We start from the raw sequence: 54,761 nt of genomic DNA, 5'->3' as shown, positions 1-54,761 counted from the left end.
CGGGGCATTGGGCGCATAAGTGCTGGACTGGGGCCCCCGCTCAGGCGGGGGCTCTCTCGCGTCCGATCCCCTTAGCAGCTCAACGAGACGGCATGGATAGACGCTCGGTGGGCTCTAGCCACCCGCAGGGCGGCGGCCCGACTTCGCGTGTCCATTCCCAGCGACGTGCACCGTTGCCCCATCTCCAACGGCAACAGACGGCGTTGACGCCGACCGAGGGCCATCGAACGATCAGGCAGCGGGGCGAGCAGACGGGTGGTCACACCGAGGTGAAGCCGCGCGGGAGCGTTGAATAATGAGTGGGATATCAGCGAGGACTTGGGCAAAGTAGATCTCGATCAAAAAGGAGATCCACCATGCCGAACCAGATCGCACCTAACCTTCTGTCGTGGGCCAGCGAAATAGATCCGGGCACGATCGAGCAGGCGGCACGTACCGCCCGCCTGCGTTTCGTTTCGGGTCATGTCGCGCTCATGCCGGACGCGCATATCGGCATTGGCGCGACAGTCGGATCCGTAATTCCTACCGAGGGTGCGATCATTCCGGCCGCCGTGGGTGTGGACATCGGGTGCGGCATGGTCGCGACCGAGACCACGCTTACCGCTGCTGACCTGCCTGACACCCTGGCCGCATTGATGCCCATGGTGGAGCACCGCATCCCGGCCGGCGTCGGCAAGGGCCACGCCGACCCGTCCATGGACCGAGCCCTCAGCGAACTGGGACTCCCCCACACCGACCTGAACCCCAAGCAGGCGAAGAAGGTATCCGAGCAGTTCGGCACCCTGGGCTCCGGCAACCACTTCGTCGAGGTCTGCCTCGACGAACGTGACCGGGTCTGGACCGTGCTGCACTCCGGTTCACGAGGCATCGGCAACCAACTCGCCACGATGCACATCGTGGACGCCAAGAAGCTCATGAAGAAGCAGGCCATCGGCCTGGAAGACCCCGACCTGGCCTACCTGATCCAGAGCACACCGGAGTTCACCGCCTACATCGAGGACATGCTGTGGGCCCAGCGCTACGCCATGGCCTCACGCGCCCGCATGGACAAGGTCCTGATCAACGCCCTGTTCCGCGTCGTCGGCAAGGGCCAGCGCGTCCGCACGATCAACTCGCACCACAACTTCACCCAGCAGGAGACGCACAACGGCAAGGAGCTGTGGATCACCCGCAAGGGAGCCATCAAAGCCGACACCGGCGACGAGGGCGTCATCCCCGGCTCGATGGGCACCCAGTCCTACATCGTCCGCGGACTTGGGAACCCCGACTCCTACAACTCCTGCTCCCACGGCGCCGGCCGCCGCATGTCCCGCAGCCGAGCCAAGCGAGAGCTATCAGCCAAGTCACTCACCGAAGCGATGCACGGCCGAACCTGGAACGCAAACCGCGCCGCCGCCTTGGTGGACGAGCACCCCGAAGCGTACAAGTCCATCGACCAGGTGATGCAAGACCAGAAGGACCTCGTCGAGATCCAGCACACCCTGCACCAGATCTTCAACTACAAAGGCTGAAGCCTAGACACGCGCCCCGCCGCCCACACCAGGCGACGGGGCACCCTCTCCGAGAGTCAAATGAACGACACCCTCGTTAGGAGAGCGGTAGCCGTATGGTTGGCGCACCTGGTGTGAGCTGTGCGAACACTCCACACGGCTCGCACGGCTTGAAAGATCATCCCGTGCATGTCCCGCGTCCGCCGGGGCCGGCGCCACGTCGTCTGGTGGTAAGGCTCGACACGATGCCACGGGAGTCCCATATGGTCGCGTTGCGGACCATCATCGTCCTACCGGTCCTGCTCAGGTTCAACGTCCACGCTGTTGACCGGCCGAGGCCAGATACCGCCGTGCTCGTCGATTATCCATGGGGAGGCTTCCGAGCGGGGGCGTAGGTACTTCTGCAGTTCGGGGTACTGCTCCAGTACGTAGGCTTCCACCGCGTCGAGTACATTCCTCGACTACCTGCGGCACCGCCCGCCCGGGCCGGCTGACCCGCCCCGCGAGCGTGGCCGCCGGGACCGCACCCCCGGCTGCCACACCTTTCACCGGCAAACGCGTCACGAGACGCGTTCGAGCATGTCCGCCCTGATCTGGGGACCCGTGAGCGCCTTGGAATAGACGCGCACGTCGTCGAGCGTGACCGGAATGTAGAGGTCGTCTGTGAACCCGTCCGATCCGAGCTGGAAGTCGCCAGGGGCGTACAGGATGGCCCGCGACGTCTCCAGGGACCGCTGCACGGCGCCGTTGACGTACACCGTCAGGGCGTAGCGGTCGGCCCGGTAATCGAACGTCACGGCGAGGTGGGTCCACTGGTCGACCGGCGGAGGCGGGAGAGTCACGGAGAGGGGTGTCCCGTCGGCCATCGTCAGGAGCACCTGGTAGTCCCTCGGCCCCCATGTCTTGACGGAGTAGCTCGGGTAGGGGGAGCCCGACGCCTTCTTCGCGACGATGTACCGCGGCCGGTCGTACGGTTCGACGGCCCTCGGCCGCATCCACATCTCCAGGGTGAGCCCGCTCGTCACCCGCAGGCTCGGTGGGTCGGGGACGACCATCCGCCTGCCGGTCCTCGGGAAGTCCAGGGCGGAGCCGTGCTTCCCCTCGGTCCAGGTGGCCCTGTCGACGGTGCCGTGGTTGCCCTTGCCGGAAGCGTCCCGGGCCAGGGTGCCGCTCCCCTCGTCGAGCGCGTAGGCGGCCAGGAGGGATCCGGTGGGCCGGTCGACGGGTCCCACGTCCGCGGCCGCCTCCTGCGACGGGGGGCCGTTCGTGAGGATGTCCCGGGCCAGGACGCGGTAGTAGTACCTGCCCGCCGGCTCGATGCCGGTGTCGGCGTACTTCGGCGTGGTGACGGTGGCGAGCAGCGTCTCGGCGGTGGGCTCGAAGCCGGCCGTCGACGAGCGGTGGACCTCGTACCCCGTGACCCCGAAGTCGTCGGTCGCCGCGGTCCACGACAGGTCGGCACGGGCCTTCCCACCGGCCGCGGTGAAGGCGCCCACCGCCGAGGGCGGATCGTCTGGAAGGGCCGCGGTGACGGGGGTCTCCATGTCGGCGCGGACCCGTGCCTCGTCGATGGCGGTACCGTAGACGCGCACCTCATCGATCACGCCGTCGAAGTCGGCCGAGGTGTCGTAGGCGCCGCCGATCGTGCGCTGGCCGTCGAACGACGGCAGCGGCACGGTCGCCTCCTGCACGGCGACCTGCGTCCCGTTCAGGTAGATGCGGAGCGCCGTCCCGTCATGGGTAACCGCCACATGGCTCCATGAGCCCTCCGGCACCTCGAATCCGTGCTCGTCCCCCGAGATGCCCGCGCATCCTTCGACCCCGCAGTAGACTGCGTACAGGGTTCGCCAGCGGTAGCCCACCACGAAGAAGCCGTTCGAGGAGTCCCAGGACTGCAGCTCCAGGAGGTTGCCGTCGGCGTCGGACGCCGGCTTGATCCAAGCCTCGAAGGTGAGGGCTCCAAGGGCTGCCCAAGCAGGGGTGGGGGGAATCGCCACCTTGCTCTCGACGTAGTCCTCTCCCGCGAAGGACAATGCCTTCCCGTGCTTTCCCGCCGTCCACGACGTTGCCACCGCCGTGCCAGGTTTGCCGCCCATGGAGTCGCCCACCGCCGTACCCCTGCTCTCCTCCATGCCGTACGCGGCGATGGGGACGGGATCGGTGAGGAGCGAGGCGGCCGACGCGGGGCCGACCGGCACAGCGGCCGTCGCGCTGAGAGCCATCGCCACCGCCACGGCGGCGGACGCCAGGAATCGAGGTAAACGGGGCATCGAACCTCCGTATCAGGGCCCCCGAGCCATGTGATGATCCACGTTAACGCGGACGAGCCGGTCTGGCGATCAATTAATTGCCCTCGCGGAGTTCGAGGTCGCCGACCGCTGTCTTGCCTCGTACGCGGCCCGAGAGCTGACCTTTATCTGTGTTTTCGAGCTCGAAGCTCTTCTCTCTGGAGAAGGTCCATTCATCAAGTCACGCGTCCATGATGGGGCACCTGACTCGACGATGCTGCGTTCGTACGGCCGGATGATCTATTGGGCGAAGTGCTAAGCGGGCCGTGCAACTCTGCCCGGACGTATACGTTACTCATTTGACTGTTCGCGCTGCTGTCAGGATCTGGCAGCGCGTCTTCCTATGTGGGTGCGCCGCCAACCGCTTCATGGCTCTATAACGCTTGAGCAGGGTTGTGATTTTGTCGTAGTCGCGTGCGCCGTTCAACTCGTCGAGCAGATCATCAGGGCATAACTCGTAGAGGTCGCCCCACCAGCGGCGCACCTTGTTGTCCCAGATCCGGTAGCCGCCGGGAACGCCTCTGGCGACGTAGCGCCTCCTGCCCATGGTTCGTCACTCTGCAATCCGCCAGGCCAGGGGTCAAGCGCGATAATCAGCCCGTTACTCGGTGAGCCAGGGTGAGGAACGAACCCTGGATCGTCGATCGCCCCCAAGCACGTACGGCGTCGGCCATGTCGTGGCGTCGTTAGGGCTGCATCTGTGCGGCGGCGTGGCAACCCCGGCCGGTGCCTTCGGTCAGTAAGGCGCGGCAGGCGTGCGGCGACCGGCCCGGTGTCCCGCCGCCGTCCGGGACCGGCCCCCAGGCCGCATGCCTGGACGGCGGGCGGGCGGAGGGCCGGAGGTGCGGCGGCGCGCCGCGCCGCCGCCTTGACTTGCGCAGCACGTTGCAGACCAGGGCCAGCATGACCGCCCGGTTGCGCCGGGCGTGGTCCCGCGCCCAGAACAGATCTCCGCGGTAGGCGTCCATCATCGCGGTGCCCTGGACGAACACCGCTAGATTCGGGTCCGGCAACCCCGGTTCATCGCCTCTCGTACCAGGCCACCTCAGCCCTATTCCCGGCGGGTGAGCGCGTCGCCGGCCGCGCCTATCGCCAGGCCGAGGACGATCATGACGACGTAGCTGTAGATCTCGTAGCCGTCGGGGGCGAGGAACCGGAGGAAACCCATGAACCGGATCCAGCCGAACCACTCGTGCAGGAGGCCGCTCACCCCGCCGACGACAAGGACGAAGCACAGCAGACCCGACAGGGCCGCCAGGGGGGACTTGGGGTTGGTGGAGGTCATGGTTCTTCACGGTAGGCGGGCGATGCCGGGCCCGGGATCGGGCTTAGGACGGGCGCGCGATGACCGAAGTCTGCCGCCGGCGGCCGCGGGTCGTACTTAAGTATCCGGTCGCGGCACGGACGCCCGGTCGCGGGCGGGCGTGCGTAGATTACCGGTCATGCGCCGCATCGACCGCACCCGCCGGGACTGGGCCGCCGACCTGGGATTGTTCCTCTTCGCCGCCTGCTTCGCCGCCGTCAGTTCGCAGTCCGTGCCGGTCGCGGCGGATATCGATCCCGTGTGGCGGGCCGCTGATCAGGTGGTCGGAGGGCTGGGGTGCGCGGCGGTGCTGCTGCGGCGGCGCCATCCGGTGGCGCTGGCGGTGGCTCTGCTGCTGGCGGGCACCCAGGCGCACTATCTGACCGGTCCGGCGATGGTGGCGGTGTTCACGGTGGCCGCGACCCGGCCGGGGCGGGTCACGGCGTGGGTGGCGGCGCTGGCCTTCGCCCCGCTTCCCGCCTTCCTGTGGCGGCTGCCTGAGCTGCCCGGGGACCGGACCGGCTCGGCGCTGACGTACTTCGCGCTGATCGCCGGGGCCATCGGCTGGGGGCTGTTCCGGCGGTCCCGGCAGCAGCTGATCGCTTCGCTGCGGGAGCGCGCGGAACTGGCCGAAGCGGACGCCGAGCTGCGAGCCGAGCGGGCCCGGCGAGAGGCCCGGGAGGAGATCGCCCGCGAGATGCACGATGTGCTCGGGCACCGGCTGTCGCTGATGAGCGTGCACGCCGGGGCTCTGGAGTTCAATTCGGGCGCGCCCCGGGCGGAGATCGCGCGCGCCGCCGGGGTGATCCGGGAGAGCGCCCACCTGGCCCTGCGCGACCTACGCGAGGTGATCGGCGTGCTTCACGCGGGGCCGGCGGGCGAGCGGCCGCAACCGGAACTGGCGGACCTGGGCCGGCTGGTGGCGGAGGTACGGGCGGCGGGCGGCCGGGTCGAGCTCACCGGACCGCCGGACGGCCCGGCGCCGCCACCCGTGGTGGGGCGGACGGCGTACCGGATCGTGCAGGAGGCGCTGACCAACGCGCGCAAGCACGCGCCCGGCGCGGCGGTCGCGGTACGGGTGACCGGGGGCCCCGCCGACAGGCTGACGGTCGAGATCCGCAACGCGCCGCCGCCCGTACCGGCCGCGGGTGCGACCGCGGACGGCGGCGAAGGCGGCGGGCAGGGGCTGATCGGGCTGGCCGAACGCGCGCGGCTGGCAGGCGGCGAGTTGAGCGCCGGCCCGGCCGGCGACGGGTTCCGGGTCTGCGCCTGGCTACCCTGGCCACCGGCGGAGGCCGGGTCCGCCGCGAGCCAGGTGTGAGGAGGGAAGGCGCAAGTGATCCGCGTCCTGCTCGTCGATGACGACGCGATCGTGCGAGCCGGGCTGCGCCTGATGCTGGGCGGCGCCCCGGACATCGAGGTGGTCGCGGAGGCCGCCGACGGGGCCGAGGTGCCCGAGCGGGTGGCCGCGTACGCACCCGATCTGGTGCTGATGGACATCCGGATGCCGGGCGTCGACGGGCTGGCCGCCACCAGGGCGCTCCGGGCCCAGCCCGGAGCACCTGAGGTGCTGGTCCTGACGACTTTCCACACCGACGCGCACGTACTGCGGGCGCTGCGCGCCGGCGCGGCCGGTTTCCTCCTCAAGGACACCCCGCCGCAGGACATCGTCTCGGCCATCCGCACCGTGGCCGCCGGGGACCCGGTGCTCTCCCCCGCCGTCACCCGCCGGCTCATCGCGCAGGTGGCGGGCGACTCCGGGCAGGACGACCGGGCCGCCGCCGCCCGGGCCCGGCTGGCGCTACTGGCCGAGCGGGAGCGGGAGGTGGCCCGGGCTGTGGGGCGCGGCAGCTCCAACGCGGAGATCGCGCGGGAGTTGCATCTGGCGCTGCCGACGGTGAAGGCGCACGTGTCACGGATCCTGACCCGGCTGGATCTCAACAACCGCGTCCAGATCGCTCTGCTGGTCCACGACGCGAGCGCGTCAGAGGACGTCTGAGCACGCGCTCCTGTGAGGGAGACCCACGTGGCCCGGCGCCCGCGCGGTGACCGCGTCACGATCCATTACTAAGGATTACTTAGTCACTAAGTTTTCTGAGGTACGCTGTGGCGCGTGGTGAGGAGCGTCCGTCGGGAGGCTCCCGCGAGAGACGTGAGGAGACGTGTCATGGCGAAGCTTGAGATCATCGTGGCGAGCACCCGGCCGGGCCGGGTGGGGCTGCCGATCGGGCAGTGGGTCGAGGCGGAGGCGAGGGCGCACGGTGGTTTCACGGACGTGGAGCTGGTCGACCTGGCCGAGGTCGGCCTGCCCTTCATGAACGAGCCCAACCACCCCCGCCTGGGCCAGTACACCCACCAGCACACCCACGACTGGAGCGCCAAGGTCACCGAGGCGGACGCCTTCGTCTTCGTCATGCCTGAGTACAACTACGGGTACAACGCCGAGCTGAAGAACGCCATCGACTACCTGCACAAGGAGTGGTACTACAAGCCCGTGGGGCTGGTCAGCTACGGCGGCGTCGCGGCCGGCACCCGCGCGGCTCAGATGATCAAGCAGGTGGTCACCACGCTCAAGATGATCCCGGTCTCCGAGGCGGTCTCCATCCCCTTCGTCCGGCAGTTCGTCGACGACGAGGAGAACGTGGTTCCGAACGACGTCATGACGGCGTCGGCCAAGGCCATGTTCGACGAGCTCGTCCGCGTGAGCGACACCCTGCGCCCGCTGCGCGAGGGCGCGGTCCCATCGACGAGGTGAGGGCGGACCCATGAGCGACGTCAACCCCGTCTGCGTGCGGTTCCACGCCGCGATCGAGCTGATCGGCTCCCGCTGGTCCGGCGCCATCCTGCGCGCCATGTTCACGGGGCAGGTCCGGTACGCGCAGATCAAGGCCGCCGTGCCGGGCCTGAGCGACACCATGCTGGCCCAGCGGCTGCGCACGCTGGAGTGCGAGGGGCTCATCGAGCGCCGGGTCATCCCGGCCTCCCCCGTGCAGGTCGAGTACGGCCTCACCGAGAAGGGCCGCGACCTCGAACCGGCGCTTGAGGCCCTGATCGCCTGGTCGCACAAGTGGATCCCGCTCCCGGGACAGGAGGAGCAGGTCGCGGCGCGGGAGCACCCGCGCCCGTCCGGAGCGTGATGTTGGCCGGGACGTGGATCCCGCATGCCCGGGTCGTCCAGACGTTGACGGGGTTCCGCCCTTCCCTTGAATGGGCTCTGGCCTGCGAAGAGATAGGCGTCCTGGCGTGAGTCGGGGTCGCGCCGGGGGGTAGGGCAAAACAGGGGGCAGATGCCGCCATCAGCGAGCAAGAGGTGAAGTCATGGCTTTCAACAACCCCGCCGACCTCTTCCTGTACGAGCTCTCCGCCGCGTACGACGGGGAGATCAAGATCACGGAGATGAAGGAGGAGATGGCGGGAAAGGTCCGCAGCACCAGCCTTTCCGAGGAGCTGCGCCATCAGGTGGCGAAAGGCCAGGAGAAGGTCAGGAACCTGGACGTCTGCTTCCAGTCGCTCGGGACCACGCCGCTTGACGTGGACTGCCTGGTCGTCGACGCCATGCGGGCCGAGTTCCAGCAGTTCGTCCAGCGGGGGCCCGCGCCCGAGGTGATCGACATGTACACCGTCGGGTCGGAGCTGGAGCTGGCCAGCTACAAGACCGCCGGTTACAAGGGCCTCGTCGACAAGGCCGTGCTCATGGGCCAGACCGAGTGCGCGCACTTCCTCCAGAGCAACCTGGTCGGGGAGGAGGAGGCCAGGGGGCACTTCGAGCGCCTCAGCCATGAGGTCAGCGAGGCGACCCTCGCCGGAGTGTGACCCCGGCGCCGCGACGTGAGGCCCTGACCGCGCGACCGGCGCCGAGGCGCTCGTGGAGACCCCTCGGCCCCTCGCGGATTTATCAGCATTTTGGTGACATTTCCGGAAATACTGAATGCCGCCGCGCCATGGCCTCCGAACAGCGAAAACAAAGACGCGTCAAGATCGCGAGTGCGCCGCCACCTGGCCTCCAGGTATGCGTACCGGCACGGTGGGCAAGACAGAGGTGTCCCCACTGTCAGCGAACCGGGAAATCCATATGACCCGAATTGCCGCTGTCCGCGGTGCTCTTCCTCCGAACCGCTACCCCCAGGCCGAGATAACCGACACCTTCGCCCGCATCTGTCTTCCCCCGGGTGCCGACCGGCGGCTGCTCGACCGCCTGCACACCTCGGCCCGCGTCGGTCATCGCAACCTGGTTCTGCCGCTTGAGCAGTACGCCAAGCTCGACGGCTTCGGGATGGCCAACGAGATCTTCATCGAGGCGGCGGTGGACCTGGGTGCCGAGGCGGTGGGCGCCGCGCTGGAGGCGGCCGGGCTGGCGCCGGGCGACGTCGACATGATCATTTTCACGTCGGTGACCGGAATCGCCGCGCCGTCGGTGGACGCCAGGCTCGCCGGCAGGCTCGGGCTGCGCCCCGACGTCAAGCGGATACCGGTGTTCGGGCTCGGCTGCGTCGCGGGTGCGGCGGGGATCGCCCGGCTCCACGACTACCTGCGCGGATGGCCGGACCACGTGGCCGTGCTGCTCTCGGTCGAGCTGTGCTCGCTCACGTTGCAGCGCGCCGAGGCCTCGCCGGTCAACTTCGTGGCCAGCGGGCTCTTCGGCGACGGCGCGGCGGCCGTGGTGGCGGTCGGCGCCGGCCGTGCCGCGGACCCGCGGTCCGCTCCCGGCCCCAGCGTGGTCGCCACCCGCGGCCACCTCTACCCGGACTCCGAGGCGGTGATGGGCTGGGACGTCTCCGACACCGGTTTCCGCGTGGTGCTCGACACGAGCGTCCCGGAGGTCGTACGGACCTACCTGGCCGACGACGTGAACGGCTTCCTCGCCGACCACGGGCTCACCACGCGCGACGTCACCGCGTGGGTGTGCCATCCAGGCGGCCCCAAGGTCCTGCACGCCGTCGCCGAGAGCCTCGACCTGCCCGAGGGGGCGCTGGACCTCACCTGGCGCTCGCTGGAGGACATCGGCAACCTGTCCTCCTCCTCCGTCCTGCACGTCCTGCGCGACACGCTGGCGCTCCGCCCGCCGCCACCGGGGACCCCGGGGATGCTCATCGCGATGGGGCCCGGATTCTGCTCCGAGCTCGTCCTGCTGCGCTGGTAGGGGCGAAGTGTCGCCGCCGCTGCAGACTGTCCCCCTGGTGATCGGACCCGTATCGTCTCAGGGCATGTCGTCCTGGTACCTGCTGCTCGTCCTGCTCGTCGGCGCCGAGCGTCTCGCCGAGCTGGTGGTCGCCCGGCGCAACGCGCGCTGGAGTCTCGCCCGGGGCGGGCGCGTCTTCGGGCGCGGTCACTATCCCTGGATGGTCGCCCTGCACACCGGCCTGCTCGCCGGCTGCCTGCTGGAGGCGGGCCTCGCGGACCGGCCCTTCGTACCGGCCCTGGGCTGGCCGATGCTCGCCCTGGTCGTCGCGGCCCAGGGCCTGCGCTGGTGGTGTATCACGTCGCTCGGACCGCAGTGGAACACCGAGGTCATCGTGGTGCCCGGCCTGTCGCTCGTCGCGCGCGGGCCGTACCGGCTCGCGTGGGCGCGCCACCCCAACTACGTGGCGGTCGCCATGGAGGGCGCGGCGCTGCCCCTGGTACACGGCGCGTGGGTGACCGCCGTGGTCTTCACCGTGCTCAACGCCGCGCTGATGGTGGTGCGCGTCCGCTGCGAGAACGCGGCCCTCGCGACCCTGGCGCCGGGTCCGGGGGCCGCCGCGCGCGAGGCGACGGCGTGATCGACGTGCTGGTCGCCGGGGGCGGGCCGGCGGGCCTGGCGACGGCCATCCACGCCGCGCTGGCGGGGATGGAGGCCGTGGTGGTCGAGCCCCGGTCGGCTCCGGTGGACAAGGCGTGCGGCGAGGGTCTGATGCCCACCGGGGTCGCGGCGCTGCGTTCCCTCGGCGCCCACGTGGAGGGCTGGCCGCTGCGCGGGATCCGGTACGTCGACGAGCGGCACCGCGCGCAGGCGGCGTTCCGCGAGGGTCAGGGGCTCGGGGTCCGCCGCACCACCCTGCACGCCGCGCTGGCCGGGCGGGCGGCGGAGGTGGGCGTGAAGATCGTCCAGGACCGGGTGGACGGTGTGCGGCAGCACACGGACTCGGTCGAGGCGGCGGGGATGCGGGCCCGCTGGCTGGTCGCCGCCGACGGGCTGCACTCCCCGCTGCGCGGCCTGCTCGGGCTTGAGCTGCCGGCCCGCGCCCCGCGCCGCTATGGGCTCCGCAGGCACTACCGCATCGCGCCCTGGTCGGACTTCGTCGAAGTGCACTGGGCGGCGCGCGCCGAGGCGTACGTGACCCCGGTGGGAGAGGAACTGGTCGGGGTGGCCGTGCTCAGCTCCGAGCGCCGAGGCTACGACGAGCACCTGGCGGGGTTCCCCGCGCTGCTGGCCCTGCTGGACGGACCCCACGCCACCTCGGTGCGCGGCGCCGGGCCGCTCCGGCAGCGCGCACGCGCCCGCGTCGCCGGGCGCGTGCTGCTGGTCGGCGACGCGGCCGGCTACATGGACGCGCTCACCGGCGAGGGGGTCTCCCTGGGGCTGCTGTCCGCGCGTGCGCTGGTCGGCTGCCTGCGCGCGGGACGGCCCGAGGCGTACGAGCGTGCGTGGCGGCGCCTGTCGCTGCGCCACCGGCTGCTCACCGGGGCGCTGCTGGCCGCGCGCCGCCGTTCGGGCTCGGCCCGGCTGATCGTGCCGGCGGCGCACCGCCTTCCCGCCGTCTTCGGCGCCACCGTCAACGCCCTGGCCTGACGGCAGGCGCCTCCCGCGGGTCTGGAGCCGAAGCGCGAGTTCGTTGCCGGTGACCTGGCGGCCCGGGCGGGCCGCCCGGCACGCCCCGCCGCGCCGGCTAGCGGGGTTCGAAGCGCTCGCGGCGGACGGTGACCTTGCGGCCCTTGACGGTGGTCTGGCGTAGTGCCGAGATGACGTCGTCCGTCGAGTGGTCGGGGACCTCGACGAGCGAGAAGCGGTCGGCGATCTCGATCGCGCCGATGTCCCGGCCGCTGAGCCGTGACTCGTTGGCGATCGCGCCGACCAGGTCCTGCGGCCGGACCCCGGCGCTGCGGCCCGCGCCGATGAAGATGCGGGTCATGCCGCTGGACGGCCCGCGCCCGCGTCGCTCGTCGCGCCCGCCGGGCTCGCGGCGCGGCCGGCCCTCGCGCTCGGGACGTACCGGGACGTCGGGGATCTCCTCCTCGTCGGCCGCGGCGCCGCTGGCCTCGTGCGCCAGCTTCACCGCCGCCATCGCGATCTCCACGAGGTCGAACTCGTCGGCGAGCGTGTCGACCACGACGCGGAAGTGCTCCAGGTCGTCCTCAAGGATGCTCTCCTCCAGGGCGGAGCGCGTCAGCTCCAGGCGGCGCGCCCGCAGGTCGGCGACCGTGGGGACCTTCTCGACCGTGATCCTGCTCTTGGTGACCCGCTCGATCGTCTTGAGCATGCGGTGCTCGCGGGGCTCCGCGAGCGTGATGGCCACGCCCTCGCGGCCCGCGCGCCCGACCCTGCCGATGCGGTGGACGTAGGACTCCGGAGCGGAGGGGACGTTGTAGTTGACCACGTGCGTGAGCTGCTCGATGTCGAGCCCGCGCGCGGCCACGTCCGTGGCGACCAGCAGGTCGGCCGTACCGCTCCTCAGCCGCGCCATGACGCGGTCGCGCTGTTCCTGGCCCATGCCGCCGTGGAGCGCCTCGGCGCGGTAGCCGCGGCCGTTCATGGTCTCGGTGAGCTGGTCGACCTCCTCGCGGGTGCGGCAGAACACGATGGCGGCCTCGGGCGCCTCGACGTCGAGCACCCTTCCGAGGGCCGTGGGCTTGTGCGCCCTCGGCACCATGTAAGCGCTCTGCCGTACGCGCGGGGACTCCCCGGCGGTGGCGGACTCGCGCTCGATCTGGATGCGCACCGGGTCGTTGAGGTGCTGGCGGGCGATGGAGTTGATGCGCGGCGGCATCGTGGCGGAGAACAGGACGGTCTGGCGGGCCTGGGGGGTCTCCTGGAGGATCGCCTCGATGTCGTCGGCGAACCCCATGTCGAGCATCTCGTCGGCCTCGTCGAGGACGACGATCTGGAGGGCGTCCAGGTGGAGCGTCTTGCGGCCGATGTGGTCGAGCGCCCGCCCGGGGGTCGCGACGACGACGTCCACCCCTCGCTGGAGCTCCCTGAGCTGCCGCCCGATCGGCTGCCCGCCGTAGATCGGCAGGACGCGGGCGCCGAGGTCGCGGCCGTAGCGGTGGACGGCCTCTGAGACCTGGACGGCCAGCTCGCGCGTGGGCACCAGCACGAGCGCGATCGGCGACCCCGAGCTCCTGCCCGCGGGCATCCGCTGGAGGATCGGCAGGGCGAACGCCGCCGTCTTGCCGGTGCCGGTCGCGGCCTGCCCGAGCAGGTCACGGCCCTCCACCAGCGGCGGGATGGCCTCGCGCTGGATCGGCGTCGGCTCCTCGTACCCGAGACCGGTGAGCGAGCGCAGAAGCTCGGCACGCAGCCCCAGGTCAGCGAAGCCCGTCGAGTCTTCGGTGGCGTTGGGGGTCATGATCGAGCTCCTCGTTCCGGACGGACGCGCATGGGATCGGTGTTGACACCATGTTCCACTGTCGCAGCATGCTTCCCGCCCACCGGGGGCCCGTACCGGTGGTGTTCCCGCCCCGGCGCGGTGCCTTTCGGCGTACGAGAACCCCGTCCTCGATGTGAGGACGGCCTTTTCACGCTTACGGGAGAGGAAGTTTACTTGAGACTGCCCGGGGTCAGACCGGCCGCGATGCGCGGCCCGCCCGTCGGCCGGGCCGGCAGGGCCCGTCCAGGGGCGGAAGCGACCCCCGAAGACCGTATCGGACGTCGTCCGGTGGGCAGGACGCCCGGCATGAAGCCAACACTCCTGAAGACCTCGCTCGCGGTCGTCGCCACCGCCGCGGCGCCGCCCTCGCGTGGGAGGGGCTGCCGGTCCTGAGCAGGACCGGCAGCCGGGGGGGTCGGTCAGCCCGTCGCGGAGGTGGAGTAGACGGGCGGGATGAGGCCCGCGGTGACGTCGGACTTGAAGGCCTTGTCGAGGCCGGCGCAGAACGCCGCCGCCGACTGGTCGCCGTTCACCACCTTGTCGATGTTCTCCAGGATGTACTGCTCGGCCTTACCGCCGAAGGAGGTCCAGGTGGTGTACCCGACGGCGCCCTTCTGCGAGGCGCTGTTGATCCTCTGGTAGTGGTCGACGATCCGCTGGTCCACACCTGGGGGGACGTCGGCCTGGGTGAAGGTGATCGGGAGCGGCACCCGCAGGCCCAGGGAGGTGGCCTCCCACATGGTCGTGACGTCCGAGAGCATCCAGCTCAGGTAGGCGGCGGCGGCCGGGAGGTTCTTGGAGGCCGCGTTGATCGACATGGTGCCGCCGACCGACAGCGGGTAGACGTCGGAGGGCACGCCGGGCGCGAGCGGGGGCAGTGGCGCCTCGGCCCACTCGGAGCCCGCCTCCTTGAAGTACTTGTCCAGGGCGCCGAACTCCCAGCTCCCGGAGATGTACATGCCGGCCTTGCCCTTGGCGAACATGGCGTACTTCTGCGGGTCCTGGAGGGAGAAGTACTGCTTGGCGCCGCCCGCGAAGTAGCCCTTGCCGAAGTAGTCGGCCATGAGCTGGATCGAGTCGACGAACGACTGGTCGGTGAAGGGCAGTTTGCCGGTGAGCGCCTGGTTGATCTTGGCAGGGCCGGCCACACCGTTCATGAACGAGCTGACCAGCCAGTCGGTCGCGCCCTGGTAGGTGGCGTTGGCGTTGACGAACGGCACGATGCCCTTGGCCTGCATCTCGCCCGCGAGCTTCTCCAGGGAGGCGCGGTCGGTCGGCGGGGTCCAGCCGTTCTGGGTGAACAGGGTCTTGTTGTAGAAGACGACGAGGGTCTCGTAGTAAAGCGGGACGGCCAGGAACTTCCCGTCGATGACGCCCATGTCATAGGCCCATGGCAGGATGCGTTTCTTCCAGCCCTCCTTCTCGGCGAGCGGGCCGAGGTCGGTGAGGTAGCCCGCCTCGGCGTAGGGAATGGCGGTGGAGGAGCCGGGGGTCTCGATGAAGTCGGGGCCGCGTCCGGCCGCGAGGGCGGTCTTGACCTTCTGGGCGAGGGTGCCGCCGGTGCTGGCGATCGCGTCGACCGTGACCTTCGGATACATCTTCTTGTACGGCTCGATATACCATTTCTCGAATTCCTTGACCGATTTCTCGTCGTTGGAATCGAGGTCGTACCACATCGTGACCTTGCCGCCGATCTCCGCGGCGGCGGTGGGCACGGTCGTGTTGTTCTTGACCGCGGGGGGCTCTGCGGCGCAGCCGCCGAGCAGGGTGAGCGCGGCCACCAACGCGAGCGTACGGCGACGTGTGACCATATCTGGCTCCTTTTTTGCCGGTCAGAAGGGGGGCACCGCGACGGGCACTCCGCCGCGTTGGGCCGAGGCGTGGGCGGCGATGCCGACTGCCGTCCAGTTCGCGGCCCGGGTGTGGTCGATCACGGGCGGGCGGCCCTCGACGACGGCGGACACGAATTCGTGCACGAGATGCGGATGCGAACCGTCGTGGCCGCCGCTCGTGTACGCGCGGATCTCCTCGGGCAGCAGGTCAGGCCGGTCCGGCGGGCTCACCGGTTCGGTCGTGACCTGGCGGCCCCTGACCTCGGTCGGAGGCTGGAGTGTGTGGAGGACCATGTCGCGGTCCCATTCGAAACCGAGCCGGTCGCCATAGACGGAGAAGGTCTCGGCGTAGGGGCGGGCGACCTGGTAGAGCGAGCGGGTCAGCTCGACGACCGTGTCCCTGCCCGCCACCCGTACAAGCGCCGACTCGACGGCGAACTCGTTGCCGTAGTCGCCCCGGTTCTCCGGCCGGAGCCGGCCGCCCCCGAGGGCGGCGACCTCCGCGGCGGGGGCGTCGAGCAGGTGCAAGATGGGCGCGATCGCGTGGGTGGCGTAGTACATGGGCGGCAGGCCGCGCCAGTAGCCGGGCCAGCCGGTCATGTCCTGGGTGTGCACACCCCGGGCGTAGTTGATCTCCCCGAAGGCGAGGCCCGCGGCGTACAGACAGGCCCGCGTGTAGACCGCGGTCTCCATCATCATGTACGTCGTCCCGGCCAGCTCCCGGGCGTTCAGCACCCGCTCGATGTCGATGAGCGACAGGGCCATCGGCACCGTGCTCGCCACGTGCTTGCCCGCTTCCAGGGCGGCCACGATGTGGTCGGCCCGGTCGGTCAGCCCGGTGACGATGTGCACCGCGTCGACCGTGGGGTCGGCCAGCACGTCGTCGAGGCACGAACCCTCGATCGGATCGGCCACCACCACGGACGACACCAGAGGATGGTCACGGTAGATCGGGACGAACCGCCGTCCGAACCCCAGTCCCGCCACCGCGACCTTGATCATCTCCCTGACTCCGGGAACAGCGCGGCCAGCGCCTCGGCGAGACGGATGTTGGACTCGCGGGTGCGCCCCGCGTTGTGCGGGGTGTGCACGACGTTGCGCCGTCCGAGCAGCGGGTCGTCCAGCGGCACCGGTTCGACGTCGAACACGTCGGCGGCCAGGCTGAGCTCGTCGGCGAGCACCCGCCGGCGCAGTTCCGGCATGTCGACGACGGCCGCCCGGGTCACCAGCACGACCAGGCAGCCCTTGGGCAGGGCCCGGATGTGCTCGGCGGTGACCAGCCCTTCGGTGCTCGGCAGCAGCGGCACCATCGGGGCGAAGATCTCCGCGTCGGCGAGCAGGTTCTCCAGGTGGTGGACCCGGCGCGCGCCCGACCGGTGGAAGGACGGCTCGGCGGCGAACGGGTCCCAGGCGGCGACGTCCGCCCCCAGCATGTGGGTGAAGGAGGCGTAGCGGCTGGCGATGTTGCCGGCGCCGACGATCCGCACCCGCGTGCCCTCCACGGTGCCCGCGGTGAAGTCGGGGTCGTCGGCGTACTGGCCGTAGGGATGGTTCCACGGGCCGAGGCTCTGGATGATCTCGTGGTGCGTCTGCGGGATACGCCGCAGCGCGCCGATCGTCAGGCCGAGGGCGAACTCGGAGACCGATTGGCCCCAGTAGCCCTCCGACGGCAGTTTGAGCTGCCGGATCCCCCGCGACTTCAGCAGTTCGCCCGTCTCGGCCGGGGCCTGGTAGCCGGAGCTGGCGTACATCTCGGCCAGCGCCGGGAACCGGTCGAGGTCCTCCCCCGTGGGCAGCACGCCCAGGGAGATCAGCCGCTCGGTGTCCCCGGGGAGGTCCTCCAGGGTGGCCTGGCGGGTCAGGGTGGCTCCGGGCAGCAGGTTGAGCAGGTGGTCGGCCGTGAAGGGCCAGTGCCACTCGAATTCCGGGGTGGCGACGATCGCCGTCTTCATCGTGGTCCTCACTTGGTGAACGACGTCCAGATCTCGTCGATGGTCTCGGTGCCGACGGGTTCGGCGAACACCGCGACACGGTGCCGGAAGGCCCGGATCTCGCCTTCGCCGAGCGTCCACGGCCCGGCGACGCAGGCGCTGGGCGCGATGCCGAATTCGTTGTCGACCCGCCAGGGCACGGGGTGTTCGAGGTTGCCGGGGTGGTCCATCACCGCGACCTGCGCCTCGCCGGTGTGGCCGGGCACCTCCATGCGCACCGCCACCCAGCGGGCCCGCCGCCCTTCCGCGGCCGCGTCCCGCCGGCCCTCGCTGTTGACCGCGTGACCGCCGGTCTCCTTGCGGTACGGCATGCGCAGGAACAGACCGCCATACGGGTACTGGCCGAACGTCAGCGGGACCTCCGCCTGGAAGGTGAGCACGACGTCCAGGTCGTAGCGGTCGCCGTGGTCGGTGAGCAGCCAGTCCTGGGTCTCCAGCATGAGCAGGGTGCCGTCGGGGTGGCGGTAGTCGGTGCCGACCGACCACCACGCCCTGTTGTCCCGCGCCTTCGGGACGCCCTGGAGGCTGGGGTGGAAGGTGCCGTCGGTGGCGGCGCTGGCGGGGCGCAGGCCCTCCAGCCAGAAGCCGATGCCGTTGACGTCGTTGAGGCCGACGTAGAGGCCGTGCTGCCACGGGTGGTGGCCGGGCGCGTCCTCGGTGACCGCCGCGGTGCCGCCGGGCACCACGATCGGGTGGATGAACGGGCGCTTGCCGGGCATGGCGTTCTGCACCACGATCGGGGTCGGGGAGCCCGTGTGGAAGACGCCGACCCGGCCGGCTTCCGCGAGGGCGGTCAGTTCAGTCGTCATCGCCGTACACCGGGATGTCGAGTTCGACGCCCCGCAGGGCCGACTGGTGGGCGCGGATTCCGGCGCTGGTCCAGTTGGCGGAGGCGTACACGTCGGGGAAGGGGCGGCGGTTCTCGATGACGGCCATCAGGAACTCGTGCGCCAGGTGGGGGTGGGAGCCGCCGTGGCCGCCGCCCTGGGTGAAGGACAGGTGCTGGTTGTCGCCGGCGTCGTAGACGCCCTTGGTGGTGAAGCGGCGGATCTCCTCGGGGAGCAGGCGGGCGAAGTCGGGGACCTCGCTCCGCTCGCCGTCCTCACCGATGAAGACCACGGGGTGCTCCCGTTCGAGCTGCTGCCACTCGTAGCTCCTCAGGGAGCCGTACACGTCGAAGCTCTCCACGTATTCGCGGGCGACGTCGTACAGGGACCTCGTGACCTCCATCGCCAGGTCGGAGTCGCGCAGCGAGAACACCGCGCTCTCCACGGCGAAGTGCAGGCCGGACTCGGGATCGCGACCGCCGACCCGTCCCGAACCCACGCAGCGCACCGAGGCGGCCCGCGCCCCGGCCAGCGCCAGCAGCGGCGCCACCGCGTGGGTGGCGTAGTGCATCGGCGCCATGCTCTGCCAGTAGTCCGGCCAGCCCGCCATCTCCTGCATGTGGGCGCCGCGCAGGAACTGGATGCGGCCCAGCGCGCCGCTGTCCAGCAGCTCCTTCGCGTACAGGAACTCCCGCGTGTAGACGGCGGTCTCCATCATCATGTACGCCTTGCCCGACGCCTCCTGGGCGGCGACCACCCGGGCGCAGTCCTCCAGAGAGACCGCCATCGGCACCGTGCACGCCACGTGTTTGCCCGCGTCCAGCGCCGCCACCGACTGGTCGGCGTGGGCGCCGATCGGGGTGTTGATGTGCACCGCGTCGATGTCCGGGTCTTCCAGCATGGCGTCGTAGTCGGTGTACCGGCCCTCGATGCCGAACCGGTCGGCGATCCGGTTGAGGGAGTCCTCTGACCGCTGGCACACGGCGACCAGCTCGGCGTTCGGATGCGCCAGGTAGATCGGGATGAACTCGGCGCCGAACCCGAGGCCCGCGATGGCGACCCGTACCTTGTCTGTCATGGCGTCAAAGGTACGAACGACGCTGAACTGCGACCATGCAATTTCCCGCAGCCTTCCTTCGATTTAGTACATTGCGAAAATGCCGGAGACCAGGCACGTCGCACTGCTCGTCGAGACCTCCAACGCGTACGCCAGAGGCCTGCTGGTGGGCATCAAGCAGTACCTGGTCACCCACCCCGGATGGTCGATCTACCTGGGCGAGCACAGCCGCCAGGAGACCGACCTGTCGTGGCTCGGCGGCTGGCAGGGCGACGGGGTGATCGCCCGCATCGAGAACGCCGAGACCGCCCGCCAGGTGCGCCGCCTCGGGGTGCCCGCCGTCGACCTGAGCGCCGCCTATCTGGCGCCCGAGTTGCCCTGCGTGGAGACCGACGACGACGTGATCGCCCGGCTGGCCGTCGAGCACTTCGCCGTACGGGGGCTCAGGAACGTCGCCTACTGCGGCGACGCCCGGTTCGGCTGGTCGGTGAAACGCGGCACCGGGTTCTTCGCGCACGCCGCCCGGCACGACCTGGCCGCGCACGGGTTCCAGATGGAGCACACGCGCCACCTGGCCGCCGAACGGGAGGCGATGGCCGGCTGGCTGCTCGGGCTGCCCAAGCCGGTGGGCGTGCTGGCCTGCTACGACATCGCCGGGCAGGAGATCCTGGAAGCCTGCAAGATCGCCGGCCTGGCGGTGCCGGACACCGTCGCGGTGCTGGGCGTCGACAACGACGAGCTGATCTGCAACCTGACCACGCCGCCGCTGTCGAGCATCCAGCCCGACACCACCCACACCGGTTTCCTGGCCGCCTCGCTGCTCGACCAGATGATGTCCGGCCAGGCCCTCGCGCCGAAGCTGCACCTGATCGAGCCGCTCCGGGTGGTCACCCGGCAGTCGAGCGACATCCTGGCCGTCGACGACCCGATCGTGGCCTGCGCGCTCCAGCTCATCCGGGACCGCGTCGACGACGGCCTGCCGGTGGAGGCCGTGCAGCGCCACGTGGGACTCTCGCGGCGCTCGCTCGACTACCGGTTCACGCAGGTGCTGGGCCGTACCGTTCACGAGGAGATCACCCGGGTCCGCATGGAGCGCCTCGCCGACCTGCTGATCCAGACCGACTGGTCGTTGCCGCAGCTCGCCGGGCGGATGAACTTCAGCCACTCCGAGTACATGGGAGTGGCTTTCAAGAAGTTCACCGGCAAGTCGCCGGGCGAGTACCGCCGGGCGCACCGCTCGCCCTAACCCTTCACTCCACCGCTGGCCAGGCCCGCGATGAACTTGCGCTGCATGAACAGGAACAGCACCACGGCGGGCAGTGTCATGATGACCGCCGCCGCGTTGACCAGCCCGAAGAGCTGGGTGTGCCCCTGGCTGTACTGGAGCAGCGCGGTGGCCATCGGCAGCTTCTCCGGCGTGGTCACGAAGATGACCGCGAAGAGCAGTTCCGAGTACGCCCCGAGGCCCGCCACCAGCCCCACGGTCAGCAGCCCCGGTCTGGCCAGGGGCAGGATGACGCGCCAGGCGATCTGCCACTCGTTGGCGCCGTCGATCCTGGCCGCCTCGTCGAGCTCCCTCGGGATGCCGACCAGGAACGTGCGCAACAGCAGCACCGAGAACGGCGTGTTCAGCGCCACGTAGATGATGATCAGGCCGAACAGGCTGTCGATCAGGGCCAGGTTCGACCAGAGGAAGAACAGGGGCACGATGAACATCTGCACCGGCAGGGAGATCACCACGAACAGGTAGTTCTCCACGCCCCGCTTGAACGGCAGGTCGAGCCGTGCCATCGAGTAGGCCGCCGCGCCCGCGCACACGCAGGTGCCGATCACGGTGCCGCCCACCAGGATGACGCTGTTCCACATGCCCCGGCCGATGCTGCCCCGCGTCCAGGCCTCGGTGTAGTTGCCGAACTCCAGGCCCGAGGGCAGGCCCAGCGGGTTCTCGCCGAGTTCCAGGTTCGACTTGAACGAGTTGAACACCAGGATCAGCAGGGGCAGCCCGGCGAACAGCGCCAGAAGGATCAGCACGAAGTAGGAGAGGGGGGTCCGCCGGACCCCGCCCGACGTCCTGGAGATCACCGCGAGTCCTCGTTTCTGCGGATGAAGTGGAAGATCACCAGGAAGACGCCGCCGAGCAGCGAGATCGCCAGCGCCATGAACGAGGCGTAGCCGGGTTCGAGCGCGGTGAACGCGGTCCGGTTGACCAGCAAAGACACCAGGTCACTGGATCCGGCCGGGCCGCCGCCGGTGAGCGCGAAGGAGTAGTCGAAGGCCAGCAGCGAACCGAGCGAGATGATCATGATGGCGAACATCAGCGTCGCCCGGATGCCGGGCAGCGTGACGTGCCAGAACTCGCGGAACGGGCCGGCCCCGTCGATCCGGGCCGCCTCGAACAACGAAGGGTCGACACCCTGCATGGCGGCCAGGAACAGCACCACCAGGAAGCCCCAGAAGTGCCAGTTGTCGACGAACGCGACGCTGTAGAGCGACATGTTCGAGTCGCCGAAGAAGTAGACGTCGTTGAGCCAGGTGATGCCCACCTTGTCGAGCTGCGCGGCGATGCCGGTGGCCGGGTCGAGCAGGCTCTTCCAGATCTGCGCGTTCACGACGCTGGCGATCACGTACGGGATGAAGAAGACCACCCGGAACAGGGAGGCGCCGCGGCGGACCCGCGACAACATGAACGCCCCGACCAGGCCCATGACCATCGGGACGGTCAGGAACAGCACCAGCCAGATGAAGTTGTGGCCGAGGGCGTTCCAGAAGGTCGGGTCCTCGACCAGCCGCCGGGCGTTCTCCAGGCCGGTGAAGTTGGGGGCGGAGAAGCCGTTCCAGTCGGTCCAGGCGTAGTAGAGGCTGCTCACCGCCGGACCGGCGATGACCAGCAGGTTGATCGCCAGCGCCGGGAAGACGAAGGCGATGGCCACCAGACGCCGCTTGCGCAGCCGGCGGCGGCCCTCGTCCGAGAGGATCATCGTGGTCACCCTCGACCACCCGCACCGGTCTCGGACACCGGCTTGGCCGTGATGCCGGCCCTGAGCTCCTCGTCGGCGCCCGCGCTGAACGCCTCGGGGCAGGCGGTGGGCCCCACGGCGCCCCCGAGGGCTGTGGCCGGCCGCGTTTTCCGGGGGGACCGATGGATCATCGCCGGCTCCCTTCTCCTCGTGGCATTTCTGCCATGTTGCACCCATATGTACCTTTTCTCCCGTTAAGTACGGGAAAGGCACATAAACGGTTACGGTGCCGTATCAGCAGCGTGTCCGTTGTTGGAGCAACGTACGAAGCCCGGACTCGCAGGACCATGCAGTATCCCGCTGGCCTCCTTCGATTTCTTACACACGCGTCCCGGTGGAGCGCCGGATCCGTACCGCCGATACCGGCTTTTGGCCGGTACCGGCGGCCTCAGGGTGACCGGGATGGTCCTCAGAGGGTCTTGCGGGCGCGCGCGCTCAGCAGTACTGCGCGGCCTTGCCGATGATGCGGTAGACGCAGTCGGAGTACTCCAGGAACCGGAGCACCGCCTCCTTGTTGCGCGTGGTCTGGGTCACGATCTGCTCGTCCGGCGGGTAGAAGCCCGGCGAGGAGCCCCTCGGGTACATCTCGAAGGTATAGCTGAAGATCTTGTAGGTGCCCCACAGCCAGTCGTCGATGGAGCCGTCGGTGATGTAGAGGTCGCTGGCCTGCTGCGCGGTGTAGCCGTTGGTGCCGGCCATGTTCTGGCCGAGGGTGGCGAACGCGTCGTGGTCGTCCTGGGTCAGGCCGGTCGCGGTGTCGCTGTAGGTGTAGCCGTACGGCCACAGGATCAGCTCGGAGTAGGTGTGGAAGTCGATGTTGGACTTGATCTGCTGCTTGCCGCCGACGACCCGGCCGCGCACGAAGTCGGCCACCGCCTTCACCTCGGGCGCCGACTCCGCGGACGCGCCCCGGTAGGTCTCGCTGGAGGTGGAGCCGGAGGATCCGCCGCAGCAGCCCCACTTGTACGCCCAGTTGCGGTTGAGGTCGGTGCCCACGTAGGAGGAGCCGGAGTTGGGCTGCCGGTTCTTGCGCCAGGAGCGGTAGGAGCCGGAGGCGATGTCGTACTCGCCGCCGTCGGGGTTGAGGTCGGGAAGGATCCAGATCTCCCGCGAGTTCACCAGGTTGGTGATCCTGCTGTCGGATCCGTAGCCGCCGGTGAACAGGTTGAGCAGGTAGATCGCCATCTCGACGGTCAGGTGCTCACGGGCGTGCTGGTGGGCGGTGAACAGCACCTCGGGCTCGCTCTCGTCGGTCGCGACGTTGTCACTGATCTTGACGGCGATCAGGTCGCGGCCTCCGTAGGAGGTGCCGTAGCTGTACTTCTTGGCGATGGACGGATAGCCGGCGACCACCTGGTTCACCAGCGTGGTCAACTCCGCGTAGTTGTGGTACCCGGAGTCGGCCGATGGGAAGTCCTGCGGCTTGGGCAGGGTCGGGGATAACGGGCGCGGGATGCGCGTGACCGCGTAGCCGAGCCGCTTGATCTCGGCGATCTCGGTCTCCGACGCGGTGACCACGACGGACGTGCCGGTGACCTCGTCGATCGCGGCGCCGGTCGCCGCGATCGTGGTCCGCTGCTGGGGCGTGCTCGGGCCCTCGACGCGATACTGGTTGCTCGGGAGCGGCTCCGAGGAGGCCCCCGCACCGGTGATCCCGCTCGCGCACAACAGCGCCAGGACCGCCAGCCCGATGAGCAGACGACGTCTCACCTGATTCCTCCCTCAGGCGCGCGCTCTGGGGTTTGTCACGCGCCTGCACTGAGAGTCAGGTCATCCGTCCGAACTTAGAAGGCCCAAATTTCAGGACTTGTACGGATTGCGCCCCGCAGGGACAGATCCACTCAGATCGTGGCATCGACCCGCAGAACCATGATTAACGCCCGTAGTGGGGGTAACACACTTGCCGACCGCAGTAACGGCCGGTCACACGGCCCTACACGACATCGACCCCCCAAGGAGAACCCCCATGGCCCTCCCCGTTCTCACCCCCGAACAGCGCCAGGCGGCCCTGGTCAAGGCGACCGAGGCCCGGCAGGCCCGCGCCGCGCTTCTGGCCCAGCTGAAGACCGGCGACCTGACCCTGGCCGAGCTCCTCAAGCGCGAGGACGACACCGCGAAGAAGATCAAGGTCTCCCAGGCTCTCCGCGCCCTCTCGGGCATCGGCCCGACCAAGGCCGCCGCGCTGATGGAGCGCGCCGGCGTCGACGACAAGCGGCGCATCGGCGGCCTCGGCGTCCAGCAGCGTCGCAAGCTTGTCGACGCCGTCTCGTCCTGAGCGTGCCCTTCCTGATCCGGCCGGCGGCAGGGACGGACGTCCGATCGTCCCTACGCCAGCCGATCATCGGAGGACCGGAGGCATTTTCCCAAGAGTCCCGAGCGCATAGTCTCCCAATAACGACATCGCTGCGGGAGGCGACCTTTGAGCAAGCTCACGGAAGACGAGCGCAGGGATCTGGTTGACATCCTGTCCAGCCCCGAGCTCAACGATCCACGAGTCCACGCCGACCGCGAGGTGGGTCAGCAGCTCGCCGACTTCTTCCGCAAGGACATGCCCGACGTGGACGAGGTGGTCATCGGCCGCGTCTTCCTGCGGACCGCGGTCACGATGACCCAGCTCGGGGACACCGGGATGCCCCTTGAGCAGATCGCGAACATCTTCACGCTGAGCGCGCTCGACCTGACGGCCCTGGAGCTCGCGCGGGGCATCGAGGCCCTGCCGGAGCGGCGGGACGACCCGGCCGCGCCGGAGGCCTAGGCCCCCGCGTCCCCCGCGGGCGGGCGGAGGTCGGGAAGGTTCACCACGATCGCCTCCTGGGTGCTGCGCGCGATCACGACGACGGCCTCGTTGTCCGGGTCGGGGTTCTCCTCGCGGTGGGGCACGAACGGCGGCACGAAGACGTAGTCGCCCGGCCGGGCCTCGATGCGCACCTCGCGCGGCTCGTCGCCGTCGAGGTCGAGGAAGACGAACGACGGCGTCCCGCTGACCACGTAGATGGCGGTCTCGGAGTCGCCGTGGTGGTGGTTGGCCGAGACGGTGGCGGGGGCGACGTGGGTCTGCCCCATCCACAGCCTGCTCGACCCCACGGTGGTGTCGCTGATGGCGGCACGGCGGGACATACCGGCGGTCTGGGCCGTCTCGGCGCTGAGATCGCCGGGCCCCACGTGGTGAAGGCGCCGGTGGAACGGATCCCCTGATGCGGCGTGGCCTTCGGACATGGCGCTCTCCCCCTCCCGGATCCCCTTCGGACGCCCCCGTCGGCGCGCCCATTTCGAAGGATAGGACGGACGGCCGGCCGCTCGCGTCCCGGGGTTCGGCGGGGACGGGCCCACAGCGGTCCACAGCGGCCCCACAACGGCCCTGAACGGCCGGAACGCCCGGCTCCTGGGAGTTCCAGGGGCCGGGCGTCCGGTCGATCAGAGCAAGGACTAGCGGACGACCTTCACGTAGTCGGTCGCCGACGACCCGTACAGGCCGCGCGAGCCCTCGAACACGACCTTCCACGTGCCGGACCAGTAGGCCGGGATCTTCGTGTAGAAGCTTCCGTCCGGGTTGGTCTCGATCGTGTCGACGTACTCCCACTTGCCACCGTGTGCCGGGTGGAAGTACACCTTGATGTTCTGCCAGCCGAGCTGACGCCAGCTGTGCCAGCGGTAGTCGTCGTGGCAACGGTTGCCGCCCACAACGTAGGCGTCGCCGTCCCACCACCAGTCGCCGTAGCACCGGGCCGTCTCAAGCTTGCCCGAGAGCGACAGCTTGCGACCCTTCTTGACGGGCTCGGGGCTCGCGTCGAACCCCGTGATCCGCGTCGCGCGCGGACCACGGTACTGGTCCTGCGCGACCTTCACGTAGAAGGAGGACTTGGCCCTCGCGACCTTGCCGTCCTTGCCGGTGGCCTCGACGTAGACGACCCACTTCCCGTCCGGATCGTGCCGGTCGAGAACGATCGTCCTGGCCCAGGTCTTCGACTCGCCACTGGACGCCTTCGCGGCCCCCGGGCAGGGGTTGCAGTCGGGCTGCCCACCCCGTCCCGTCGGCTCGAAGTCGAACTTCACGTCCTCGGCGCCCACGGTCTCGACCGTGGCCGTCACCGCGACGTGATCGTTTCCACGGATGACCACCGGGTCCGGGGTCACCCTGATGGACTCGATGCTCACCGCGGTGGACTCCGGCGCTGCATCCGCCAGCGCCGGCGCCGCCACACTGAACGCCGAAGCGCCCATGGCGGCCGCTACCAGGGCGGTAGCGATGCGTTTCATCATGCGGAACTTCCTCTCCCCGTAGAGAAAGGCATCCCAATTGGGGGTGTGCCTACGTCATAGACGCTTTAAGGCATCAAAAAGTTGCCAGGAAACTCCCAGAAAATGATCACAAATTGGACACTTTACTATCTCACATGCCCAGATATATGACCGTTTGTCCTAATTATGAGCCACATGTCTCACCAAGGCCGAAATATGGGCGTAATGGTGTGTTCCTGGATAGAAGACGCGCCACGTGCCACGTGCCCGCTTTACTCGCCTGGTGAAGTGGCCGTCCCCATTGGTCCTGGCCTTGGCCACGGTCTTCCACGGTCCTTTGCCGTGCGTTCTGAGCTGCAACGTCACGCGCTGCCTCGGGAAGGACCAGTAGTCGAACCTGCCGGTCGGGTCGACGCGCATGAGCGTCCCGCTCAGCCGTACGGCCCGCGCCCGCTTCCTCACGCGGCCCACCTGGATCCCGCTGAGCGTCGTCGCCTTCTTGAACAGGAACGACGCGGACGCGGTGACGCGCGCGCCCCGCGCGTTCCTGGCGGTCGCGATCGCCCGCCACCGGCCCGAGGGGTACCACCGGGTGAGGCCGACGGGAGGGTTGAACCTCCACATCTCCCACCCCTGGCCGCCCTGCCCGGCGACGGGCACCGGGCCCTCGGCGTCGCGGGGGGCCAGGGGGCTGGGGCCGCCGGGAGCCCAGGGCGTGCCGCCCCCGAGGCGGGACGGGGTGGAGGGATGGGAGCGGCCCCGCCGCCCGCCGGGCTCCACCCGCAGGGTCACCCCATTCGGGCCGGCCACGCCCCTGGCCACCACCTCGACCACCAGCCTCACCGCGCCCTTGGGCCCGGCCACCGGGGTACGCGGATGGACCCGCACCGACCGGATGGCGGGCCGGTCCCCTGCGGGCGGGGGCGGCTCCGGCGTCCGTCCGGCGAGGCAGGGGGGCGCCTCCGCCAGGACCGTGAGCGCGGCCAGCCCCACCGCCGACGACGTGAGCAAACGTCTCATGGTCATGGCCTGGAGGCTAGGGACCGAGGGGTAACGCCCTGGGGGCCGACACACTCCTCCCCCGGCAAAACGGCGGGCGCGCGGGCCGCAGGTACCGGCGGAAAGCCGGGCGAACGGGGGCGCGCGCCGCCGCCCGGGGTCAGCCCTCGTACATCTCCTCGATCACCTCGGCGTACTTGGCGTGGATGACGCGGCGCTTGAGCTTGAGGCTCGGCGTGAGCTCCTCGGTCTCGGCGGTCCACTCGCCGGGCAGCAGCCGCCACTTCTTGACCTGCTGGACGCGCGCGAGCTTCCCGTTGGCGACCGCGACGGCCGCCTCGACCTCCTTGACCACGTCGGGGTGCTCGGCGAGCAGGGCCAGCGAGGTGAACTCGATGCCGCGTCCCTGAGCCCACGCGGGGGCCACCTCGCCGTCGAGGGTGAGGATCGCCACGACGTACGGCCTGCGGTCGCCGTACACCAGCGCCTGGCCGACGAGCGGGTGCTCCTTGAGGAAGCTCTCGGTGTTGGCGGGGGAGATGTTCTCGCCCCCGGCGGTGATGATGAGCTCCTTCTTGCGATCGACGATGCGCACGAAGCCGTCGTCGTCGATGGAGCCGACGTCGCCGGTGTGCAGCCAGCCGTCCTCGTCGATGAGCTCGGCGCTGGCCTCGGGGCGGTTGAGGTAGCCCTTGGTGTTCACGGGGCTCCGCGTGAGGATCTCGCCGTCGTCGGCGATGCGCACCTCGACGCCGAGGCCGGGGCGGCCGACCGTGCCGAGTTTGAACACCTCGGGGCTGTTGGCCGTGAACGCGCCGCTGGTCTCGGTCATCCCGTACACGTCGATCACCTTCAGGCCGAACCCGGCGAAGAAGCGCTGGACCTCGGGCGGCATCGGGGCGGCGGCGGTGGCGAGCCAGCGCGCGTCGTCGAGTCCGATCATGGACCGGATGATCGACAGCAGCGCCGCGTCGGCGCGCTCGTACGCCGCGGCGACCTCCGGGCTCGGGACCTGGCCGTACTGCGAGCCTTCGACGTAGGCGAGCCCGGCGGCCATGCAGGCGCGGACGTTCTCCTGCTGCTCCTCGGGCTGGGTGCTGAGCAGCGCCTGCAGGCGGGCCATCATCTTCTCGTAGACCCTCGGCACGCCGAAGAACAGCATCGGCTTGACCTGGCCGAGCACGGTGCCGAGCTGGGCCAGGTCGGTGCAGAAGTGGACGTGCGAGACCTTGAACAGCGGCACGTAGAGGCTGAGCACGCGCTCGGCGATGTGGGCGTAGGTGAGGTAGGAGATCTGCGGGCCGTGGCTCGGAAGCCGCGTCACGCGGTCGGTGGCGACGACCTCGAAGATGATGTTGGAGTGGGTCAGCGGCACGCCCTTGGGGTTGCCCGTGGTCCCCGAGGTGTAGAGCACGCTGAGCACGTCGCCGGCGGTGACGGCGGCGGCCCGCGCCTCCGCCGCGCCGGGGTCGGCGGCGAGCGCGCTCTCTCCGAACGCCAGGAAGTCGTCCCAGCTCATGAACAGCTCGCCGTCGGGGGCGTCCTCAAGGAGGATGACCTTGCGCAGGCCGGGCAGGTCGCCGAGGATCGGCTCCCAGCGCGCGAGGTCGGCCGCGCCTCCGAGCACCACGATGCGGGCGTCGACGTCCTTGGCGACGAAGGCGACCTGGTCGGGGGCGAAGGTCGCGTACACCGAGCAGGCCACGCCTCCGGCGTGGACCGCGCCGAGGTCGGCCAGCACGTGCTCGCTGCGGTTCACCATCATGAGCGCGACGGCCTCGCCGCGAGCGAGGCCGAGGGCCGAGAAGCCGGCGGCGATCGCGAGCACCCGCCGCCGGGCCTCGCCGTAGGTCAGGGTCGTCCAGCCGTCCTCGGCGGGGTCGGAGTAGGCGGGCGCGTCGGGGAAGCGCTCCGCCGTGAGCTTGAGCTGTTCGCAGATGGTGTGGCCGGCGATCTCCTGCTCGATCTCGGAACGTTCCGCAAGGACCCGGGGGTCGGCCATCTCACGCCTCCAGAAGTGCCCACTTGCACGAGTGGCATGCATCGCACCACACGCGCTTCGCCGGAGACAAGCCCCGGGAAGTGAGAAGAACGACCATGCTTGCCCGCTCCGGCCTATGGGCATTCACTCCATCACGAAGAGTGATCAGCGAGCCAGAAATATCCCTACAAATTGGGATATTCAGGACGTTTATCAATAAACAGGTCAGTCGACGCTTTGGCGGTCAGCGCGCCGGCTGCCGCGGGACGGGGGCGTACCGGCATGGCCGGAGAGGTCGGGGAGCGCGCGCGGGACAAGACGGTCTTCGGGCACCCGCGCGGCATCATCACGCTCTTCCTCACCGAGATGTGGGAGCGGTTCAGCTTCTACGGGCTGCGCGCCATCCTGTACTTCTTCCTCATCGCCACCGCGGCCGGGGGCGGCCTCGGGCTGCCCAAGCCCACCGCGACCGCCGTCGTCGGGGTCTACAGCGCGCTCGTCTACCTGCTGGCGCTGCCGGGCGGCTGGATCGCCGACCGCCTCCTCGGGGCGCGCAGGGCCGTGCTCGTCGGCGGCTCGATCATCATGCTCGGCCACATCTGCATGGCCGTCCCGATCAGGGGGGCCGCGCTGATCTGGCTCGGGCTCGCCCTGATCGTGCTCGGCACCGGGCTGCTCAAGCCGAACATCTCCACGATGGTCGGCGCGCTCTACCCCGAGGGCGAGAACGCCCGGCGCGACGCGGGCTTCTCCATCTTCTACCTGGGCATCAACCTCGGCGCCTTCATCGCCCCGTACGTGGTCAGCAACCTCGCCAAGGACGACCGCTGGCATCTGGGCTTCGGCGCCGCGGCGGTCGGCATGGCGATCGGCCTGACCCAGTACGTCCTCGGCGGCCGGCACCTGCGGGGCGTCGGGGAGACGCCCGGGCACCGCCTGACCCCCGGGGAACGCCGGCACTTCGCACTCATCACCGTGATCGGCCTGACCGTCGCGGTGGTGGCGATCGCCCTGTGGGCGGCGACCGACACGCTCACGGTCGACCGTTTCACCGTCGCGCTGACCATTCTCACGATCATGGTCCCGGTGGCCTACTTCGCCTACATCCTGCTCGGCAGCCACAACCTGACGGCCGACGAGCGGTTGAAGATGAAGGCCTACATCTGGCTGTTCGTCGCTGCCGCGATCTTCTGGATGATCTACGACCTGGCCCCGACCGTGCTGAACGAGTTCGCGGCGTCCAAGACCGACCTGCGGATCTTCGGCCATCGCATCACTGCCGCCACCACGCAGTCGTTCAACCCGCTGCTCATCATGATCTTCGTGCCGATCTTCGCCGTCCTGTGGGTGAGGCTCGGCGACCGGGTGGGGGCCGCCCAGAAGTTCGCCTTCGGGCTGTTCATGATCGGCGTGAGCTTCGTGGTGATGGCGCTGGTGGCCCACCTGGCGGAGTTCGGCAGGGTCTCGGTCTGGTGGCTGTTCCTGGTGTACCTCGTGCAGGTGTTCGGCGAGCTGTCCCTCAGCCCGGTCGGCCTGTCGGTCACCGTGGAACTGGCCCCGCACGCCTTCAGGAGCCAGATGCTCGGCGTGTGGTACCTGTCGTTCGCCGTCGGGGACGCCATCGGGGGCCAGACGGCGCGGCTGCTGAAGTACGTGTCCTCGCCGGTGTACTTCCTCACGCTCGCCGCCATCGCGCTCGCGGCGGCCGTCGTCCTGCTCGGGTTCTCCCACAGGCTCCGCGTCCTGATGGGCGAGGAGCGGGGCTGAGCCCTCACAGCGTCGGCGTCAGCGGGACTCCAGGACGCGCGGCGACCGGGGAGCCCGGCGACGAGGCGAGGGCCCTGGCGGCGGCCAGGCGGCGCGCCGCCTCGGCGAGCGCGTGCGGCGGCATGGTGAACGGCAGGCGCATGTAGCGCTCCAGCGTGCCCTCCGCGCCGAACCACGGGCCGGGCGCCAGCCGTACGCCGTGGGCCGCCGCGGCGTCGGCGAGCGGTGTGGCGATCGGGGAGTCCAGCCGCACCCACAGCGAGCCGCCACCCTTCGGCACGGTGAACCCCCACTCGGGAAGCTCCTCGCGGAGCACCTCGACCAGCGCCGACCGTGACGCCCCGAGCGTGCGGCTGCGCTCGGCCCTGGTCTCCTCGATGCGCTCGAACAGGTGGGCCACCACGAGTTGCTCGAAGAGCGGCGAGGCGATGTCCACGGCGGCGCGGAGCACGGCCAGGCGGCGGATCAGCGCGGCCGTGGCCCGGATCCAGCCGATGCGCAGGCCGCCCCACCACAGCTTGGAGGCCGACCCGATGCTGATCACCCGGCCGTCGGTGTCGAAGGCCGCCAGCGGAGAGGTCGCGGGCACCTCGTCGATGGCCAGCTCGGCCCAGCTCTCGTCCACCACCAGCGTCGTGTCGTACCGTCGCGCGGCGCCCACCAGCGCGGCCCGGTCGGCGTCGCCCATCAGGTGCCCCGTGGGGTTCTGGAAGTCGGGGATGACGTAGGCGAGCCGCGCCGCCGACTGGCGCATCGCGCAGGTCACCAGGTCGAGGTGCCAGCCGTCGTCCGCTATGCCCACCGGGACGAGCCGCGCGCCGCGCATCCGGGCCGCGTCCAGCGCGTGCGGATACGTCGGGGACTCGACCAGCACCGGGTCGCCCTGCCCGGCCAGCAGCGTCATGACCAGGTGGACGGCGTGCTGCGCTCCCACGGTGACGAGGATCTGGTCGGGACGGGTGGCGAGGCCCCGGGCGCCGTAACGGGCGGCGATGGCCTCGCGCAGCGGGCGCACGCCCACCGGCTCGTAGCCCGTGCCGAGGCCGAAACGAGGGTAGGCCTCGGTCGCGGCGGCCACGGCGTCCGGCAGCAGGCCGGTGGCGGGCGGGGCCGCGCAGTGCAGCGGGAGCAGGCCGTCGTCGTCGGGGGCGATCCACGGGTTCTCCGTGCCCAGCAGCGCGCTCGGCTCGGGCAGCGCCGTCCAGCTCCCCGCGCCCTGGCGGCTGTCGAGGAACCCCTGCTCGCGCAGCCGGTCGTAGGCGGTGGTGACGGTGGTGCGGCTGACGCCGAGCGCCTCGGCCAGATGGCGTTCGGCGGGCATGCGCAGCCGCGTGGGCAGGCGCCCGTCGAGGATCAGCGTGCGCACCGCCTGTGCCAGCGCCCGGTAGTACGGCCGGGCGTCCCGGGGGACCTCGACGAGCCTGGCGAGCTGCGGCCCGCTGAGGTAACGCTCCATCAAGCCACTTTCTCCGATTGGCCCTTTATATGCAACCAATGGCATCGGATTATTGGCGCATCATGAGCGAAATCTCCCTCCCCCACCTGGGATCGATCCCCAACCGCCTGCTCCGCCTGTACGCCGGGCTGGCGCTCTACGGCGCCGGGATCGGCCTGCAGGTCGAGTCCGGGCTCGGCAACGACCCGTGGGACGTGTTCCACCAGGGTCTGGCCGTCCGCACCGGCTGGTCGATCGGGACCTGGATCATCCTGGTCGGCGCCGTCGTGATGGTCTTCTGGATCCCGCTGAGGCAGCGTCCCGGGATCGGCACGGTGAGCAACATCGTCTTCCTCGGGCTCTTCGCCGACCTGACGATCCGGCTGGCCCCCACGCCGGACGCCCTGGCGGTGCGCTGGGTCTACCTGCTGGCCGCCGTGGTGTTCGTGGCAGCCGCCACCGGGCTCTACATCGGCGCGGGCATGGGGCCGGGCCCCCGGGACGGCCTGATGACCGGCCTCGTCCGCCTCGGGCTGTCGATCCGCACGGCACGCACCCTGATCGAGCTGACCGTGCTCGCCGCCGGCTGGCTGCTCGGCGGCACCGTCGGCGTCGGCACCGTCGTGTTCGCCCTCGCGATCGGGCCCCTCACGCAGTTCTTCATGCCGCTCATGCGCCCCCGGCGATGACCCCCGCCGAGGGCGACCCGCGCGCCCCGGCGGCCGAACCGTACTAGCGTGACGGGCATGCGGATCGAGGACTACGCCATCATCGGCGACATGCAGTCGGCCGCCCTCGTCGGGCGCGACGGCTCGATCGACTGGCTCTGCCTGCCCCGTTTCGACTCCCCCGCCTGCTTCGCGGGAATGCTCGGCGACGATCGCAACGGTCACTGGTGGCTCGGTCCCGCAGGGCCCGAACGCCGGCTCAGCACCCGGCGCCGCTACCGCGAGAACACGCTGATCCTTGAGACCGAGTGGGACACCGAGGGCGGCACGGTGCGGGTCACCGACTTCATGCCTCCCCGGCACGCCAACCCCGACCTGGTCCGCGTCGTCGAGTGCCTCGCGGGCAGCGTCGAGATGGCCACGCAGATCCGCATCCGCTTCGACTACGGCCGCATCGTGCCCTGGGTGCGCCGCAACGACGGGCTGCTGCAGGCGGTCGGCGGGCCCGACTCCGCCTGGCTGCACTCCCCCGTCCCGCTCCAGGGCGGTGACTACGCCCACCGGGCGACGTTCAGGATGTCGGCCGGCGACCGGCTGCCCTTCGTGTTCACCTGGCACCCCTCCCACTCGCCCAAGCCCGAGCAGATCGACCCGATCAAGGAGCTCGAAGAGACCGGCAAGATGTGGGCCGAGTGGGTCGCCCAGTGCGAGCCACGGGCCGAGAAGCAGTGGCGTGACGCGGTAGTCCGCTCGCTCATCACGCTGAAGGCGCTGACCTACGCTCCCACCGGCGGCATCGTGGCGGCGGCCACGACCTCCCTGCCCGAGGACCTCGGCGGGGTCCGCAACTGGGACTACCGCTACTGCTGGCTGCGCGACGCCACGATGACGCTCGACGCGCTCATCGGCGCCGGGTACGTCGAGGAGGCGCGCGACTGGCGCGAGTGGCTGCTGCGCGCCATCGCCGGCCGCCCCCAGGACCTCCAGATCATGTACGGCGTGGCGGGCGAGCGCCGCCTGCCCGAGATGGAGCTCTCCTGGCTCGACGGCTACGAGGACTCCCGCCCGGTGCGCATCGGCAACGCCGCCGTCAACCAGCTCCAGCTCGACGTCTACGGCGAGGTGATGAACTGCCTCTACCTGTCGCGCGCGTCGGGGCTCACCTCGATCTCCCGCACCTGGGCGATCCAGCGCTCGCTGATGGACTTCCTCGAATCCCACTGGGACGAGCCCGACGAGGGGCTGTGGGAGGTGCGGGGGCCGCGCAGGCACTTCGTCCACTCCAAGGTGATGGCCTGGGTCGCCGCCGACCGTTCCATCCGGCAGATCGAGCGGTTCGGCCAGAACGGCCCGCTGGAGCGCTGGCGCGCGCTGCGCGACCGCATCCACGCCGAGGTCATGGAGAAGGGCTTCGACCCGATCAGGAACACCTTCACCCAGTCGTACGGCTCGCGCGAGCTGGACGCGTCGCTGCTGCTGATACCGCAGACCGGGTTCCTGCCCGCCGCCGATCCCCGCGTCGTCGGCACCATCGACGCCATCGAGCGCGAGCTGATGTCCGACGACTTCGTGCTGCGCTACCCGATCGCCCAGGCCAACTCCGTCGACGGCCTCGCGGGCGGGGAGGGGGCGTTCCTGGCGTGCAGCTTCTGGCTGGCCGAGGCACGGGCCATGATCGGCAGGCGGCCCGAGGCGGTCGAGCTGTTCGAGAAGCTGCTGTCGCTGCGCAACGACGTGGGCCTGCTCGCCGAGGAGTACGACCCGCGCTACGGCCGCCTGGTCGGCAACTTCCCGCAGGCCTTCAGCCACGTCCCGCTGATCCACACCGCCCACACGCTGTCGCGGTCCAGCTGCACCCCCCGCTACGCCGAGCTCCTCGGCGACTAGCCGGCCGTCAGCTTCCCTGGGCGAGGTTAGCTTCCCTGGGCGAGGTCGGAGAGCAGGCGGGCGAACTCGGGGGGCGGGGCGACGACGAGGCGGCGCTGGCCGTCCTGGATGACCAGATCGGCCTGGATGCGGGTCAGCCGCCCGTGGTTCCACCAGTAGACGTGGGGGCTGAGGCCGTCGTCGCGCGAGCCGTACTCCCGGCGGGCGATCATCCACAGCCGTTCGATGGCGCGCATCACCGACAGCCCGTCTATGGGATGGACGACCATCTCCCCGGGATGGGGGAAGGCGACCATGAGGCCGTCGGGCGAGACCAGCAGGTAGTCCTGGATCCTGCGCAGGTGCACGGCGGCGCTCACCGTCGACCCCGTCATGATCCAGGCCGGGGTCCCGTCGAGGTCGGCGCGCTCGGCCGACAGCTTCTCGTCCGCCAGCACGTTCTCCGCCGCCAGGTCCAGGGCCTCGGCCGGGGTGACCGGCCAGCAGAAGGCCTCCTCGGGGCGCACCGGACGGCCGGACACCGTGAGGATCTCGACCAGGTCGGAGCCGACGTGGCGGCCGATCAGCCGGGACGGGTCGTCCTCCAGGCCGTCGGCGAGCACGACGCGCGTGCGCAGCAGCGGGCGGATCTCGGCGAGGTCGCATACGTCGGGCAGGTCGCCGGCACGGGCGACCGTACGGGCCAGGTGGCCGGACACCAGCGTGGGCCAGTCCTCGCGGGAGCGGCGCCCCGCCTCGCGGCGCAGCCCGGTCAGCCGCACCGTGATGTCGCGGGGCCCGGACAGGAGCAGGGCCGACCCGTCGGCCTCGAACTCGTAGGCGTAGCCGAGGCTGTCGGCCACGAGCGCCAGAAGCGAGTCGAGGTCCACGTCTTCGATCGGGCGCCGTCGCGCGCCGGCCCGCCGGTTCCGGTACCGCCTGAACAAGCCCACACGCAGGCTCCCTACTGACCGCTGTCTTCCCCCGGACCAGCGCTACAGTGCCGTAGCAGGGTCGCGGAACAGGCAAGTCAAAGAGCACGATTCGGTATCAATGACCGCGTCCGCCCCCATCCATGCGGTGAACTGTGGGGTTCCGTGCCCGATGGGCACCCCGGCGATCATGGGGACCTCCAGCGGCGCCAGCCGCTCGACCAGCACCCCCATCGGGTCCCCGCACCCCACCCACGAGGCGAGCACGATGCCGAGGGCGCCGTTCAGGCATCCGGCCTGGAGCAGCTGGGTGAGCATGCGGTCGATACGGTACGGCTCCTCGCCGACGTCCTCCAGCAGCACGATGTGCCCCTGGGCCCTCAGGGCGTAGGGGGTCCCGCACAGGGCCGCGAGCAGCGACAGGTTGCCCCCGGTGAGCGGGCCCTCGGCGTGGCCGGGCACGATCACCCGGTCACCGGCGACCGGGGCCGGCATCTCCATCTCGAACAGCGACGAGCACAGGTGGTCGAGCGAGGCCCGCTCGGGCCCTTCGTCGTCGCCCAGGGTCTGGCAGGCCGGCATCGGCCCGAAGCAGCTCGCCACGCCCAGCCGTACGGCGAACGCCTGGTGCAGGGCGGTGACGTCGCTCGACCCGAGCAGGATCTTGGGCCGGGCGGCCTCCATGGCGGGCCAGTCGAGCAGGTCGAGCAGGCGGGTGGCGCCGTAGCCGCCCCGCGCGCAGATCACCGCCCGGACCTCCGGGTCGCACCACGCCTCCTGCAGGTCGGCCGCCCGGCCCGCGTCGGAGCCCGCGAGGTATCCCCGCCGGTTGAGCACCCTCGGCATGACGACGACGTCCAGGCCGATCTCGGTGAGGACCTGGCGTCCCCGTGCCAGGCGCACCGGGTCGACGGGCCCCGAGGGCGCGACGATGGCCACCCGGTCGCCGGGACGGAGCCGGGCCGGGATCCAGAGCCGGTGGCTGGTCATCGGGACGCTCCGCGAAGGTCGGGGCGCGGGTGGCGCGGCCCTGGTCCACCGGCGGCGAACATCCCCGAATCGGATGAAACACCTGCCGCGGTGAGTAGGCTTACCCAGGTGACGCCATGTGCCACCGACGGGCGGGGCGTGGCCGGTTCGTTCACCTCGCAAAGGGTGTCAGACTGTCCTCACTTATGCGACCCCCGACCCACATTCTCGTGGTCAACGGCATCAAGGTCCGTAGGCCGGTGTTCGTGCTCGGCGCCCCGCACTCCGGCGCGGATCTCCTCGCGCGTGCCCTCAAACGCTCCCCCGGCTTCCACCTGACCATGGGCAGGGCGGCGGTCGCGCACGTGGTGTACGCGTTCGCGCGACGGCCCTCCATCATGCGCAGGAAGGGCGGCGGCGCGGTCCGGGTGCTCCGCGACGCGCTCGCCGAGGCCTGGCAGATCGTCCCCGGCGCCTGCGCCGAGTGCCCGGCGGCGTGCCGCGAGGCGGGCGCCGTCACCGGGCCGGGCCCGTGCGCCTCCCCCGGCGGCGTCGTCAGGTTCGGCGACGCCAACCCCGACCTTCTGTACAGCGCGCCGGTTCTGCTCCAGGCGTTCCCCGATGCCCGGTTCGTCCAGCTCATCCGCGACGGCAGGGACGTCACCGCCGACATGCTCGCCGACCGGGCCTCCATGAGCTGGTCCCGGCCGAGCATGCTCAGCGACGAGACCGAGTTCCCGAACCCGTTCCTCGGCGTCAACTCCAGCGAGCACCGCGACAAGTGGACGGTGATGGAGCCGGCCGGCAAGTGCGCCCTGCGCTGGCGCAGCGCCGTCCGCCTGAGCGCCGCGCTCCGCCAGGAGGTCCCCCGCGACCAGCTCCTGACGGTCCGCTACGAGGACATGGCCGCCTCCCCCGGGGAGACGATCGCGACGATCTCCGGCTTCCTGGAGACCCGGGTCTCCAAGGTGGCGCTGTACGGCACGACCGCCCCCAAGGTGGGCGCGTGGCGCGCCCGTCTCAGGCCCGACGACGTCGCGCTGGTGGAGAAGATCGCCAAGGACGAGCTGACCCGGCTCGGCTACATCTGAGACCCGCCCCGGCTCACCTCCGCCGCGAGCGCCAGAAGGCACCCGCGCCGGCCGGACCGGCGGGGTGGAGCGGTCACCTCTGCTGTTCGAACTGGGTGCGGTAGAGCTCGGCGTAGGCTCCCTTGGCGGCGAGCAGCTCGTCGTGGCGGCCCCGCTCGACCACATGGCCGTCCTGGACGACCAGGATCGTGTCGGCCTCGCGGATCGTGGAGAGCCGGTGGGCGATGACCAGCGAGGTCCTGCCCGCGAGGGCCGTCTTGAGCGCCCGCTGGACGGCGGCCTCCGACTCGGAGTCCAGGTGCGCGGTGGCCTCGTCGAGCACGACGACGCGCGGAGCCTTCAGCAGCAGCCGGGCGAGCGCGACCCGCTGCTTCTCTCCCCCCGACAGCCGGTATCCCCGGTCGCCGACGACCGTGTCCAGGCCGTCGGGCAGCGCCTCGATCAGCTCGCCGATCTGCGCGGCGCGCAACGCCTCCCAGATCTCCTCGTCGGTCGCCCCCGGACGGGCATAGCGCAGGTTGGCGCCGATCGTGTCGTGGAACAGGTGGGCGTCCTGCGTCACGACGCCCACGGTGTCGCGCAGGGACGCGAGGGTGGCGTCGCGCACGTCCACGCCGTTGACCCGCACCGCGCCGCCTGTCACGTCGTACAGGCGGGAGACCAGCGAGGTGATGGTGGTCTTGCCCGCGCCCGAATGCCCGACCAGCGCGATGAGCTCGCCGGGACGGGCGGTGAAGCCGACGCCGTTCAGCACCTCCTGGCTCGGGCCGGTGTCGGGCCGCGCGACCGACTCCAGGGACGCCAGCGAGACCTCCTCGGCGGCCGGGTAGCGGAACTGGACGTCGTCGAACTCGATGGTGGCAGGCCCGCCCGGCAGCGGCCGGGCGTCCGGGCTCTCGGCGACCATCGGCTTGAGATCGAGGACCTCGAACACCCGGTCGAAGCTGACCAGGGCGGTCATCACGTCCACGTGGACGTTGGACAGGCTGGTCAGCGGGCCGTACAGGCGCATGAGCATCGCGGCGAGGGCGACCAGGGTGCCTATCTCGAAGGTGCCGTTGACGACCAGCACGCCGCCCGCGCCGTACACGAAGGCGGTCGCGAGCGCGGCGACCAGGCCGAGCGCGACCCGGAAGACCGTGCCGTACATGCCCACCGTGATGCCCACGTCGCGCACCCTGCCGGCGCGGTAGCCGAAGTTGTCCGCCTCGTCCTCCGGGCGCCCGTACAGCTTGGCGACCATGGCCCCGGCCACGTTGAAGCGCTCGGTCATCACCGAGCTCATCTCGGCGTCGAGCTGCATCTGCTCGCGGGTCAGCTTGGACATGCGCCGGCCGACCAGCCGGGCGGGGAAGATGAAGATCGGCAGCAGGACGAGGGCGGCCAGCGTGACCTGCCACGAGAGGATCAGCATGGCGCCGAGCACCATCACCAGGCTCACCACGTTGGACACCACGGCCGACAGCGTGCTCGTGATGGCGCGCTGGGCGCCGATGACGTCGCTGTTCAGCCGGGAGACCAGCGCGCCGGTCTGGGCGCGCATGAAGAAGGCCACGGGCATGCGCTGCACGTGGTCGAAGACCTCGGTGCGCAGGTCGTAGATCAGCCCCTCACCGATGCGCGAGGAGAACCAGCGCTGGGCCAGCCCGAGCCCGGCGTCCAGCAGGGCCAGGCCCGCGATGACCAGGGCGAGCGTCATGACCACGTCGGTGCGGCGCGGGATGATGCCCTGGTCGATGATCGATTTCAGCAGCAGCGGGTTGGCGATGACGATGGTCGCGTCGAGCACGACCAGCCCGAGGAAGGCGGCGATCTGCCACCGGTACGGCTTGGCGTACCGGGCGATGCGCGGCACCGTGCCCGGCGTGAGCCGCTCCTTGGTCACCGAGCTGTCACGCCGCAGGGACCGCATCACCTGCGGCCCGTATCCCCCGCCCAACATCGCCATCGTCGTCCTTCGCCGGTCCTCTCCCCGTGTGCCCGGTACGGGCGCGGCTGCCCCCGTCTCCTCCTCCGGGCGAAGCACGAGAAACGGTTGCCTGATTCCCCGGTCAGCTCAGGGCGAACGATCAGTCGCGACGCGCCCTGTCACCCGTGTGGGGGCAAGGTCTCCAGTGAGCACCGTATCCGCGGGTCAGGACCTACCTGGCTCTCCTCCGGCCGCGGTGGCCCTGCCGCCGAACAGCGTCCTGAGGCGCACGGTCTGCTCCGCGCGCTCGGCTGCGGTCTGCTGCGTGAGGGTCCTCCCGGGTGCGCCCTGGAGCAGCCGCTTGGTGGCCGCCGCCGCGTCCCTGTCGGTCGCGAGCAGGGCGTCGGCGAGCTTCCGGGTGGCCGCCTCCAGCTCGTCTCTGGGGACCACCTGCTCGGCGAGACCGAGCCTCAGCGCCTCGCCGGCCTCGACGACCCGGGCCGTCAGGCAGATCTCCACGGCCCTGGCCACCCCGACGAGATCGACCAGTGGCTTGGTGCCGGTCAGGTCGGGTACCAGCCCGAGCGCGGGCTCCTTCATGCAGAACTTGGCGTCCTCCGCCAGGATCCGCAGGTCGCAGGACAGGGCTAGTTGGAATCCGGCCCCGATCGCATGTCCATGAACCGCCGCGATCGACACGATGTCCGGGCGGCGCAACCACAGGAAGCCCTTCTGGGCCTCTGTGATCCGCTCCTCGAACGTGTCGTCGTCGAGCGCGGCCGCGGACGCGAACGAGCCCTGCCCCGGCACTCCCTCCGGAGTGAACATTCGCAGGTCGATACCCGCTGAGAAGGACGGCCCCTCGCCTCGGACCACGACGACACGCACCTGCTCAGGCAGCTCTCTGCCTATCAGAGCAAGGGCCGACCAGGTGGCGAACGTCTGCGCGTTCCGCTTATCCGGCCGATCCAGTGTGATCGTCGCGATCTTGCCGTCCACCTCGAAGCGCAGACCGATCTCCGCGAACCTCTCGCCGTCGAGGGCCCTGTCAGCCTCGCCGCGCACCTCTCCGGCACGCCTCAGCGCACCTTCTGTGCCCGGCTCGACACCCTCGCCCGTCGAGATCGCCGCAGCATTCCCCCCAAGCGTCGCTTCCGGCATCGCCCGCTCCGTTCGTGGTGTCGCTGTCCCGTCACGCCCGAACCCAGTGAGGTTCCAGAATCAGATTCTACCGGCGCGGGCGGGACGGGTTTCGACTGAACGGGACGAGCGGCTGCGGTCGCGCGTTTCCGAGGCGGCAGTCAGCGCTTCGACTTGCCCCGGGTGGCTCCGCCGCGCCCGCGCAGAGTCACGCCGGACTCGCTCAGGATGCGGTGGATGAACCCGTATGACCTGCCGGTCGAAGCAGCCAGGGCGCGGATGCTCTCACCCGCGGCATAGCGCTTCTTAAGGTCGGCGGCCAGTTTTTCACGGTCGGCCCCGGTCACCCGGGTGCCCTTCTTCAGAGTCTCGGCCACGAGTACCTCCTGTAGTGCCAGACTTCCGCAGCGTTACTCACGCCATGATCAGTCATTTCAGCCGGATCGGCTACCTACTCCATGGGAAAAGATCCGTACCCGCTCAAATTAAGATCAGGCAAGTGCCACAAGATCGGAAAATTCATCGCTCCAAGCGTCTTCTACTCCGTCTGGTAGCAAGATCACCCTATCCGGTCGTAGGGCCTGCACGGCACCCTCATCATGTGTAACAAGGACAATTGCCCCAGAATAGGACCTCAACGCTGAAAGTACTTGATCGCGGCTGACTGGGTCCAGGTTGTTCGTGGGCTCGTCGAGCAGGAGGACGTTGGCGCTCGAAAGCACCAGTGTGGCCAGGGCCAGACGGGTCTTCTCCCCTCCGGAGAGCACCGAAGCGGGCTTGTCGGCGTCGTCCCCCGAGAACAGGAACGAGCCGAGGACCTTTCGCAGGGTGACGTCGGGCACGTCGGGCCCGGCGGAGCGCATGTTCTCAAGGACGCTGCGCCCGGCGTCCAGGGTCTCGTGCTCCTGCGCGTAGTAGCCCAGCTTGAGGCCATGACCCGCGTTGACCTCGCCGGAGTCGGGCTTTTCGATGCCGCCGAGCATGCGCAGCAGCGTCGTCTTGCCGGCGCCGTTGAGCCCGAGGACGACCACCCGGCTGCCCCGGTCGACGGCCGCGTCCACGTCGGTGAAGACCTCCAGCGAGCCGTAGGACTTCGACAGGGCCGACGCGGTCAGCGGAGTGCGCCCGCAGGGGGCCGGATCGGGGAAGCGGAGCTTAGCCACCTTGTCGCTGCGACGCTCCTCCTCCACGCCCGCCAGCAGGCGCTTCGCGCGACGCTCCATGTCCTGCGCCGCCTTGGCTTTGGTGGCCTTGGCGCGCATTCGGTCGGCCTGCGAGAGCAGTTGCGAGGCCTGCCGCTCGGCGTTCGCCCGCTCGCGCTTCCTGCGGCGCTCGTCGGTCTCCCTCTGGGCCAGGTAGGTGGTCCATCCGACGTTGTAAGTGTCGATGACACAGCGGTTCGCGTCGAGGTGCAGGACTTTGTTGACCGTGGCTTCGAGAAGTCCGACGTCATGGCTAATAATGATCAAGCCGCCCTGGTGGGATCGTAAAAAATCACGAAGCCACCCGATTGAGTCTGCATCGAGGTGGTTTGTCGGCTCGTCAAGCAGGAGAGTCTCCGCTCCGCTGAACAGGATCCGGGCCAGCTCGACCCGTCGCCGCTGACCGCCGGAGAGCGTCTGGAGGGGCTGTTTGAGCACCCGGTCGGGCAGCCCGAGGCTGGAGGCGATCGACGCCGCCTCGGCCTCCGCCGCGTACCCGCCGAGGACGTGGAGCCGGTCCTCCAGGCGGCCGTAGGCGCGGACGGCGCGGTCGCGGACGCGGTCGTCCTCCGAGGCCATGCCGAGCTCGGCCTCGCGCAGCTCGCGCAGCACGTCATCGAGGCCCCGCGCCGACAGGATGCGGTCGCTGGCGATGACGCTGAGGTCGCCGGTGCGCGGATCCTGGGGAAGGTAGCCGACGTTGCCCGTGGTGGTGACGGTGCCGACCGCGGGAAGGCCCTCGCCCGCGAGGATCCTGGTGAGGGTGGTCTTGCCGGCGCCGTTGCGGCCCACCAGGCCGATGCGGTCGCCGGGGTTCACGCGGAACGACGCCCCTTCGATGAGCAGGCGGGAACCGGCGCGCAGTTCGATGTCAGACGCAATGATCATGGTGAGGGAACACTCCCAGAACGGGGAACGAGGTCGAAGGACGTGCTGTCGGAAGAGACCGGAGTGTCGCAGGGCAGCCACATGGCTCGGCCCGCTTCCATGAGTGCGCCGATCAATCGGGAGTGCGCATACGCCTAGTGTACGGCCAGTCTCCTGGCGGGCTTGATAGTTAAGAAAAAACTAATATGATGCTCCTCATGAGCGGGAAGATCGGACGCCCCAGGCTGTCGCACGACCGCCCCGACGCCTTCACGGCGCTCGCCGACCTGACGCGGCGTCATCTGCTGGAGAGGCTGACCGCGGGCGAGTGCTCGGTCTCGGAGCTGATGACCGACCTGGCGATCACCCAGGCCGCCGTCTCCCAGCATCTGAGGGTGCTGCGAGACGCGGGCCTGGTCGAGGTCAGGCCGGCAGGGAGGCACCGTCTCTACCGGCTGCGGCCCGAAGGCCTTGCCGAGCCGCGCGAGTGGCTGGCGGAGCTGGAGCGCTTCTGGAAGGACCGTCTCAAGACCCTCGGGGCCGTGCTCGACGAGCTCGGCACGACCTCCGAGCCCGGCGAGCCCGCGACCCTCGCGCCCGCCGCCGAACCGAAAGGACAGATCCCGTGACACTGCGATCGATCAGCGTCGTCTCGATACCCGTCTCCGACCAGGAGCGGTCCGCCGAGTTCTACACGCGGAAGCTGGGGTTCACCCTGGTCGCCGACAACCCCATGGGCGACCAGCGCTGGGTCCAGCTCGCCCCGCCCGGCGGCGGCGCCACGATCACGCTCGTCACCTGGTTCGCCTCCATGCCCGCGGGCAGTGTCAGCGGCCTGGTCATCGAGTGCGACGATGCGGCCGGGACCCTCGCGCGGCTCCGCGCCGAGGGCGTCACCGTCCACCACGAGGACGTCGAGAAGGCCCCCTGGGGCACGTTCTTCACCTTCCAGGACCCCGACGGCAACGGCTGGGTCGCCCAGGAGTCCACGCCCTCACGAGCCTGACCAGAGCCGCCTGGCGGCCCGCGGGGTCATCCCCCGGGGTCGATCACGCGGGGTCGATCACACGGATGCGGACGGCGCGGAACCGGCCTGGCGTCTCCTGGAGCACCGCGAGCCGGGGATCGGGGACGTCCAGGAAGGGGCCGGTCTCCAGGGCGAAGATCGGGGAGATCCTCCGGTCCTCGCGCAGCGCGTCGATCGCCCTGCGGTCCCCTCCGAGCACGACCGCGTCCAGGGTGCCGGCGTGCGGGACGAGCACCCGTACGGCCACGTCGGCCGCCGCCTGCGACGCCTCGCTCGCCTGCTTCTCTCTGCGGCGGGCGAAGCGGTGCTGGGACCAGCCCCCGGCCGCGCTGCGCCCGTGGACGAGCCGCGAACCGACCTTGGACGCCACCAGCCGCTCGCCCTCGAACACCCCGGCCGCGTGACCGCCCAGCCGTACCAGGAGCACCCCGACCCGGCGGTCCTCCCCCGCATGGCGCACCAGCGCGGGGAGCGGGTCATCGGCGGGCGCGAGCGGAGGGAACGGCACATGGCACTCGGCCACGGCCCCGTCTCCGGCGCGCAGCCGTACGACGTCGTCCTCCAGCGCCGCCTCCACGGAGCCGTGCCGCTCGGCGAACCTCCGCAGCCAGCCCTCGATGCGGTCCGGACCGACCGACACCCATCGGCCCCCGCCCGCCGCCGGTCGTGACGTCATGACCCGCGACAGTACCGGACCGTCCCGGCCGCGCGCCCGAAGGCCAGGCAGGGGGCCCGATCGCATCCCCCGGGAGCGGCGGGACACTTGATCACAATCGGTTACGGTGTTTGCTGGTGCCTGTAAAGAAGGATCCCGATCCAACAGATGCCGAAATGTCAGTGAATTCCACTGCACGTGGGCGCTTTCACCACCGAAACCGCAGGACAATCCGGGGGTGACGGTCCCCCGATCCACCATTCCGGCCGCCTCACCCCCGGCGCCCGCCACTGCCACCCCCGGGGCCCATGGAGCCCTCCCGGCCTCCGGCGGCGCCGCGACCTTCCTGCCCATCGTCGACCTCGACACCGGCGGCGTGATCGCCGTGGAAGCCACCGCCGAGGTCGCCCCCACCGGCGGCTCCCGCGACATCTCGCCCACGATCGCCTCGGCGTACGCCGCCGCGCGCGAGGAGGCGCTGCTGCCGCTCGTCCTGACCGTGGCCTCCGGGGCGGTGATCGAGGGCTCCGCCGCCCTCGCTCCGCTGCACGAGGCGATGCGGGCGACGAAGCGGCGTCCGCGCGAGGTGATACTGGTCATCTCGGGCGACTTCGCGCCCGAGGACCGCCGGGCACTGCTGGTCGGCATCGACGGCCTGCGCACCATCGGCTACCTGGTGGCCGTGGGCGGCGTCGGCACGTCCCACGTCCCCCTCGACCTGATCGCCGACGCGGCTCCGTACGCGGCCGTGCTCTCTCCGGACCTCGTCGACCGCATCCCGCGCGACGTACGGAGGAACGCGCTGGGAGAGGCCGTCGCCCGCATGGCCAAGGGCATGGGCATCCACGTGCTGGCCCCGCAGGTGCGCGAGGAGGCGCAGCTCGCCGCGCTGCGCGGCTGGGGCATCAGGCTGGCCCAGGGACCGCTGCTCGCCCCGCTCGACTGGCGCCCCTCGCACGGGCGGGTGCACGTCCCCCTGCCGGTCCCCCCGTCGGACACCCAGCCATCGGTGATCGAGCTGGGGCCGCGCGTGCAGGAGTTCCTCATGCCCGCGGTGACCCTCGACATGGGGGCGACCGCCGAGCAGGTGGTGGACGCCCTGGGCACCGAGCCCTCCATCACCAGCGTCATCCTGGTGGACGAGTACCAGCGGCCACGGGGCAGCGTCGAGCGCAGCCGCTTCCTGCTTTCCATCGCCGGGCCGTACGGCCACGCCCTGCACGCCAAGAAGCCCGCGCACCGCCTCGCCGACCCGCCGCGCGTCGTCCCCAAGACCACCCCCGCGATCGCCGCCATGCAGCTCGCGGGCAAGGACGCCGCCCGCGTGTACGACGACCTGGTCGTGGTGGACGAGGTGGGACGCTGCATGGGGGTCGTCCACGTCGGCGACCTGATCCGCCACGTCGCCGACCTCCAGCCGATCTCCCGCTGAGAGCGAACGGCCCAGGCCCTTTGGTCCTTCTAAGTCGTGGGTCCGGGGCAGAGGGCTTGGCCGTCACTCATCTAGGGCGTGGATCCGGAGCACGGCTTGGCCGTCACGAAGTCGAAGACCTTGTCGAAGCGGTCCTTCTCGGTCCGAGGGCGCTTCGCCGGGGCCTTGGCGTCGTGCGTGAGGCCGAGGGCGGCCAGCCCGGCCCTGACCTCCTCCGCGCCCGCGCTGAACACGGCGCAGAACGGGCCCCACTGGCTCTTCACCTTGGCCTCCAAACCCCGCACATCGGCGTGCACGACGGGGAGCATCTGGTCGACCGTCTTCTGCGCCGCCTCTCCGCACGCCGCGTCCGGCCCTCCGGCCGTACCCGGGGACACCTTGCCGGCGAGGTCGGCGGGCGCCGAACCGGTGGTGGTGACCGTGGCCGTACAGGGAACCCGTGACCCGGCGTGAGCGGCTGACACGGTGAACGCGGCGGGAGAGCCCACCGCACCGGTCACCATGCCCGCCACGACGAGGCCTCGAACCGCCAGAGCAGTGGACATGACGACCCTCCGAGACAGCAGACAGTGATCTCACTCAACGTACACGAACGATCACCCGTCAGCCCGGAACCCGGAGGGCGCACCAGACGACCTTCCCGCCGGTGACGGGCCGGCGGTGGCCCCAGTTCTCCGCGAGGGCGTCCACCAGACACAGGCCCCGCCCGCCCTCGTCGTCGGGCGCGGCGGTCCTGGGCACGGGCGGGGTACGGCCGGAGTCCCAGACCTCCAGCACAACGAGATCCGCCGTCCGGTAGACGTCGATCCAGACGTATTCAGCGGCGTCACCCGGCGCTTCCCTCACGCCCGTCCCACCGCCGTCCGCCATCGCCTTGACCGCGTTGGTCACCAGTTCCGAGGCGATGAGTTCGGCGGTGTCCAGGAGCCCGTCCAGCCGCCATTCGGCGAGCACTCGCCTGACGTGCCTGCGCGCGTAGAACGCGGCCTCCGGCCGGGCCGGAATCTCCAGGTATTGCTCCCGCATTCTGACGCCGGCCATCGACCGCCTCCGTGATCCATCGATGTTCTCCTCCACGGGCGACAGGCACGTCATATACGTCGTCACGACGTTTATCGGCGCCCGCCCGATGCGGAATTCGCCTCACCATCCTGTACACGATCGACTACGTTGAGTATTCGATTCCCCCCACGGAAGAGCACTGTCCCGGTGGTTCATCGGTGGCTTGGTGGGGTCCGAATTCAGCCGGCGTAAGGGAGGAGATCAGATGGGCAAAATGGTCGACATCGACCCTGACGAGTCAGCGGCGGCACGGTTCGCGTACGAGCTCCGGCGGCACCGTCTCGCCGCGAGGCTGACCCAGGCACAGGTCGGCCGGAGGATCGGATTCTCCGAGAGCATGATCGGCATGGTCGAGACGCTGAAGCGCGACCCCACAGAGGGCTTCGCGCGGCTGTGTGACCGGGCCTTCCGCCTCGACGGCGTCCTGATGAGGCTCTACATGGAAGCCTGGCCGCCACCTCCACCGGTCCCCGAGCATTTCCGCGACTGGGCCGCCGAGGAATTGCGCGCGACCGCACTCCGCCTGTGGGATCCCCTGCTCATCCCCGGCCTCTTCCAGACCGAGGCGTACGCGCGCTGGATCATCGAGTGTGCCCCCGGGATCACCTCCGAGGAGATCGATCACCGCGTATCCGCCAGAATGCAACGGAAGAGAACACTGTCACGCGATGACCCGCCAATGGTCTGGGCCGTCATCGACGAGGGAGTGCTGTGCCGGCCGATCGGAAGCCCCTCTGTCATACGCGAGCAACTCGAATACCTCATAGAGGTGGCACGGCACCCCAAGGTCACCATTCAGATAGTTCCATACGGCGCAAAAGCAGGCGCTGGGTTGCTCGGAGCTTTCGGCATAGCAGAAATGCGAGGCGTCCCTTATACGGTATATGTGGAGGGTCAGCCACACGGCCGGACGGTAGATGAACGAAGCCTGATCGCGAAGCTCGTCAACCGATACGACGCCATCCGAGGCGAGGCCCACTCCCAATCCCTGTCCCTGAAGGTGATCGAGGAAGCGGTGCGGAGATGGATCTGAGCCAGGCCAGATGGCGGAAATCGAGCCGGTCAGGGGACGACGGAGGCATGTGCGTCGAGGTGGCCACCAACCTGCCGAGCGTGATCGCGGTACGCGACTCCAAAGACCCCCAAGGAACCGCACTCATCTTCACCCCCGACGAATGGACCACCTTCCTCACCAACGTGAAGACCCACCGGCTCACCCCCTGATCTGACGACGTGGCGGACCCGTCGGAGAGCCGATCTTCGACAGGTCCGGCCGGCCGGATGGGGGGCGGACCTCGGTCGACCCGCGTCCGCGTCGCCCGGGAGACCGTCTTTACGTTGTAGATTCAAATGCCCGGCCAGGGGTTCCGCGACTGCGACCTATCCCACCGCAAAGGCCCCCGCGCGGTCAGAGCCAGCCCTGGGACCGGGCGCGTTGGACGGCCTCGATGCGGTTGCGGGCGTGGGTCTTCTGGATGGCCGAGGAGAGGTAGTTGCGGACCGTACCCTCGGACAGGTGGAGGCGCAGGGCGATGTCCCCGATCGTGGAACCGTCGGCGGCGGCGGTGAGAACGTCGCGCTCGCGCTGCGAGAGCGGGTTCGGCCCGGCGCTCAGCGCGGCGGCGGCCAGGACCGGGTCGATCACCCGCTCGCCCGCGAGCACGCGCCTGATGGCGGCCGCCAGCTCCCTCGCGGGGCTGTCCTTGACCATGAAGGCCGCGGCGCCCGCCTCCATGGCCCTGCGCAGGTAGCCGGGCCTGCCGAAGGTCGTGAGGATCATGACGCGGCAGCCGGGCACCTCCCGGCAGATCCGCTCCGCCGCCGCGATGCCGTCCGTCACCGGCATCTCGATGTCGAGCAGGGCGATGTCGGGCCGGGACGCGAGCGCGACGGCCACCGCCTCCTCGCCGTCGGCGGCCTCGCCGACGACCTCGATGTCGGGCTCCAGGCCGAGCAGGGACGCCAGCGCCCCCCGGACCATCGCCTGGTCCTCGGCGAGCACGACCCTGATCATCCATACTCCTGAAATGTCGAAGGCCTCGCGGGGAGGCTTATGGGTCCGTGATCGTCTCGCGGGAGGCGTCAGGTCCGTGATCGTCTCGCGGGGAGGGCGTCAGGCCCGTGATTCTACGGCGACCGGCACCAGCACCCGCAGGCGGAACCCGCCGCCCGGACGCGACCCGGCGTCCACGGAGCCGCCCGCGGCCTCGACGCGCTCGGCCAGCCCGCACAGCCCGCTTCCGGCTTCGTAAGGCCCGGCGTGGGGCCCGTTGTCGGCGATCTCCAGGGTCGCCGCGCCGTCCTCGTACGACACGATGATCTCGCATCTGTCCGCCCGGGCGTGCCGTACGACGTTGGTGACGCCCTCGCGCACGGCCCAGCCGAGCAGGCCGTCGAGGGCGTCGGGCAGCGGCGTGCCGGACATGCGGACCACGGCGGCCATGCCGGCCGCGTCCAGCGCGGCGCGGGCGTTGTCGATCTCTTCCGGCAGCCCGCGCTGGCGGTAGCCTGTGACGGCCTCGCGCACCTCCTGCAGGGCGAGCCGGGCCACGGACTCGATGTCACGGATCTCCTCGGCCGCCCTGGGCGAGCCCTGCTCGGAGAGCCGACCGGCCAGCTCGCTCTTGAGCACGATCAGCGACAGGCTGTGCCCGAGCAGGTCGTGCAGGTCGCGGGCGATGCGCAGGCGTTCCTCGCCGGCCGCGAGCCGCGCCACCTCGCCCTGGGCCCGATGGAGCTCGACCACCAGGATCCGGGTGTTGCGCACGCTCATGAACAGGACCCCGAGCGTGACCACCTGCAGCACCAGGAGCGAGATGGTGCCGCCGTCGGCCCCGGTGACGAACCCGCCGGCGACGACGACGGCGGCCATCGCGAGCATCCCGGCCAGTGCCTGCCGCGGGGGCAGGGCCATGCTGATCACGACGGTGACGTAGATGGGCAGCGCCAGCCATCCGCCTCCGAAGAGGATCGCGAACACGATCGCCATCAGCGCCGTCAGGCCGAGCAGCGGGAGCGCCCACCTGCCCGGCTCACCGTAGTTCTTCGGGCTCATCACGGTGGCGATGTAGCAGGTGACGAACGCCACCAGCGCGGCGACCTCCGCGTACGCCCTCAGGCCGGTGACGTTCCCCGAGGTGATGTCGGAGAGCGGATAGAACAGGTAGACCAGCCCGAAGGACATGCCCATGAGCCGCCTCCAGCGGGACGGCTTGTTCTCCGTCCCGCCGAAGGTGAAGAGGTCGCGCAGGCGGCTCATCGTCAGCCCCGTACCGTCGCCCTGCGGTAGGCGTAGACCGCCAGGCCGCACAGCACGACCGCCCAGCCGAGGATGCCGCCGACCGCCGAGGCGGGCGGCGCGTGACCGGCGACGATCTCCCAGCCGATGTCGGCGTAGTCGTACGACGGCAGCGCGTGGGCGATGGTCCGCATGGTCGCGGGCAGCAGGTCGACGGGGAACCACAGGCCGCCGAGCAGCGCGAGACCGAACATCCCGATGATCGCCAGCGGCTGCGCGGTGTCGGGCGGCACGAGCGAGCCGATGATGAGCCCGAGCGCGGCGAACGGGATCGTGCCCACCCACATGATCGGGATCAGCGCGGCCCACTGCCCCACGCCGAGCGAGACGTGCTGGGTGATCACGGCGGCGAGGACGACCAGCAGCAGCGCGGGCAGCACCAGCAGCAGCGACGAGATCAGTTTGGTCACGATGATCATCCAGCCGGGCAGCGGGGTGATCTGGAGCTGGCGCAGCCAGCCGCTCTGCCGCTCCTGCGACCACGGCACGGCCGTCGACATGATGGAGGCGGCGAGCGCGCCGTAGGCGGCCATCGACACCATGAGGATCACACTGGCCCGCACGCCGGTCGTCGCATCGACCTGGCTTCCCCAGAGGTTGGAGTAGAGCAGGTAGAAGCCCACGGGAAACGCCACGACGAAGATGATGTAGCGCTTGTTGCGCAGCATCCGGATGGCTTCGAGCTTCACGTAGTTCAGCATGGCTCAGGCCTCCGCGGACTGGGTGAGGGCGAGGAAGGCGTCCTCCAGATCGACCCCGTCGATCTGGAGTTCGCGCACGTCCAGCGTTGTCTTACGGTAGAGCGCTGCCACGGTGGCGTCGACGTCGGTCGTGCGCAGCGTCACCGTGCCGGAGACGATCTCGACGCCGGTGACCCCCGGCAGCGCGTCGAGACCCGCCGCCGACTGGCCGCCGAGCGAGAACCCGACCACGCTCCCGCCGGCGCCGGCCTTGATCTGCGCGGCCGTACCGTCGGCGACGACCTTCCCCCGGGCGACCACGATCACGCGGTCGGAGTTCTCGTCGGCCTCTTCGAGGTAGTGGGTGGCGAACAGGACCGTACGGCCCTGCGCCGCGTAGGTCCGCATGCTCGCCCAGAAGGCCCGGCGCGACTCGACGTCCATCGCGGCGGTCGGCTCGTCGAGGACGAGCAGCTTGGGCGCCCCGGCGATGGCCAGGGCGAACCTCACGCGCTGGCTCTGCCCGCCGGACAGCCTGCCGGCGCGCCGGGAGGCCAGATCGGTCAGATCGGCCATCTGGAGCACCTGGTCGAGCGGCAGCGGATCGGGATAGAGGCGGCGGATGAAGTCGATCAGCTCGCGCACGGTCAGCTCGGGGATCAGGGTCCCCTCCTGCAGCATGGCGCCGACCTCCCCGCGCGCGACCGCCTCGTCCGGAGCGCGGCCGAAGACCCGGATCTCCCCGGAGGTCGGACGGATGAGGCCCAGCAACATGTTGATCGTCGTCGATTTGCCCGCCCATGGGTTATGACAGTTCTTTTCGGTAGAATGGTGGCAGATCAGGACGCAACGAGAGGAGCAGGACATGACCAAGCGAGCGGCCATCCTCGCCAGGATCAGCGACGCCGACGACGGCGAGACCGCAGGAGTCGACGACCAGGTCAGGGACATGCGCGCGTGGGTCGCCCGCCGTGGCTGGAGCTTGGAGGAGGCTCACGTCCTGGTCGAGAACGACACCAGCGCGTTCAAGCGCCGCAAGATCAAGCTTCCCAACGGTCAGACCGACTTTCGCACCGTCCGGCCGAAGTTCCGCCGCGCGCTGGAGTTACTGGCGACCCGTCAGGCTGACGTGCTCGTGGTGTTGGACCTTGACCGGCTTGCCCGTCAGCCCCGCGACCTTGAGGACCTGATAGATCTTGTCGAGACGTCCCGGTTCGCGGTGACCTGCGAGAGCCTGACGGGATCGTGCCAGCTCACCAGCGACGCCGGGATCACCATGGCGCGGATCATGTGCGCTGTGGCCAACAAGTCGAGCAAGGACACCGCGCGGCGCGTGAGCCGGGCGCGTCTGCGTCAGGCCGAGGCGGGACAGTTCGGCGGAGGCCCGCGCCCGTACGGATTCGAGGCCGACGGGATCACGCCACGGCCCGCAGAAGTCGCCGAGATCGCCAAGATGGGCGATGTTGTGCTGTTGCCGAATTTCGGGAAGAGGAACGGCCCGAGTCTCAAAGGCATCGCGCGTGACCTACGGGCGCGCGGTGTGCTCACGGCGACCGGGGGTGAGTTTGCGTCGACCACGGTTCGGGACGTACTGCTCAGGCCGCGAAACGCCGCCCTGATGGTTCACAAGCCGGGCGAGGGACGCAAGCACTACACCCCCGCTGATGTGGTGGGCCGCGCCCCGTGGGAACCGATCATCAGCGAAGAGGCGTTCTGGGCGATCACGGCCAAGCTGTGTGATCCCTCTCGCCTCACCAACTCCGGACCGGCCTCCAAGTGGCTGGGCAGTGGCGTCTACCGGTGCCCATGCGCTGAGGTCACCCGAGTACACGGCGCAGGCGACAAGGCAAACCGGCCCGTTTACCGGTGCTACGGCAGCGGCGGCAAGGGACACGCCACCTGCCCGCAAGCCGAGCTTGACGAGTACGTGGAGGCCGTTGCGATCGCGATCCTCGCCAGGGACGCGGCCGACCTGATCGCCAAGCCGACAACCGGTGTGGACGCCCCGGCATTGCGCGCCGAGCTGATCGCGGTACGCCAGCGCAAGGCCAACCTTGTCGAGGACTACGCCGAAGGGCTGATTCCCGAGCGCGCCGAGTACCTCGCAGGGGTGAAGAAGGCACAGGCCAAGATCGAGAAGATTCAGCGCGCGCTAGACGATGTGGCCGAGTCCTCACCGTTGGCACCGTTCGCGGGCATCGAAAGCGAAGAGGCCGCCCGTACGGTCTGGAAGGGTCTGGGAGTCACCCACCAACGGGAGGTCATCAACGCGATCATGACAGTCACGCTCAAGCCCGTTGGAAGCGGCAAGCGCCCCCACATCACCGAGCGCGTCACCATCGAGCCCATCAAGCCGACCACCCCCGGGTAACCCCCCGGAACGCGAGAGCGCCCCTGCCGAGGCTTAGACGGCAGGGGCGCACCCGTGTTCACCTTAACGACTGCTACGCAGCACCAGCGCTAACCGGTCCCGCTGATCTTGTGTCAGCGGAGGCCAATCCGCGATCAACGCCCGAGCGTACGACCCAAGATCTTTCTTGGCGGGTTCCGACGCGCTCTCATCACCCAGCCGCTCACCGTCCCGCGCTCCCGACCGTTCCCCTTGCCCCTCACCCGTAGTGGCCGCTTGCTGTGCCTGCCTCTCTCGGCGGCCCGCCCACCCACCCGGGGGTACGTCGTGGCCGGCCGGACCCGTGTCCCTATCCCCTGACATGCGCGAACACCCTGAATCGGTGCCTTCGGCGCGCTGTTTCCCCGTGCGCCCCTCACCCCGAACCCGACCCGCCGACCCGCACGAAGCCGCATCAGCCGTGCCCGGTAAGACAGGCTGTGTCATCGCGCCGTCCCGTGCTGCCCGCCCTCTGCGTCCCCTTCCTGTCCGGCCCGTTCGGCCCGTTGCGCCTGAATCGCCCGAGCCGTTGCGACCCGTTGCCGAATAGATTCGGCCAAGATCGCCTCACCCGGCGTGTACCCCGACCCGGCGAACCGCCAATGCCCCATCACCAGCGTCGTATCATCCCCCGGAGCAGGCAGCCCCAGCCGAGCCCGCGCCTCCTGCGCCCGATGATCGCCCCGCTGTCGCTTGCCAGCCTGATGGGACCACCCAGTTGCCACGAGGAAGGGACCACCTGGTCGTGTAGTCGATCATAATGATCTCCCTCAGTTCGTCC

54 protein-coding genes and 1 pseudogene (1 of these 55 running past the window's edge) are annotated in these 54,761 nt (G+C 70.0%); 23 read left to right on the top strand and 32 right to left on the bottom strand.

Annotated elements, in window-relative coordinates:
• Together ACGFIV_RS29195 and ACGFIV_RS29190 are read left to right on the top strand one after the other, a co-directional pair.
• Positions 1-19, top strand: partial view of a DUF397 domain-containing protein gene (locus ACGFIV_RS29195; RefSeq protein ID WP_358553899.1) — the 3' end only. It extends 185 nt beyond the left edge of the window; the window shows 19 of its 204 coding nt (coding positions 186-204); its start codon lies beyond the left edge, outside the window; its stop codon occupies positions 17-19.
• A gap of 337 nt (positions 20-356) precedes the next feature.
• Complete coding sequence (locus tag ACGFIV_RS29190; RefSeq protein ID WP_392838243.1) at positions 357-1,511, top strand: RtcB family protein; 1,155 nt, start codon at positions 357-359, stop codon at positions 1,509-1,511.
• A 539-nt stretch (positions 1,512-2,050) separates the two neighbouring features.
• Here ACGFIV_RS29190 and ACGFIV_RS29185 read toward each other — a convergent pair.
• The 4 genes and pseudogenes from ACGFIV_RS29185 to ACGFIV_RS29170 all read right to left on the bottom strand — a co-directional run bounded on the left by ACGFIV_RS29185 (position 2,051) and on the right by ACGFIV_RS29170 (position 5,063).
• Positions 2,051-3,760 carry a LamG-like jellyroll fold domain-containing protein gene (locus tag ACGFIV_RS29185; RefSeq protein WP_358553906.1) on the bottom strand — a complete coding sequence of 570 codons (1,710 nt, stop codon included), beginning with the start codon at positions 3,758-3,760 and terminating at the stop codon, positions 2,051-2,053.
• A gap of 313 nt (positions 3,761-4,073) precedes the next feature.
• A complete protein-coding gene (locus ACGFIV_RS29180) occupies positions 4,074-4,325 on the bottom strand; it encodes a hypothetical protein (RefSeq protein ID WP_392838242.1) in 252 nt (83 codons plus the stop codon).
• Positions 4,326-4,647: 322 nt separating this feature from the next.
• A pseudogene (locus ACGFIV_RS29175) lies at positions 4,648-4,791 on the bottom strand (RtcB family protein); the annotation flags it as partial.
• Positions 4,792-4,829: 38 nt separating this feature from the next.
• Positions 4,830-5,063 (bottom strand): hypothetical protein, encoded by a 234-nt coding sequence (locus tag ACGFIV_RS29170; RefSeq protein WP_392838241.1) that lies wholly within the window; start codon positions 5,061-5,063, stop codon positions 4,830-4,832.
• Positions 5,064-5,220: 157 nt separating this feature from the next.
• Between ACGFIV_RS29170 and ACGFIV_RS29165 the strand changes: the two genes are divergently transcribed.
• From ACGFIV_RS29165 to ACGFIV_RS29130, 8 genes are all read left to right on the top strand, one after another.
• The gene (locus tag ACGFIV_RS29165) at positions 5,221-6,402 is read left to right on the top strand and encodes a sensor histidine kinase (RefSeq protein ID WP_392838240.1); all 1,182 of its coding nucleotides are present in this window, start codon (positions 5,221-5,223) and stop codon (positions 6,400-6,402) included.
• A gap of 15 nt (positions 6,403-6,417) precedes the next feature.
• Positions 6,418-7,080 carry a response regulator transcription factor gene (locus ACGFIV_RS29160; RefSeq protein WP_358561837.1) on the top strand — a complete coding sequence of 221 codons (663 nt, stop codon included), beginning with the start codon at positions 6,418-6,420 and terminating at the stop codon, positions 7,078-7,080.
• A gap of 168 nt (positions 7,081-7,248) precedes the next feature.
• Positions 7,249-7,836 (top strand): NAD(P)H-dependent oxidoreductase, encoded by a 588-nt coding sequence (locus ACGFIV_RS29155; RefSeq protein ID WP_358561834.1) that lies wholly within the window; start codon positions 7,249-7,251, stop codon positions 7,834-7,836.
• Positions 7,837-7,846: 10 nt separating this feature from the next.
• A complete protein-coding gene (locus tag ACGFIV_RS29150) occupies positions 7,847-8,218 on the top strand; it encodes a helix-turn-helix domain-containing protein (RefSeq protein ID WP_358561831.1) in 372 nt (123 codons plus the stop codon).
• 181 nt (positions 8,219-8,399) lie between these two features.
• Positions 8,400-8,894 (top strand): DUF892 family protein, encoded by a 495-nt coding sequence (locus ACGFIV_RS29145; protein WP_358561828.1) that lies wholly within the window; start codon positions 8,400-8,402, stop codon positions 8,892-8,894.
• A gap of 259 nt (positions 8,895-9,153) precedes the next feature.
• On the top strand, positions 9,154-10,221 hold the full coding sequence (locus ACGFIV_RS29140; RefSeq protein ID WP_392838239.1) for a type III polyketide synthase: 1,068 nt from the start codon (positions 9,154-9,156) through the stop codon (positions 10,219-10,221).
• 64 nt (positions 10,222-10,285) lie between these two features.
• Complete coding sequence (locus ACGFIV_RS29135; protein ID WP_358561133.1) at positions 10,286-10,840, top strand: isoprenylcysteine carboxyl methyltransferase family protein; 555 nt, start codon at positions 10,286-10,288, stop codon at positions 10,838-10,840.
• On the top strand, positions 10,837-11,850 hold the full coding sequence (locus tag ACGFIV_RS29130; RefSeq protein ID WP_392838238.1) for an NAD(P)/FAD-dependent oxidoreductase: 1,014 nt from the start codon (positions 10,837-10,839) through the stop codon (positions 11,848-11,850). Before ACGFIV_RS29135 ends, ACGFIV_RS29130 begins: the two co-directional genes overlap by 4 nt.
• Before the next feature lie 97 nt (positions 11,851-11,947).
• Here ACGFIV_RS29130 and ACGFIV_RS29125 read toward each other — a convergent pair whose 3' ends face one another.
• The 6 genes from ACGFIV_RS29125 to ACGFIV_RS29100 form a co-directional block, all read right to left on the bottom strand.
• On the bottom strand, positions 11,948-13,627 hold the full coding sequence (locus ACGFIV_RS29125; protein ID WP_358561858.1) for a DEAD/DEAH box helicase: 1,680 nt from the start codon (positions 13,625-13,627) through the stop codon (positions 11,948-11,950).
• A 440-nt stretch (positions 13,628-14,067) separates the two neighbouring features.
• Positions 14,068-15,459: an ABC transporter substrate-binding protein gene (locus tag ACGFIV_RS29120; RefSeq protein ID WP_392838237.1), complete on the bottom strand. Its 1,392-nt coding sequence runs from the start codon at positions 15,457-15,459 to the stop codon at positions 14,068-14,070.
• 21 nt (positions 15,460-15,480) lie between these two features.
• Positions 15,481-16,482, bottom strand: a complete 1,002-nt coding sequence (locus ACGFIV_RS29115; protein WP_358556609.1) for a Gfo/Idh/MocA family oxidoreductase — start codon at positions 16,480-16,482, stop codon at positions 15,481-15,483.
• Positions 16,479-17,432, bottom strand: coding sequence for an NAD(P)-dependent oxidoreductase (locus ACGFIV_RS29110; RefSeq protein ID WP_392838236.1), 954 nt, complete (start codon positions 17,430-17,432; stop codon positions 16,479-16,481). The genes ACGFIV_RS29115 and ACGFIV_RS29110 overlap by 4 nt, the downstream gene beginning before the upstream one ends.
• An 8-nt stretch (positions 17,433-17,440) precedes the next feature.
• Complete coding sequence (locus ACGFIV_RS29105) at positions 17,441-18,280, bottom strand: DUF6807 family protein (RefSeq protein WP_392838235.1); 840 nt, start codon at positions 18,278-18,280, stop codon at positions 17,441-17,443.
• A complete protein-coding gene (locus tag ACGFIV_RS29100; RefSeq protein ID WP_358556601.1) occupies positions 18,270-19,376 on the bottom strand; it encodes a Gfo/Idh/MocA family oxidoreductase in 1,107 nt (368 codons plus the stop codon). The genes ACGFIV_RS29105 and ACGFIV_RS29100 overlap by 11 nt, the downstream gene beginning before the upstream one ends.
• 79 nt (positions 19,377-19,455) lie before the next feature.
• On the opposite strand from ACGFIV_RS29100, the gene ACGFIV_RS29095 reads away from it, so the two are divergent.
• Entirely contained in the window at positions 19,456-20,601 is a 1,146-nt protein-coding gene (locus tag ACGFIV_RS29095) for a DNA-binding transcriptional regulator (protein WP_358556598.1), read from the top strand.
• On the opposite strand, the gene ACGFIV_RS29090 is transcribed toward ACGFIV_RS29095, so the two are convergent.
• The 4 genes from ACGFIV_RS29090 to ACGFIV_RS29075 all read right to left on the bottom strand — a co-directional run bounded on the left by ACGFIV_RS29090 (position 20,598) and on the right by ACGFIV_RS29075 (position 24,082).
• Entirely contained in the window at positions 20,598-21,437 is an 840-nt protein-coding gene (locus ACGFIV_RS29090) for a carbohydrate ABC transporter permease (RefSeq protein WP_358556595.1), read from the bottom strand. The two genes, ACGFIV_RS29095 and ACGFIV_RS29090, sit on opposite strands and share 4 nt — an antisense overlap.
• Complete coding sequence (locus ACGFIV_RS29085; RefSeq protein ID WP_358556615.1) at positions 21,434-22,333, bottom strand: sugar ABC transporter permease; 900 nt, start codon at positions 22,331-22,333, stop codon at positions 21,434-21,436. Before ACGFIV_RS29085 ends, ACGFIV_RS29090 begins: the two co-directional genes overlap by 4 nt.
• Before the next feature lie 5 nt (positions 22,334-22,338).
• Positions 22,339-22,503: a hypothetical protein gene (locus ACGFIV_RS29080; RefSeq protein ID WP_358556593.1), complete on the bottom strand. Its 165-nt coding sequence runs from the start codon at positions 22,501-22,503 to the stop codon at positions 22,339-22,341.
• Between the two features lie 304 nt (positions 22,504-22,807).
• The gene (locus ACGFIV_RS29075) at positions 22,808-24,082 is read right to left on the bottom strand and encodes a M14 family metallopeptidase (RefSeq protein ID WP_358556590.1); all 1,275 of its coding nucleotides are present in this window, start codon (positions 24,080-24,082) and stop codon (positions 22,808-22,810) included.
• Positions 24,083-24,338: 256 nt separating this feature from the next.
• Between ACGFIV_RS29075 and mihF the strand changes: the two genes are divergently transcribed.
• Together mihF and ACGFIV_RS29065 are read left to right on the top strand one after the other, a co-directional pair.
• Entirely contained in the window at positions 24,339-24,647 is a 309-nt protein-coding gene (gene mihF, locus ACGFIV_RS29070) for an integration host factor, actinobacterial type (RefSeq protein WP_358556588.1), read from the top strand.
• 144 nt (positions 24,648-24,791) lie between these two features.
• Complete coding sequence (locus ACGFIV_RS29065; protein ID WP_358556585.1) at positions 24,792-25,127, top strand: hypothetical protein; 336 nt, start codon at positions 24,792-24,794, stop codon at positions 25,125-25,127.
• Here the strand turns inward: ACGFIV_RS29065 and ACGFIV_RS29060 are convergent.
• The 4 genes from ACGFIV_RS29060 to ACGFIV_RS29045 all read right to left on the bottom strand — a co-directional run bounded on the left by ACGFIV_RS29060 (position 25,124) and on the right by ACGFIV_RS29045 (position 29,612).
• On the bottom strand, positions 25,124-25,588 hold the full coding sequence (locus ACGFIV_RS29060; protein ID WP_358556582.1) for a cupin domain-containing protein: 465 nt from the start codon (positions 25,586-25,588) through the stop codon (positions 25,124-25,126). The genes ACGFIV_RS29065 and ACGFIV_RS29060 overlap by 4 nt on opposite strands.
• 210 nt (positions 25,589-25,798) lie before the next feature.
• Positions 25,799-26,632 carry a hypothetical protein gene (locus tag ACGFIV_RS29055; RefSeq protein ID WP_392838234.1) on the bottom strand — a complete coding sequence of 278 codons (834 nt, stop codon included), beginning with the start codon at positions 26,630-26,632 and terminating at the stop codon, positions 25,799-25,801.
• A gap of 159 nt (positions 26,633-26,791) precedes the next feature.
• Positions 26,792-27,637: a hypothetical protein gene (locus tag ACGFIV_RS29050; RefSeq protein ID WP_392838233.1), complete on the bottom strand. Its 846-nt coding sequence runs from the start codon at positions 27,635-27,637 to the stop codon at positions 26,792-26,794.
• Between the two features lie 133 nt (positions 27,638-27,770).
• Entirely contained in the window at positions 27,771-29,612 is a 1,842-nt protein-coding gene (locus ACGFIV_RS29045) for an AMP-dependent synthetase/ligase (protein ID WP_392838232.1), read from the bottom strand.
• Between the two features lie 261 nt (positions 29,613-29,873).
• Here ACGFIV_RS29045 and ACGFIV_RS29040 point away from each other — a divergent pair, with 261 nt between their 5' ends.
• Positions 29,874-31,358 (top strand): oligopeptide:H+ symporter, encoded by a 1,485-nt coding sequence (locus ACGFIV_RS29040; RefSeq protein WP_358556571.1) that lies wholly within the window; start codon positions 29,874-29,876, stop codon positions 31,356-31,358.
• Between the two features lie 4 nt (positions 31,359-31,362).
• On the opposite strand, the gene ACGFIV_RS29035 is transcribed toward ACGFIV_RS29040, so the two are convergent.
• Positions 31,363-32,814, bottom strand: a complete 1,452-nt coding sequence (locus ACGFIV_RS29035; protein WP_358556568.1) for a PLP-dependent aminotransferase family protein — start codon at positions 32,812-32,814, stop codon at positions 31,363-31,365.
• A 62-nt stretch (positions 32,815-32,876) separates the two neighbouring features.
• On the opposite strand from ACGFIV_RS29035, the gene ACGFIV_RS29030 reads away from it, so the two are divergent.
• Together ACGFIV_RS29030 and ACGFIV_RS29025 are read left to right on the top strand one after the other, a co-directional pair.
• Positions 32,877-33,482 (top strand): hypothetical protein, encoded by a 606-nt coding sequence (locus ACGFIV_RS29030; protein WP_358556565.1) that lies wholly within the window; start codon positions 32,877-32,879, stop codon positions 33,480-33,482.
• A 57-nt stretch (positions 33,483-33,539) separates the two neighbouring features.
• Entirely contained in the window at positions 33,540-35,348 is a 1,809-nt protein-coding gene (locus ACGFIV_RS29025; RefSeq protein WP_358556562.1) for a glycoside hydrolase family 15 protein, read from the top strand.
• 26 nt (positions 35,349-35,374) lie between these two features.
• Here the strand turns inward: ACGFIV_RS29025 and ACGFIV_RS29020 are convergent, their stop codons facing one another.
• On the bottom strand, positions 35,375-36,280 hold the full coding sequence (locus ACGFIV_RS29020; protein WP_392838231.1) for a hypothetical protein: 906 nt from the start codon (positions 36,278-36,280) through the stop codon (positions 35,375-35,377).
• A gap of 42 nt (positions 36,281-36,322) precedes the next feature.
• Positions 36,323-37,249 (bottom strand): LD-carboxypeptidase, encoded by a 927-nt coding sequence (locus ACGFIV_RS29015; protein ID WP_392838230.1) that lies wholly within the window; start codon positions 37,247-37,249, stop codon positions 36,323-36,325.
• 185 nt (positions 37,250-37,434) lie between these two features.
• Between ACGFIV_RS29015 and ACGFIV_RS29010 the strand changes: the two genes are divergently transcribed.
• Positions 37,435-38,319: a sulfotransferase gene (locus tag ACGFIV_RS29010; RefSeq protein ID WP_358562283.1), complete on the top strand. Its 885-nt coding sequence runs from the start codon at positions 37,435-37,437 to the stop codon at positions 38,317-38,319.
• Positions 38,320-38,392: 73 nt separating this feature from the next.
• On the opposite strand, the gene ACGFIV_RS29005 is transcribed toward ACGFIV_RS29010, so the two are convergent.
• The 4 genes from ACGFIV_RS29005 to ACGFIV_RS28990 all read right to left on the bottom strand — a co-directional run bounded on the left by ACGFIV_RS29005 (position 38,393) and on the right by ACGFIV_RS28990 (position 43,458).
• Positions 38,393-40,267 carry an ABC transporter ATP-binding protein gene (locus ACGFIV_RS29005; protein WP_392838229.1) on the bottom strand — a complete coding sequence of 625 codons (1,875 nt, stop codon included), beginning with the start codon at positions 40,265-40,267 and terminating at the stop codon, positions 38,393-38,395.
• A 186-nt stretch (positions 40,268-40,453) separates the two neighbouring features.
• Positions 40,454-41,389 (bottom strand): enoyl-CoA hydratase/isomerase family protein, encoded by a 936-nt coding sequence (locus ACGFIV_RS29000; protein WP_358552397.1) that lies wholly within the window; start codon positions 41,387-41,389, stop codon positions 40,454-40,456.
• Positions 41,390-41,529: 140 nt separating this feature from the next.
• Entirely contained in the window at positions 41,530-41,745 is a 216-nt protein-coding gene (locus tag ACGFIV_RS28995) for a helix-turn-helix domain-containing protein (RefSeq protein WP_093173121.1), read from the bottom strand.
• Positions 41,746-41,859: 114 nt separating this feature from the next.
• Entirely contained in the window at positions 41,860-43,458 is a 1,599-nt protein-coding gene (locus ACGFIV_RS28990; RefSeq protein WP_358552399.1) for an ABC-F family ATP-binding cassette domain-containing protein, read from the bottom strand.
• 197 nt (positions 43,459-43,655) lie between these two features.
• Here ACGFIV_RS28990 and ACGFIV_RS28985 point away from each other — a divergent pair, with 197 nt between their 5' ends.
• Together ACGFIV_RS28985 and ACGFIV_RS28980 are read left to right on the top strand one after the other, a co-directional pair.
• Positions 43,656-44,066 carry a metalloregulator ArsR/SmtB family transcription factor gene (locus tag ACGFIV_RS28985; protein WP_358552401.1) on the top strand — a complete coding sequence of 137 codons (411 nt, stop codon included), beginning with the start codon at positions 43,656-43,658 and terminating at the stop codon, positions 44,064-44,066.
• A complete protein-coding gene (locus ACGFIV_RS28980) occupies positions 44,063-44,443 on the top strand; it encodes a VOC family protein (protein ID WP_358552403.1) in 381 nt (126 codons plus the stop codon). Before ACGFIV_RS28985 ends, ACGFIV_RS28980 begins: the two co-directional genes overlap by 4 nt.
• A gap of 43 nt (positions 44,444-44,486) precedes the next feature.
• Here ACGFIV_RS28980 and ACGFIV_RS28975 read toward each other — a convergent pair whose 3' ends face one another.
• Positions 44,487-45,140: an acVLRF1 family peptidyl-tRNA hydrolase gene (locus ACGFIV_RS28975; RefSeq protein ID WP_358552405.1), complete on the bottom strand. Its 654-nt coding sequence runs from the start codon at positions 45,138-45,140 to the stop codon at positions 44,487-44,489.
• Between the two features lie 217 nt (positions 45,141-45,357).
• Between ACGFIV_RS28975 and ACGFIV_RS28970 the strand changes: the two genes are divergently transcribed.
• On the top strand, positions 45,358-46,551 hold the full coding sequence (locus tag ACGFIV_RS28970; protein WP_358552407.1) for an EAL domain-containing protein: 1,194 nt from the start codon (positions 45,358-45,360) through the stop codon (positions 46,549-46,551).
• 71 nt (positions 46,552-46,622) lie between these two features.
• Here the strand turns inward: ACGFIV_RS28970 and ACGFIV_RS28965 are convergent, their stop codons facing one another.
• Both ACGFIV_RS28965 and ACGFIV_RS28960 read right to left on the bottom strand, forming a co-directional pair.
• Entirely contained in the window at positions 46,623-47,096 is a 474-nt protein-coding gene (locus ACGFIV_RS28965) for a hypothetical protein (protein WP_358552409.1), read from the bottom strand.
• A 58-nt stretch (positions 47,097-47,154) separates the two neighbouring features.
• Positions 47,155-47,592: an ATP-binding protein gene (locus ACGFIV_RS28960; protein WP_358552411.1), complete on the bottom strand. Its 438-nt coding sequence runs from the start codon at positions 47,590-47,592 to the stop codon at positions 47,155-47,157.
• Between the two features lie 226 nt (positions 47,593-47,818).
• Between ACGFIV_RS28960 and ACGFIV_RS28955 the strand changes: the two genes are divergently transcribed.
• Positions 47,819-48,646, top strand: a complete 828-nt coding sequence (locus ACGFIV_RS28955; RefSeq protein WP_358552413.1) for a helix-turn-helix transcriptional regulator — start codon at positions 47,819-47,821, stop codon at positions 48,644-48,646.
• Positions 48,637-48,837: a DUF397 domain-containing protein gene (locus ACGFIV_RS28950; protein ID WP_358552415.1), complete on the top strand. Its 201-nt coding sequence runs from the start codon at positions 48,637-48,639 to the stop codon at positions 48,835-48,837. The genes ACGFIV_RS28955 and ACGFIV_RS28950 overlap by 10 nt, the downstream gene beginning before the upstream one ends.
• 184 nt (positions 48,838-49,021) lie before the next feature.
• Here ACGFIV_RS28950 and ACGFIV_RS28945 read toward each other — a convergent pair whose 3' ends face one another.
• The 4 genes from ACGFIV_RS28945 to ACGFIV_RS28930 form a co-directional block, all read right to left on the bottom strand.
• Positions 49,022-49,627: a response regulator transcription factor gene (locus ACGFIV_RS28945; protein WP_392838228.1), complete on the bottom strand. Its 606-nt coding sequence runs from the start codon at positions 49,625-49,627 to the stop codon at positions 49,022-49,024.
• 99 nt (positions 49,628-49,726) lie between these two features.
• Complete coding sequence (locus tag ACGFIV_RS28940; RefSeq protein ID WP_392838227.1) at positions 49,727-50,872, bottom strand: sensor histidine kinase; 1,146 nt, start codon at positions 50,870-50,872, stop codon at positions 49,727-49,729.
• A 2-nt stretch (positions 50,873-50,874) separates the two neighbouring features.
• The gene (locus ACGFIV_RS28935) at positions 50,875-51,612 is read right to left on the bottom strand and encodes an ABC transporter permease (protein WP_358552421.1); all 738 of its coding nucleotides are present in this window, start codon (positions 51,610-51,612) and stop codon (positions 50,875-50,877) included.
• 3 nt (positions 51,613-51,615) lie between these two features.
• A complete protein-coding gene (locus ACGFIV_RS28930) occupies positions 51,616-52,458 on the bottom strand; it encodes an ABC transporter ATP-binding protein (RefSeq protein WP_392838262.1) in 843 nt (280 codons plus the stop codon).
• Here ACGFIV_RS28930 and ACGFIV_RS28925 point away from each other — a divergent pair.
• Complete coding sequence (locus tag ACGFIV_RS28925) at positions 52,457-53,962, top strand: recombinase family protein (protein WP_392838226.1); 1,506 nt, start codon at positions 52,457-52,459, stop codon at positions 53,960-53,962. The two genes, ACGFIV_RS28930 and ACGFIV_RS28925, sit on opposite strands and share 2 nt — an antisense overlap.
• The last annotated feature ends 799 nt before the right edge of the window (positions 53,963-54,761 follow it).

The organism is Sphaerisporangium sp. NPDC049003, assembly GCF_043197795.1.
In the GTDB taxonomy this organism is placed as follows: Bacteria; Actinomycetota; Actinomycetes; order Streptosporangiales; family Streptosporangiaceae; genus Sphaerisporangium.
Note: the sequence above shows the minus strand (reverse complement) of the source record. Positions and strands in the feature narration are given on the sequence as shown.

Excerpts from the sequence above, each read along its gene's own strand:
- ACGFIV_RS29190 (WP_392838243.1), top strand. The coding sequence starts at position 357 with ATGCCGAACCAGATCGCACCTAACCTTCTGTCGTGGGCCAGCGAAATA.
- ACGFIV_RS29185 (WP_358553906.1), bottom strand. The coding sequence starts at position 3,760 with ATGCCCCGTTTACCTCGATTCCTGGCGTCCGCCGCCGTGGCGGTGGCG.
- ACGFIV_RS29180 (WP_392838242.1), bottom strand. The coding sequence starts at position 4,325 with ATGGGCAGGAGGCGCTACGTCGCCAGAGGCGTTCCCGGCGGCTACCGG.
- ACGFIV_RS29170 (WP_392838241.1), bottom strand. The coding sequence starts at position 5,063 with ATGACCTCCACCAACCCCAAGTCCCCCCTGGCGGCCCTGTCGGGTCTG.
- ACGFIV_RS29165 (WP_392838240.1), top strand. The coding sequence starts at position 5,221 with ATGCGCCGCATCGACCGCACCCGCCGGGACTGGGCCGCCGACCTGGGA.
- ACGFIV_RS29155 (WP_358561834.1), top strand. The coding sequence starts at position 7,249 with ATGGCGAAGCTTGAGATCATCGTGGCGAGCACCCGGCCGGGCCGGGTG.
- ACGFIV_RS29150 (WP_358561831.1), top strand. The coding sequence starts at position 7,847 with ATGAGCGACGTCAACCCCGTCTGCGTGCGGTTCCACGCCGCGATCGAG.
- ACGFIV_RS29145 (WP_358561828.1), top strand. The coding sequence starts at position 8,400 with ATGGCTTTCAACAACCCCGCCGACCTCTTCCTGTACGAGCTCTCCGCC.
- ACGFIV_RS29140 (WP_392838239.1), top strand. The coding sequence starts at position 9,154 with ATGACCCGAATTGCCGCTGTCCGCGGTGCTCTTCCTCCGAACCGCTAC.
- ACGFIV_RS29135 (WP_358561133.1), top strand. The coding sequence starts at position 10,286 with ATGTCGTCCTGGTACCTGCTGCTCGTCCTGCTCGTCGGCGCCGAGCGT.
- ACGFIV_RS29125 (WP_358561858.1), bottom strand. The coding sequence starts at position 13,627 with ATGACCCCCAACGCCACCGAAGACTCGACGGGCTTCGCTGACCTGGGG.
- ACGFIV_RS29120 (WP_392838237.1), bottom strand. The coding sequence starts at position 15,459 with ATGGTCACACGTCGCCGTACGCTCGCGTTGGTGGCCGCGCTCACCCTG.
- ACGFIV_RS29115 (WP_358556609.1), bottom strand. The coding sequence starts at position 16,482 with ATGATCAAGGTCGCGGTGGCGGGACTGGGGTTCGGACGGCGGTTCGTC.
- ACGFIV_RS29110 (WP_392838236.1), bottom strand. The coding sequence starts at position 17,432 with ATGAAGACGGCGATCGTCGCCACCCCGGAATTCGAGTGGCACTGGCCC.
- ACGFIV_RS29105 (WP_392838235.1), bottom strand. The coding sequence starts at position 18,280 with ATGACGACTGAACTGACCGCCCTCGCGGAAGCCGGCCGGGTCGGCGTC.
- ACGFIV_RS29100 (WP_358556601.1), bottom strand. The coding sequence starts at position 19,376 with ATGACAGACAAGGTACGGGTCGCCATCGCGGGCCTCGGGTTCGGCGCC.
- ACGFIV_RS29095 (WP_358556598.1), top strand. The coding sequence starts at position 19,456 with ATGCCGGAGACCAGGCACGTCGCACTGCTCGTCGAGACCTCCAACGCG.
- ACGFIV_RS29085 (WP_358556615.1), bottom strand. The coding sequence starts at position 22,333 with ATGATCCTCTCGGACGAGGGCCGCCGCCGGCTGCGCAAGCGGCGTCTG.
- ACGFIV_RS29080 (WP_358556593.1), bottom strand. The coding sequence starts at position 22,503 with ATGATCCATCGGTCCCCCCGGAAAACGCGGCCGGCCACAGCCCTCGGG.
- mihF (WP_358556588.1), top strand. The coding sequence starts at position 24,339 with ATGGCCCTCCCCGTTCTCACCCCCGAACAGCGCCAGGCGGCCCTGGTC.
- ACGFIV_RS29060 (WP_358556582.1), bottom strand. The coding sequence starts at position 25,588 with ATGTCCGAAGGCCACGCCGCATCAGGGGATCCGTTCCACCGGCGCCTT.
- ACGFIV_RS29055 (WP_392838234.1), bottom strand. The coding sequence starts at position 26,632 with ATGATGAAACGCATCGCTACCGCCCTGGTAGCGGCCGCCATGGGCGCT.
- ACGFIV_RS29050 (WP_392838233.1), bottom strand. The coding sequence starts at position 27,637 with ATGACCATGAGACGTTTGCTCACGTCGTCGGCGGTGGGGCTGGCCGCG.
- ACGFIV_RS29045 (WP_392838232.1), bottom strand. The coding sequence starts at position 29,612 with ATGGCCGACCCCCGGGTCCTTGCGGAACGTTCCGAGATCGAGCAGGAG.
- ACGFIV_RS29040 (WP_358556571.1), top strand. The coding sequence starts at position 29,874 with ATGGCCGGAGAGGTCGGGGAGCGCGCGCGGGACAAGACGGTCTTCGGG.
- ACGFIV_RS29035 (WP_358556568.1), bottom strand. The coding sequence starts at position 32,814 with ATGGAGCGTTACCTCAGCGGGCCGCAGCTCGCCAGGCTCGTCGAGGTC.
- ACGFIV_RS29030 (WP_358556565.1), top strand. The coding sequence starts at position 32,877 with ATGAGCGAAATCTCCCTCCCCCACCTGGGATCGATCCCCAACCGCCTG.
- ACGFIV_RS29025 (WP_358556562.1), top strand. The coding sequence starts at position 33,540 with ATGCGGATCGAGGACTACGCCATCATCGGCGACATGCAGTCGGCCGCC.
- ACGFIV_RS29015 (WP_392838230.1), bottom strand. The coding sequence starts at position 37,249 with ATGACCAGCCACCGGCTCTGGATCCCGGCCCGGCTCCGTCCCGGCGAC.
- ACGFIV_RS29010 (WP_358562283.1), top strand. The coding sequence starts at position 37,435 with ATGCGACCCCCGACCCACATTCTCGTGGTCAACGGCATCAAGGTCCGT.
- ACGFIV_RS29005 (WP_392838229.1), bottom strand. The coding sequence starts at position 40,267 with ATGGCGATGTTGGGCGGGGGATACGGGCCGCAGGTGATGCGGTCCCTG.
- ACGFIV_RS29000 (WP_358552397.1), bottom strand. The coding sequence starts at position 41,389 with ATGCCGGAAGCGACGCTTGGGGGGAATGCTGCGGCGATCTCGACGGGC.
- ACGFIV_RS28990 (WP_358552399.1), bottom strand. The coding sequence starts at position 43,458 with ATGATCATTGCGTCTGACATCGAACTGCGCGCCGGTTCCCGCCTGCTC.
- ACGFIV_RS28985 (WP_358552401.1), top strand. The coding sequence starts at position 43,656 with ATGAGCGGGAAGATCGGACGCCCCAGGCTGTCGCACGACCGCCCCGAC.
- ACGFIV_RS28975 (WP_358552405.1), bottom strand. The coding sequence starts at position 45,140 with ATGACGTCACGACCGGCGGCGGGCGGGGGCCGATGGGTGTCGGTCGGT.
- ACGFIV_RS28965 (WP_358552409.1), bottom strand. The coding sequence starts at position 47,096 with ATGTCCACTGCTCTGGCGGTTCGAGGCCTCGTCGTGGCGGGCATGGTG.
- ACGFIV_RS28960 (WP_358552411.1), bottom strand. The coding sequence starts at position 47,592 with ATGGCCGGCGTCAGAATGCGGGAGCAATACCTGGAGATTCCGGCCCGG.
- ACGFIV_RS28955 (WP_358552413.1), top strand. The coding sequence starts at position 47,819 with ATGGGCAAAATGGTCGACATCGACCCTGACGAGTCAGCGGCGGCACGG.
- ACGFIV_RS28950 (WP_358552415.1), top strand. The coding sequence starts at position 48,637 with ATGGATCTGAGCCAGGCCAGATGGCGGAAATCGAGCCGGTCAGGGGAC.
- ACGFIV_RS28945 (WP_392838228.1), bottom strand. The coding sequence starts at position 49,627 with ATGATCAGGGTCGTGCTCGCCGAGGACCAGGCGATGGTCCGGGGGGCG.
- ACGFIV_RS28940 (WP_392838227.1), bottom strand. The coding sequence starts at position 50,872 with ATGAGCCGCCTGCGCGACCTCTTCACCTTCGGCGGGACGGAGAACAAG.
- ACGFIV_RS28935 (WP_358552421.1), bottom strand. The coding sequence starts at position 51,612 with ATGCTGAACTACGTGAAGCTCGAAGCCATCCGGATGCTGCGCAACAAG.
- ACGFIV_RS28925 (WP_392838226.1), top strand. The coding sequence starts at position 52,457 with ATGACCAAGCGAGCGGCCATCCTCGCCAGGATCAGCGACGCCGACGAC.
- ACGFIV_RS28930 (WP_392838262.1), bottom strand. The coding sequence starts at position 52,458 with ATGTCCTGCTCCTCTCGTTGCGTCCTGATCTGCCACCATTCTACCGAA.